The organism is Escherichia sp. UTM R2, assembly GCF_048593455.1.
Classification (GTDB): domain Bacteria; phylum Pseudomonadota; class Gammaproteobacteria; order Enterobacterales; family Enterobacteriaceae; genus Escherichia; species Escherichia coli.
This window is the reverse complement of sequence record NZ_JBFWDY010000002.1, coordinates 1955602-2012363: the sequence shown is the minus strand read 5'-3', so window position 1 is coordinate 2012363 and position 56762 is coordinate 1955602. Positions and strand designations below refer to the sequence as shown.

Below are 56762 nucleotides of genomic sequence, written 5' to 3'. Positions count from 1 at the left end.
TATTCTGTTCTCCCGTATTAATTAATCGCTAATTTTAATAACGCCTTTAATAATGTCGCGTTTGTTGTTAACTGACTCTTCAAATGCCTGTTGTACATCCCGATAATCGTAAATATGCGTCACCATCGATTTCACATCGAATCGCCCTGAAGAAATAGCTTCAATCGTGACCGGATAACGATTGGCATAGCGGAATACCGTCTGGATAGTGACTTCGCGATTGATTTTGAGGAAATTGATTGCCGAATCGCCCGGTACAGTACCAACAATCATAATTTTACCGCCGCGCATTACCAGATAAGGTGCCTGTTTAATGGTGACCGCAGAACCCGCTGTTTCGAAAACAATATCTGCGCCCATGTCTTCGGTAAATTGCTGACAGCGTGAAATAGTGTCTTCTTTTGTGCCGTTAATAACCACTGTCGCACCAAGTTGTTCCGCCATTATCAGACGTTTTTCCAGCACATCAACGACGGCAATTTCCGTTGCGCCCAGGCATTTGCACGCTTGCAACGTCATCAAACCAATACAACCTGCTACCAGAATAATTATCTTCTTACCCGGTTTAACATCTGCCAGCATCGCGGCATGCATCCCGACTGCGGCAGGCTCCACCAGCGCCCCTTCCATCGTGTCCATATTGTCTGGCAGTTTGTAAGTAAAGCTCTCCGGATGACACAGATAGTGCGTTAATGCGCCGCGGTAGTTGGGTTGTGTCGCCATAAAATCAACGTCCGGGCAGATGTTATATTTGCCTTCCAGACAGTAACGACAGTGACCGCAAGGAACGCCAGGTTCGATATTTACCCGATCCCCCTGTTTAAATTTGCACACGCTGCTTCCCACAGCCACAACCGTCCCGGCGCATTCATGACCCAGGCCAATTTCTTGATTTGGGTCTTTAGGCGGAATAAACGGGCCTGATTTAAAACCATGTACATCTGAACCACAAATACCGACATATTCTACTTTAATCAAAACTTCATCTTCTTTAGGCACTGGTATTTCTGCTGAAATAATTTTCATTGTGCCCGGCACCTGCAATATTGCTTTTGAATTTTTCATTTTGAATCCACCCGTATTATTTATTGGCTACTGCATCAATACTTAAACTTTCAACGGAGACACCTTTGGTTTCAATTCCAATGGTGGCGATAGCAATTGCGACAACAATTGAAACAGCCCCCAGAAGAATAAAGACTCCCGTTACGCCATAACTACTGAGCAGCACTGCAACGGCATAAGGTGCGGCAATACCACTGATTCGCCCTACCGCATTCGCCAGACCGGAGCCACGGAGTTTGGCCTCTGTCGGCCAGATTTCAGGGACATACACTGCCGAGGCATAGCAAACGTACATATAGACGAAAGTAATCAGGAAGAAACCAATCAACGTTATGAGCAACATACTGGTTTGCAGTGAATAGATATATCCGAGCACCGCAATCAGGATTAATAGCCCCACACCCATTGTTTTACGCGGAATTTTATCCATCACCAGCATGGCAATAAAAATACCAAATGGCGCGCCAAACATACTCATGGTATTTAAAACAATCGAGTCTTTTAAATTAATCCCCTGGGTCATGAATATTGTTGGCAACCAGTTAATTAGTGTGTACTGCACAACGTTCATGGCAATCAGCACACAAGAGCCTAATATCACGCGTTTCAGTAATACTCCTGTCAGTAAGGCTGAATACGGCACCGCTTGTGGCGCTTTACCGTCATCAGCAATAACCACAGGCGGCAAAGGTTTACCCGTCTGGCGTATGACGCCTTCTTCTATACTCCGCATGACTTTCTCGGCTTCTTGATACCGTCCGCGCGATTCCAGCCAGCGCGGGGATTCAGGAAAGTAGCGCCAGGCCAGCGCCGTAGCGATAAGCGACAATATTGCAGGGATAAGCAGTTGTACCCGCCAGTTCCACTCTGCACTAATCAGCGGCGTGAGTCCCATCGCAATCAATGAACAGAGCGGATATGACCAGTTGCCAATAAAGGAAACCCGACTGGACCACGTTCCGCGATTTCTACCGGGCATATATTCGGTGAAACCAGCAAACAGTGTAACCAGTAAAGCTCCCAGCCCAACTCCCATCACAAAACGGCAGGCAATAAGAAAATCCATATTCGGTGAGAAAGCACCGACAACCATCGAGGCAATATGAATGGCCTCATAGAGGATGAACGCATTTCTGCGACCGGTTTTGTCGCCAATGATGCCGCCCACCAGCGCACCGAGAAACATTCCGGCGGTCGTGATTGCTGAGAATGTGGCTGTGGTGGAATTATCTGTCCAGCCCAACGCTTTCAGCTGCGCGAGGATCAAGCCACCAACGGCATTACTCCAGCAGACAAGCAAGCCAAACGCGACGATGGCAAACATTGATGAATGCCAGCGGCAATCCGGTAAGCGATCCAGCCGTGCACCACAATGCGGTTTTGTTATCTGTTCCATGCGATAACGTTCCTTCAGGAGAGTGGTTATTCATCAAAGTCGTAAGTCATGATCACTTTGATTGCGGTTTTATCGACCATCGCATCAAACCCTTCGCGCCATTGCGACAGGCCGATACGATGCGTAATCATCGGTTTGACTTTGATAGCGCCGCTGGCTAAGAGCCTGATAGCGTTACGCCATGAGGTGGAGTCATAGGCCATATGCCCAATGATGCTTTTGTTCCAGGCGGTAATGTCATTAATCGAGAAATCAAGAGGTTTGAAGCCCATTCCAACGCGTACCACTTCCCCGTTCGGGCGGAGCATTTCGATGGCTTGTTTCAGTGCGATATTGGCACCGGAGCATTCAATCACCAGTCCCAGATTGTCTTTGCCACAAATTTGCTGGCAGCGCGCCACCACATCTTCGGTAGAACCATTTACTACTGCCGTCGCCCCCAGTTCTTTTGCAACCGGGAAGCGGACCGCCACATCTTCTTGCAGACCAACGACGACGATATTTACCGCCCCCATAATTCGCGCCATTTGTACGGAGAACAGCCCGAGTGGGCCAGTGCCGATGACGACCACATCCTGACCAGGAAGGAATTTCGATTGCTGCGCGATGGATTTGTAGGCATTACAGATAGGGTCAAGTACGGCTGCGTCCTCATAATCAACACCATCAGGGATTTCCCACAACGCATGACGATGAATTTTGAGAATTTCACCAGGAACCAGACAATATTTGGAAAAACCACCGCCCCAGGTATTATTATCCAGACCAAGGTTTACTTTTTCTGTACAACACAGAAAATCACCTTGTTCACAGGCCGGACAAACACCGCAAACGTGACCGCTGTTATCCGATACGACGCGTTGCCCCACTTTCCAGTCTTTGACTTTTTCACCAACCTGCGCAATACAACCTGCGAACTCATGGCCGCGGATAGAGTTAAACTCATCAGAACCGCTATCGACATTGTAGTGCTTCATGTCTGCGCCGCAGATTGCCGCGGCTTTAATTTCAATCACTACATCTTCCGGGCCACACATGGGTTGTGGGACATCAATCATCTTGTAGCCGCCAAAGGCCTTGCCAAACCGAGCCAGTGCTTTCATTGCGTCATCCTCTGTGTTTAGTTTTGCTTAGATGGCCATCATACTTACCCACATGATTTTTGAGGTCAACATTAAATCTGCAAAACACAGATAATGATCTGCGTTTTACAACTCAGATCACAATTACGCAGAAAATGGCTGGGTCTGTTACAGGTTGATGGAAGGCGGGGCGCAAAAAGAGCAAATTCGAGAGGGATTACCGGCCAAATAGGTCTGAGACTTAAGTTCAGGAGAAGTCATTCAGGTGTGAACGGGACGGCAAGAGATCGGACTGGGACTTAGCCAGGTCATGGCGAGATAATTGAGATGAGTCGTGGGGTCATTGTTGGCTATCCCCTTCATAGCCGAGGCAAAAAGGGGATGAACCACTTACTTAAACATGGCAATAGGCTTTGCTGAGATACCAAAATCTTCTTTTAACTGCTGTTTGCTCTTCATGACCATCTGACCATTTGTGTCAATTGTCATATGCTGTGCTTCGATATTATGGCGGGCTTGCCACAGCATCACCAGTTGCAGGCAGTTCTCTTTTTGTTCCTCGGTCAACGCAACGCCATCAGGCCATTTCCCCAGTTCAACGGCGGTCGACAAACGCTGGTATACCTCAGGCATCATGCTGTTGATAATGTCATCAAGATTCATAATTTTTCCGCTCCTGTGGAATAAGTTGCTGAATCGTTTTTTCAACCGTTGATTTCTTCGCCGTTTTCGCCATCGGTAAAGCGTAAAGAGGCAGAGTTAACACAATAACGTTCGCCCGTTGGCTGCGGCCCGTCGGGGAAGACATGCCCCAGATGGGCATCACAGTTACCGCAACGAATTTCTATGCGCTGCATTCCATGTGACAAGTCTTTGATATAACGAATGGATTCTTCACTTACCGGTTCGTAGAAACTGGGCCAGCCACAGCCGGAATCATACTTTGTTTGGGAATGAAACAGCGGGGCATCGCAGATCAAACAGTGATATACGCCGTCACGCTTGTTATGCAGTAAACGACCCGTAAATGGCGGCTCTGTCCCATGATTCTGCGTCACGTAAAACTGCATCTCGGACAAATTTTTTTTCAGTTCTTCTGCCGAAGGTTTATTAGCCATTTGCTCACATCTCACTTTAATCGTGCTCACATTACGTGACTGATTCTAACAAAACATTAACACCAACTGGCAAAATTTTGTCCTAAACTTGATCTCGACGAAATGGCTGCACCTAAATCGTGATGAAAATCACATTTTTATCGTAATTGCCCTTTAAAATTCGGGGCGCCGACCCCATGTGGTCTCAAGCCCAAAGGAAGAGTGAGGCGAGTCAGTCGCGTAATGCTTAGGCACAGGATTGATTTGTCGCAATGATTGACACGATTCCGCTTGACGCTGCGTAAGGTTTTTGTAATTTTACAGGCAACCTTTTATTCACTAACAAATAGCTGGTGGAATATATGACTATCAAAGTAGGTATCAACGGTTTTGGCCGTATCGGTCGCATTGTTTTCCGTGCTGCTCAGAAACGTTCTGACATCGAGATCGTTGCAATCAACGACCTGTTAGACGCTGATTACATGGCATACATGCTGAAATATGACTCCACTCACGGCCGTTTCGACGGTACCGTTGAAGTGAAAGACGGTCATCTGATCGTTAACGGTAAAAAAATCCGTGTTACCGCTGAACGTGATCCGGCTAACCTGAAATGGGACGAAGTTGGTGTTGACGTTGTCGCTGAAGCAACTGGTCTGTTCCTGACTGACGAAACTGCTCGTAAACACATCACCGCTGGTGCGAAGAAAGTGGTTATGACTGGTCCGTCTAAAGACAACACTCCGATGTTCGTTAAAGGCGCTAACTTCGACAAATATGCTGGCCAGGACATCGTTTCCAACGCTTCCTGCACCACCAACTGCCTGGCTCCGCTGGCTAAAGTTATCAACGATAACTTCGGCATCATCGAAGGTCTGATGACCACCGTTCACGCTACTACCGCTACTCAGAAAACCGTTGATGGCCCGTCTCACAAAGACTGGCGCGGCGGCCGCGGCGCTTCCCAGAACATCATCCCGTCCTCTACCGGTGCTGCTAAAGCTGTAGGTAAAGTACTGCCAGAACTGAATGGCAAACTGACTGGTATGGCGTTCCGCGTTCCGACCCCGAACGTATCTGTAGTTGACCTGACCGTTCGTCTGGAAAAAGCTGCAACTTACGAGCAGATCAAAGCTGCCGTTAAAGCTGCTGCTGAAGGCGAAATGAAAGGCGTTCTGGGCTACACCGAAGATGACGTAGTATCTACCGATTTCAACGGCGAAGTTTGCACTTCCGTGTTCGATGCTAAAGCTGGTATCGCTCTGAACGACAACTTCGTGAAACTGGTATCCTGGTACGACAACGAAACCGGTTACTCCAACAAAGTTCTGGACCTGATCGCTCACATCTCCAAATAAGTTGAGATGACACTGTGATCTAAAAAGAGCGACTTCGGTCGCTCTTTTTTTTACCTGATAAAATGAAGTTAAAGGACTGCGTCATGATTAAGAAAATTTTTGCCCTTCCGGTCATCGAACAAATCTCCCCTGTCCTCTCCCGTCGTAAACTGGATGAACTGGACCTCATTGTGGTCGATCATCCCCAGGTAAAAGCCTCTTTTGCATTACAGGGCGCACACCTTCTCTCGTGGAAACCTGCGGGTGAAGAAGAAGTTCTGTGGTTGAGCAACAACACACCGTTCAAAAATGGCATCGCTATTCGCGGTGGCGTACCGGTTTGCTGGCCGTGGTTTGGTCCGGCGGCACAACAAGGCCTGCCTGCGCACGGTTTTGCCCGCAACCTGCCGTGGACGCTGAAATCACATCGTGAAGATGCTAATGGCGTAGCGCTGACTTTTGAATTGACGCAAAGCGAAGAGACGAAAAAATTCTGGCCGCACGACTTTACGCTGTTAGCGCATTTCCGCGTGGGTAAAACTTGTGAAATCGATCTTGAATCACATGGCGAATTTGAAACCACCTCTGCCCTGCATACCTACTTTAACGTGGGTGATATCGCTAAGGTAAGCGTCAGTGGGCTGGGCGATCGCTTCATTGATAAAGTGAATGACGCGAAAGAAGATGTACTGACCGATGGTATTCAGACCTTCCCTGACCGTACCGATCGCGTGTATCTGAATCCACAAGATTGCAGCGTGATTAATGATGAAGTGCTGAATCGTATTATCGCCGTAGGCCACCAGCATCATCTGAACGTTGTCGGCTGGAACCCGGGACCGGCGCTTTCAATTAGCATGGGCGATATGCCGGATGATGGCTACAAAACATTTGTTTGTGTAGAAACGGCTTACGCTTCAGAAACGCAAAAAGTGACCAAAGAGAAACCTGCACATCTGGCGCAATCCATTCGCGTTGCGAAACGTTAATTTACGTTAATGTTGTGTGCCGGGTGCGATGCATCCGGCACACAACATCACACCATATCCAGCGCAGTTTTTCCTTTTGGTGCCGGATATGCCTTATCCAGCATAGCTAATTCCGCTGAAGAAAGTTCGACCTCAAGCACAGCCGCATTTTGTTGGACATGGGCAATCGTGGCCGCTTTTGGAATCGCCATCACACCCTGATGACTGATCACCCACGCCAACAATACTTGTGCCGCGCTGATATTGTGAGCATGTGCAATTTCGTTGACTACCGCGTTTTTTAACAGTCCATTGCGCAACCGCCCGGCCTGGGCTAACGGACTGTAAGCCATCACCGGCATCTGCTGTTGCTGGCACCAGGGGAGTAGATCGTACTCAATTCCTCGTGAACCGAGATGGTAAAGCACCTGATTAGTGGCACACTGATTTCCCCCGGCAGCTGCCAGAGTTCCTGCATATCAGCATAATCAAGGTTAGAAACGCCCCAGCGGCGGATTTTTCCCTGGGCGATCAATTTTTCCATCGCTGCGACAGTCTCTTCAAAAGCGAAACTGCCAGACCAGTGTAATAAGTAAAGATCGAGATAATCAGTATTGAGACGGCGTAAACTGGCTTCGCATGCATTTATCGCTTTTTGCCCGCCAGCATTCCACGGATAGACTTTAGAGACGAGAAAGACCTTCTCTCGCAGACCGGTTAATGCTTCCCCAACCACCTTTTCGGCACCGCCATCGGCATACATTTCGGCGGTATCAATGAGGGTTAAACCGAGTTCAATGCCCGCGCGTAGTGCAGCAACTTCTGTTTTGCGCTGACTGGCATCTTCGCCCATATACCATGTTCCCTGCCCTACGGCTGGCAGTGAGACATCGCCACTAAATTGAATCATTTTTTGTTGCATTGTTTCCTCCCAGGTATTGCACCACCGTAATGCAAAACAGGGCGTGACGCCCTGTTTTTATGCACAAAATGCCCTGGAAAGATGCATTATCAGAATTTGTAGGTGATCCCGGTAGAAATCAGGCCAGTCCAGGATTTATCCACCATCGGGCTGTCAGTAACTTCATCAGACAGACGGGTGTAGCGTGCGGTACCGTAAACACTCCAGTCGCCGAGGAAGTTGTAGCTGGCGCTCAGCTCCAGGTAAGGGCTCCAGCTGTCGTTCGGGTTATAGCCACGCAGACCGCTGCGAGCGGACTCTTTGCGCGATACGCCATAATAGTATTCGTTCTGGTTTTCGCTGTTCCACTGCACACCAATACCCGGAGTCACGGTCAGGCCACCGTTGGTGTAACGATACAACCAGGCCATATCCCAGACGATGCCGTTGCTGTTATCCAGGGTATCGCCAGCCAGGGTGGTACGCAGGTAACCGTACTGGGTAAAGTGAGCATAAGACAGACCAGCCATCATGGTGCTCTTACGGTCATCCAGGTGACGCATTTGGTGATCGCCACTGTCTTTCGCTTTGAAGTAAAGCGGCGACCAGTAAGCGGTAATTGAAAGTTTATCCGTTGCGTCATTCCACAGGTAGTAACCACCACCTAAGCCACGGAACCAGAAGTTATCGCCTTCATAGTTGATTACCGGTACTGGGTAAACATCGGTATCGTAATCTTTATATGGGTGTTCAACGACACCTACGCCTGCGCCCAGGGAAAATTTACCTTCAGCGTGCGCTACGCCTGCAGACGTTGCGATAAGCACTCCAAGTGCCAGAAGTTTGAGTTTGGTCACAATTAATCATTCCTTAAACAAATGTTTAGCGGGCGACAAAGTTTACCCGTCAATACATCGAAACCCAACCTTTTTACGTTTTCATTTTTTAAAGTAACTGTTTAATTTTCCTGACGCGGATGACACCGCGCTTACAGCCAAATGAATTTAGCGTTACTGGCGAGCCTGGTCTTTACATTAATTATGCAAAATTTATGGATGAGTTGTTGATATGCCATTGAAATTAAGAAAGCCGTGCAGGCAAGTTTTCCATTTGCCATCTACGCTTAATTTTGAAGGTGTATCACCGGGCACGTTGTTCTCATCGTCGATAAAATGGCATGAGAGTTGCTGTGTTTTAGCAAGAGACGTCGTTCAGTTTACCTCTTCCGGGAGCCTCTACTATTCATATGAACGGCTCTTAACCTGTGCTAAAAAACGAAAGGACGGCATACCATGAATATATTCGATCACTATCGCCAGCGATATGAAGCTGCCAAGGACGAAGAGTTCACACTGCAGGAGTTTCTTACCACTTGTCGGCAAGATCGCAGTGCTTATGCCAACGCGGCTGAGCGGCTATTGATGGCTATCGGTGAGCCTGTCATGGTCGATACAGCCCAGGAACCCAGACTTTCTCGACTCTTTTCTAACCGGGTCATTGCACGTTATCCGGCGTTTGAAGAGTTTTACGGCATGGAAGACGCGATTGAACAGATTGTCTCTTATCTGAAACACGCGGCTCAGGGGCTGGAAGAGAAGAAACAAATCCTGTATCTGCTGGGGCCTGTGGGTGGGGGTAAATCATCGCTTGCTGAGCGACTGAAATCATTAATGCAGCTCGTACCGATTTATGTATTGAGCGCGAACGGTGAGCGTAGCCCGGTCAACGATCATCCGTTCTGTCTTTTCAATCCGCAGGAAGATGCGCAGATTCTGGAAAAAGAGTATGGCATTCCTCGCCGTTATCTCGGCACCATCATGTCGCCGTGGGCGGCAAAACGCCTGCATGAATTTGGTGGCGATATCACTAAGTTCCGGGTAGTGAAGGTCTGGCCGTCAATTCTGCAACAAATTGCTATCGCCAAAACGGAACCCGGCGATGAGAACAACCAGGACATCTCCGCGCTGGTTGGGAAAGTCGATATTCGTAAACTCGAACACTACGCGCAGAATGACCCGGACGCCTACGGCTATTCCGGTGCGCTGTGCCGCGCCAATCAGGGGATCATGGAATTCGTTGAGATGTTTAAAGCACCGATTAAAGTGCTGCATCCCTTGTTAACCGCCACTCAGGAAGGTAACTACAACGGGACGGAAGGTATCTCCGCCCTGCCGTTCAACGGGATTATTCTCGCACACTCGAACGAGTCCGAATGGGTCACTTTCCGTAATAACAAAAACAACGAAGCCTTCCTCGATCGTGTTTACATCGTGAAGGTGCCGTATTGCTTGCGCATTTCCGAAGAGATCAAAATCTACGAGAAATTGCTTAATCACAGTGAATTGACTCACGCCCCATGCGCCCCTGGCACGCTCGAAACACTGTCACGTTTTTCCATTCTTTCGCGCCTGAAAGAGCCAGAAAACTCCAGCATTTATTCAAAGATGCGGGTTTATGATGGCGAAAGTCTGAAAGACACCGATCCCAAAGCCAAGTCGTATCAGGAATATCGTGACTACGCCGGTGTCGATGAAGGGATGAACGGTCTGTCGACGCGTTTTGCGTTTAAGATCCTCTCCCGCGTGTTCAACTTCGATCATGTAGAAGTGGCAGCAAACCCGGTCCATCTGTTCTACGTCCTGGAACAGCAGATTGAGCGCGAGCAGTTCCCACAAGAGCAGGCAGAACGCTATCTGGAGTTCCTGAAAGGTTATCTGATCCCGAAATATGCCGAGTTTATCGGCAAAGAGATCCAGACGGCCTACCTTGAATCCTATTCCGAATATGGGCAAAACATTTTCGACCGTTATGTTACCTACGCGGATTTCTGGATTCAGGATCAGGAGTATCGCGATCCGGATACCGGGCAGCTGTTTGACCGCGAGTCTCTTAACGCCGAGCTGGAGAAAATCGAGAAACCGGCGGGGATCAGTAATCCAAAAGATTTCCGCAACGAGATTGTTAACTTCGTACTGCGCGCCAGAGCGAATAACAGCGGACGCAATCCGAACTGGACCAGCTATGAAAAACTGCGCACGGTCATCGAGAAGAAAATGTTCTCCAATACCGAGGAGCTGTTGCCGGTTATCTCGTTTAACGCCAAAACGTCAACCGACGAGCAGAAGAAACACGACGACTTTGTCGACCGTATGATGGAAAAAGGCTACACCCGTAAACAGGTGCGTTTACTGTGCGAATGGTATTTGCGCGTACGTAAATCGTCTTAACAACCCTGGCCCGGTACACATGTTACCGGGCCTACAACGACAGCGAACCGTGGGCCTGAGAAGCGGCAACACAGGCGTAGCATACAGTTGGCAAATGTAGTACGGGGGGCATATGACCTGGTTTATTGACCGGCGTCTGAACGGCAAAAACAAAAGCATGGTGAATCGCCAGCGTTTTTTACGCCGTTATAAAGCGCAAATTAAACAGTCGATCTCCGAGGCCATTAATAAGCGTTCGGTGACTGACGTCGACAGCGGCGAATCCGTATCCATTCCCACGGAAGATATTAGCGAACCGATGTTTCATCAGGGGCGTGGCGGTCTGCGCCACCGCGTGCATCCGGGCAATGACCATTTCGTCCAGAACGACCGAATTGAACGTCCCCAGGGTGGCGGCGGAGGTTCCGGCAGTGGTCAGGGCCAGGCCAGCCAGGATGGTGAAGGTCAGGATGAATTTGTCTTTCAGATTTCGAAAGATGAGTATCTTGATCTGCTCTTTGAAGATTTGGCCTTACCGAATCTGAAACAAAACCAACAACGCCAGCTGACCGAATATAAAACGCATCGGGCGGGTTATACCGCTAACGGCGTTCCGGCCAATATCAGCGTTGTGCGTTCATTGCAGAACTCACTGGCGCGACGCACAGCCATGACGGCAGGCAAGCGGCGGGAACTTCATGCACTGGAAGAGAATTTGGCCATCATCAGCAACAGTGAACCTGCGCAACTGCTGGAAGAGGAACGTCTGCGCAAAGAAATTGCAGAATTACGTGCCAAAATTGAACGCGTCCCTTTTATTGACACCTTCGATTTACGTTACAAGAACTACGAGAAGCGGCCCGATCCCTCCAGCCAGGCAGTGATGTTTTGCCTGATGGACGTTTCCGGTTCAATGGATCAATCCACTAAAGATATGGCTAAGCGTTTTTATATTCTGCTGTATCTGTTCCTCAGCAGAACGTATAAGAACGTGGAAGTCGTATACATCCGCCATCATACCCAGGCGAAAGAAGTCGATGAACATGAGTTTTTCTACTCGCAGGAAACAGGCGGCACCATTGTTTCCAGCGCCCTGAAACTGATGGATGAGGTAGTGAAAGAGCGTTATAACCCGGCACAGTGGAATATTTACGCTGCACAAGCATCGGACGGCGATAACTGGGCCGATGACTCTCCGCTTTGCCATGAAATCCTGGCGAAAAAATTATTACCTGTTGTTCGTTATTACAGCTATATCGAAATTACCCGTCGTGCACATCAGACATTGTGGCGAGAATATGAGCATCTGCAATCTACTTTCGACAACTTTGCGATGCAGCACATCCGCGACCAGGATGATATTTATCCGGTGTTCCGTGAACTGTTTCATAAACAAAATGCAACAGCTAAAGACTAAAACTATCAGCCAGGTCATTATCGCCTGGCTGATTTTTAGCTTACTGTAAATTATCTCATTTATTACATACATTAGCTTACAATCGCTTTAAATATGACAGCATAACCTTTACATAATTTAGTTCCAGAAAACAATCATTCGGAAAAATGATTCAGTCAACACGTATTTCCATGGGGTTATTCTTTAAATATTTTTTATCGTTAACGAAAATTGATCTTGGTCAAAACTATATATCTCTGCCATCAATAAAATCCAGCACTCACATTGCTCTCCTTTTTATGGTTTCTATGGGTACACAAAAATTAAAAGCTCAAAGCTTTTTTATTTTCAGTTTATTGCTGACGTTAATTTTATTTTGCATTACTACCTTATATAACGAAAACACAAATGTAAAACTCATCCCACAGATGAATTACCTGATGGTTGTTGTGGCTTTGTTTTTCCTTAACGCCGTCATTTTTCTTTTCATGTTAATGAAATATTTCACTAACAAACAAATTTTACCAACACTCATTTTAAGCCTTGCATTTTTAAGTGGCCTTATCTATTTAGTTGAAACCATTGTAATTATCCATAAACCAATTAACGGCAGTACACTGATCCAGACAAAGTCGAATGATGTTTCTATTTTCTATATTTTCCGCCAACTCAGTTTTATTTGTTTAACCTCGCTGGCACTCTTTTGTTATGGAAAAGACAACATCCTTGACAACAATAAGAAAAAAACGGGAATCCTGTTGCTGGCGCTGATTCCTTTTTTAGTTTTTCCCCTTCTGGCACACAATCTGAGCAGTTATAACGCTGACTATTCTTTGTATGTCGTCGACTACTGTCCTGACAACCATACTGCGACCTGGGGAATCAACTATACAAAAATATTGGTTTGTCTGTGGGCATTTTTACTGTTCTTTATTATCATGCGTACACGATTAGCCAGCGAACTATGGCCATTAATAGCATTATTATGTCTGGCATCGCTATGCTGCAACTTACTTCTACTGACTCTGGATGAGTATAATTACACCATCTGGTACATCAGTCGCGGGATTGAAGTCTCCAGTAAACTGTTTGTTGTGTCTTTTCTGATTTATAACATTTTTCAGGAACTGCAACTCTCCAGCAAACTGGCAGTTCATGATGTGCTGACCAATATTTATAATCGGCGCTACTTTTTCAACAGCGTAGAGTCATTATTGTCGCGACCTGTTGTTAAGGACTTCTGTGTCATGCTGGTTGATATTAATCAGTTCAAACGCATCAATGCCCAATGGGGACATCGTGTGGGTGATAAAGTGCTGGTTTCAATTGTCGATATTATCCAGCAAAGCATCCGCCCCGATGATATTTTAGCGCGACTGGAGGGTGAGGTGTTTGGCTTGCTATTTACCGAACTCAATAGTGCCCAGGCAAAAATCATTGCGGAACGTATGCGTAAAAATGTCGAACTCCTGACCGGCTTTAGTAACAGATATGATGTTCCTGAACAAATGACCATCAGTATTGGCACGGTTTTTTCAACGGGTGACACGCGTAATATCTCGCTTGTCATGACGGAAGCAGATAAAGCCTTACGCGAAGCGAAAAGCGAGGGGGGCAACAAAGTGATTATTCATCATATTTAAGTGCAAAAATATTCAGAGCCATGCTTTTTGCGTGGCTTTTGCATACAATTTATTACTATTACCCCTAAATTTCCCCTCCCCAGCGGCGCAGAGATGAGTATAATTAGCGCCCCTGTGCCAGGCCGCAATCGAACTTTATCTGGTTTTCTCGTTTCACTAACCGAAGGAGTGCCATTTATCATGAAATTGCACCATAGAATGCTCCGGCATTTTATCGCCGCAAGTGTCATTGTGCTGACATCTTCCTTCCTTATTTTTGAACTTGTCGCCAGCGACAGAGCAATGAGTGCCTATCTGCGCTATATCGTGCAGAAAGCAGACTCCTCCTTTCTTTATGATAAGTATCAGAATCAGAGTATTGCCGCGCATGTGATGCGCGCTCTCGCTGCTGAGCAGTCGGAAGTGTCGCCAGAACAGCGGCGCGCCATCTGCGAGGCTTTTGAGTCTGCCAATAATACCCATGGCTTAAACCTGACTGCCCATAAATACCCGGGCTTACGCGGCACACTACAAACCGCATCCACTGACTGCGACACAATTGTGGAAGCTGCAGCACTATTACCCGCTTTTGATCAGGCAGTGGAAGGCAACCGCCACCAGGATGATTACGGTTCAGGTCTTGGGATGGCCGAAGAGAAATTTCACTATTATCTCGATCTCAATGACCGCTATGTCTATTTTTATGAGCCGGTTAATGTTGAATACTTTGCGATGAATAACTGGTCCTTCCTGCAGTCAGGAAGTATTGGCATCGATCGCAAAGATATTGAAAAGGTATTTACCGGGCGTACCGTATTGTCGAGCATTTACCAGGATCAGCGTACTAAACAGAACGTGATGAGTTTGCTGACGCCGGTATATATCGCAGGGCAGCTAAAAGGGATTGTGCTGCTGGATATTAACAAAAACAATTTGCGGAATATCTTTTACACTCATGACCGCCCTCTCCTCTGGCGTTTTCTCAATGTCACGCTAACCGATACCGATTCGGGGCGCGACATTATCATCAACCAGAGCGAAGATAATCTGTTCCAGTATGTCAGTTACGTCCATGACTTACCGGGCGGCATTCGTGTCTCGTTATCCATTGATATTCTTTACTTTATCACGTCTTCGTGGAAAAGCGTTCTGTTCTGGATTTTGACGGCGTTAATTTTGCTGAATATGGTGCGGATGCACTTCCGTTTATACCAAAATGTGTCGCGAGAAAATATTAGTGATGCGATGACTGGACTGTATAATCGCAAAATTTTAACCCCTGAACTGGAGCAGCGGTTGCAGAAACTGGTGCAAGCCGGTTCTTCGGTGATGTTTATTGCAATTGACATGGACAAGTTAAAGCAAATAAATGACACCCTCGGTCATCAGGAGGGGGATTTAGCGATTACGTTATTAGCTCAGGCGATTAAACAATCGATTCGTAAAAGTGATTATGCCATCCGACTCGGTGGCGATGAATTCTGCATCATTCTTGTCGATTCGACGCCGCAAATTGCAGCACAACTGCCTGAACGTATCGAAAAACGTCTGCAACATATCGCGCCGCAGAAAGAGATTGGCTTCTCTTCCGGTATTTACGCGATGAAAGAAAACGATACGTTACATGATGCGTATAAAGCTTCCGATGAGCGTTTATATGTCAATAAGCAGAACAAAAACAGCCGTTCATGATAACCTTCTGTGGTTGTTTGCTTGTAATCTCAGGAGCGTGAAATGACTGAAATGGCTAAAGGAAGCGTGACGCATCAGCGGTTAATCGCTTTATTATCACAAGAAGGTGCTAACTTCCGCGTCGTTACCCATGAAGCGGTAGGTAAATGTGAAGCGGTGTCAGAAATTCGTGGCACCGCTTTAGGCCAGGGAGCTAAGGCACTGGTATGTAAAGTCAAAGGCAATGGCGTAAATCAACATGTTCTGGCGATCCTCGCAGCCGATCAACAGGCCGATCTGAGCCAACTCGCCAGCCATATAGGCGGATTACGCGCTTCGTTGGCCAGCCCGGCGGAAGTCGATGAACTCACAGGCTGTGTCTTCGGCGCGATCCCCCCTTTCAGCTTCCATCCAAAACTCAAACTGGTTGCCGACCCTCTACTCTTCGAACGATTTGATGAAATCGCCTTCAATGCAGGTATGCTGGATAAATCCGTTATTTTGAAAACCGCGGATTATTTGCGCATTGCGCAACCAGAACTGGTCAATTTCCGCCGCACTGCGTAACTAGCCTGTCCGTTCAATAAGCAGAACGGACAAAACCAGCACAACAGCAATGGCAAAAAACGATGACGTGATAATCAGTGTCTCGACGAACATTTGATCGTTCATAGCATGCCCCCGGGAGATAGCTGTTTTCACGTTATTGTTAGCGTGCACAAATGGCAGTTTGATGACAGTTCGCCTGATTTTTTATGCAAAAAACGTAAAGATTTTCTACTTCCTTCCTGCAGCAAGCGTAAAGTAAGCAGGCTTATTATTTTTTGGCAAGGAAACCACGATGTTTGATGTCACTTTGCTGATCCTGCTCGGGTTAGCTGCGCTGGGCTTTATCAGTCATAACACCACTGTCGCCGTTTCAATTCTGGTGTTGATCATTGTCCGCATCACACCGTTAAGCACCTTTTTCCCGTGGATTGAAAAACAGGGGCTAAGTATCGGGATAATCATTCTGACGATTGGCGTTATGGCCCCCATCGCCAGCGGGACGCTACCGCCCTCAACCTTGATTCACTCGTTTCTGAACTGGAAATCGCTGGTGGCAATTGCAGTAGGCGTTATTGTCTCCTGGCTGGGTGGGCGCGGCGTGACGTTAATGGGCAGCCAGCCGCAACTGGTTGCTGGGCTGCTGGTGGGCACTGTTTTAGGCGTAGCGCTGTTTCGCGGCGTACCGGTTGGCCCGCTTATTGCCGCGGGTCTGGTTTCGCTGATTGTGGGGAAACAGTAGTTAATCCCGCAATATATCGGCCTGGCGTTTGCCCCAGGCCTTTCTTAAACATAGTAATAAAGGCCGTTGTTGAATCATACCCCAGCGTATGAGCAACTTTCTGTACAGTATCGCCTTTCACTAATCCCTGAAGCGCCATAATCAGCTGTAACTGCTGTCGCCACTGGCGAAAACTCAACCCCGTCTCTTTTACTATCAGTCGGGCAAGATTGCGTTCACTCATCGCAAAAAAGCCAGCCCATTGCCCCAATGACCCCCACTCGACGGGCTCTTTCGCCATCATCTCCATCATCGCGCGGATTTTAGGATGAGAAGAAACGGGTAGGTGCAGCTGTTGTTGTGGCTGCTGAGGGAGTTCATCAAACAGGACATGAATTAATCTGCGGGTCATCGGCTCAGCACGCTGAGTCGTCGTCCTGTTTGCCAGAGTTAAAATTAATTCCCGGCATAAGGGCGATATTTTCAATGTGCAACAGGTTGTCGGCATTGTCACTGCGCTGGGTTCGATAAACAGAAAACAGAGTTCAGCGTTAGCTGTCACTTGATTGCTATGTTCCACCCCGCCCGGTATCCAAACCGCATATTGTGGCGGCACCATCCACAAAGCATTTTCCACCGTACAGGTAATTGCACCATGTAATGCCAGTATCAGCTGTCCTTTGCGGTGCTGATGTACAGGACTGGTTAACTCATCCGTTCCGGCGTGAATACAAAATGCGACCGCGGCTTCATGGTGTCGGTCGGGTTCATAGCCATTGAGATTCAACCTGTGCATCATTTTGTCCGAATTTAGCGATAATTTGTCATTTTAGCTTGATTCAACATAACTATAAAAACGGTAAGGTACAGCCTCGTTTGTAACAATGAGAAGCATATGACCTGTTCAACTTCATTAAGCGGCAAAAACAGGATTGTCCTTATCGCTGGCATTCTGATGATTGCCACAACATTACGCGTCACCTTTACCGGCGCAGCGCCGTTACTGGATACGATTCGTTCCGCTTACTCGCTGACGACAGCGCAAACCGGCTTATTGACCACCCTGCCATTATTGGCCTTTGCGCTAATCTCACCTTTGGCTGCCCCGGTGGCGCGACGTTTTGGTATGGAACGTAGCCTGTTTGCCGCGTTACTTTTGATCTGTGCAGGTATCGCAATTCGCTCTCTCCCTTCGCCTTACTTATTATTTGGCGGTACAGCGGTCATTGGCGGTGGGATTGCATTAGGCAATGTCTTACTGCCAGGATTAATTAAACGCGATTTCCCTCATTCCGTCGCCAGACTTACCGGCGCATATTCCCTGACAATGGGAGCTGCAGCGGCACTGGGATCGGCTATGGTCGTGCCGCTGGCTTTGAACGGTTTTGGCTGGCAAGGCGCGTTGCTCATGCTGATGTGTTTTCCTCTGCTGGCTCTTTTTTTATGGCTGCCACAGTGGCGAAGTCAACAACATGCAAATTTGAGTACCTCGCGCGCCTTACATACTCGGGGTATCTGGCGTTCGCCGCTTGCCTGGCAGGTCACATTGTTTCTTGGGATCAACTCACTGGTCTATTACGTGATTATTGGCTGGCTTCCGGCGATCCTCATCAGTCACGGCTATAGCGAAGCACAGGCGGGTTCACTGCATGGTTTGCTGCAACTAGCCACAGCAGCACCCGGTTTGCTGATCCCACTTTTCTTACATCATGTGAAAGATCAGCGTGGTATTGCAGCGTTCGTTGCCTTGATGTGCGCAGTGGGCGCTGTTGGGCTCTGCTTTATGCCAGCGCACGCGATCACCTGGACTCTGCTTTTCGGTTTTGGTTCCGGCGCAACAATGATACTGGGGTTGACGTTCATTGGTCTTCGGGCAAGTTCTGCGCATCAGGCGGCGGCACTCTCGGGGATGGCACAATCCGTCGGGTATTTGCTGGCAGCCTGTGGGCCGCCGCTAATGGGTAAAATACACGATGCTAACGGTAACTGGTCCGTACCACTGATGGGTGTTGCAATACTTTCACTACTGATGGCGATTTTCGGACTTTGCGCCGGGAGAGACAAAGAAATTCGCTAATATCCGGTGCTATAGTGACGTGACAAATCATGCGTGAAAGGGAGAACAAACACGATGAATATTCAGTGCAAACGCGTTTATGATCCGGCTGAACAGAGCGATGGTTATCGCGTACTGGTCGACCGCCTCTGGCCGCGCGGTATCAAAAAAACCGATTTAGCCCTTGATGAGTGGGATAAAGAAATCACGCCGTCAACGGAACTGCGCAAAGCCTTTCACGGCGAAGTCGTCGATTTTGCAACCTTTCGCGAGCAATATCTTGCAGAACTGGCGCAACACGAGCAAGAAGGAAAGCGGCTGGCGGACATCGCCAAAAAACAGCCGCTGACCCTGCTCTACGCAGCAAAAAACACCACGCAGAACCATGCGCTGGTGCTGGCCGACTGGCTACGTAGCTTGTGATTTTAGTACAGCATCCGGCGGTTATTTTTCACCAGCCGGATGGTCCCGTCGCCACAATGCCCATTCATCAATCGTTTCACCGCCCGGTAATTTGCAATAGTTGCTGACCCCTTGCGCTGTCGACACTGGAATGAGCGTCCCGCCCTTCTGCTGGCAATAGACCGACGCCGGATTTGCCATACCAATCTGCGGCGGTTTAGGTGCTTCTGGCTGAGAAGGGGTTGAACAACCAGCCAGGACCAGCAAGCAAGGCAGAACAAAACTGATAATTTTCATTTATTGATCTCACATATTTATCCAAGCTTAGAGTATCGCGGTATCGTTTTGTTTTGCAGCACTATTTTTATTACATTCACTCAAAACATATTACGTCTTGTTTCATCTTTGTTGATGATGTTTTATCATGCCTGCAAAGATTAAATAATCAGCACTTACCCGCCGTATCCTGGAGTTGTTCCGTGTCAGATCAGATTATCGCCCGCGTCTCGCAATCCCTTGCCAAAGAACAGTCACTGGAAAGTCTGGTCCGACAGCTTCTGGAGATGCTGGAAATGGTCACTGATATGGAATCAACCTACCTGACCAAAGTGGATGTCGAAGCGCGCCTGCAGCATATTATGTTTGCCCGTAACAGCCAGAAAATGCACATCCCGGAGAATTTTACCGTCTCGTGGGATTACTCGTTATGCAAACGCGCCATTGATGAAAACTGCTTTTTCAGCGATGAAGTCCCTGACCGTTGGGGCGACTGTATTGCGGCACGCAATCTTGGCATCACCACATTTCTGAGCACGCCAATTCACTTACCGGATGGATCATTCTATGGCACGCTTTGCGCCGCCAGCAGTGAGAAGCGCCAGTGGAGTGAACGCGCGGAACAGGTTTTACAGTTATTCGCCGGACTGATTGCACAATATATTCAAAAAGAGGCACTGGTTGAACAGCTGCGCGAAGCCAATGCTGCGCTGATTGCGCAATCGTATACCGACTCGTTAACCGGGCTACCGAATCGGCGGGCGATTTTTGAAAATCTGACGACGCTGTTTTCCCTCGCCCGGCATCTTAACCATAAGATAATGATCGCGTTTATCGATCTGGATAACTTCAAATTAATCAATGATCGTTTTGGTCATAATAGTGGCGATCTGTTTCTCATTCAGGTTGGCGAGCGCCTTAATACGCTCCAGCAAAATGGCGAAGTTATTGGTCGTCTCGGTGGTGATGAGTTTTTGGTTGTTTCACTAAACAACGAGAATGCGGATATTTCGTCGCTGCGAGAACGTATTCAACAGCAAATACGTGGAGAATATCACTTAGGTGATGTTGATTTGTATTATCCCGGTGCCAGTCTTGGCATAGTAGAAGTCGATCCTGAAACAACCGATGCAGACAGTGCCCTGCATGCTGTCGATATTGCGATGTATCAGGAGAAAAAACACAAACAGAAAACACCTTTTGTCGCGCATCCAGCGCTACATTCCTGAGGCGTATTCACATCCTTTTGATTGGTGATAACATGCGAATCGGTATTATTTTTCCGGTTGTAATCTTCATTACAGCGGTCGTATTTTTAGCATGGTTTTTTATTGGCGGCTATGCTGCCCCGGGAGCATAAAGATGAAAAAAACAACGATTATTATGATGGGTGTGGCGATTATTGTCGTACTCGGCACTGAGCTGGGATGGTGGTAACGTCACCTCTAAAAAATAGCAAAGGCTGCCTGTGTGCAGCCTTTGTGCAATTTACGCGTTAACTTTTAATCTTCCTGTAGATAAATAGCACGACAATCGCACCAATAACGGCAACCACGAAGCTGCCAAAATTGAAGCCATCGACTTTACCAAAGCCAAACAGCGTGCTGATCCATCCGCCGACTACAGCACCGACTATCCCCAGCAGGATAGTCATAAAGAATCCACCACCATCTTTACCTGGCATGATCCACTTCGCCAGAATACCGGCAATAAGCCCAAAAATAATCCATGACAGAATGCCCATTGTTTCCTCACTTATCTGTTTTGCATTAGCGGGTTAGTCGCTGATAAAAAGCATAGCACAACATCGGGAGGGCAAGATTTGTGACGAGCATCACGGAGGTTTTTTTTGCGATGGCGCAGAAATTGCGCCATCAACGATCAGTGATAATTACCAACCACAAACATCATGTTCGTTTTCCGTGTCATAAGAACGTACGGTATTCACCAGATCTTTTATCACTTCAGCCGCCACTTCTGGCACCAGCAAAGTCATCGGCGTCTCTGTTTCATAATCGACAGAAACGCCATTGCTGTTATTGGTGACGGTCACGGTATACGTTGCTTTGCCCATGATTCATTTCCCGTTATGAATGACTTTCCGTTGTTGCGCACCTTCCATCAGGACTTCAGGAGCCACGAAGAAGTCAATGTTGAAATAAGTATCGTCAGTCATGGCTTCAATGTTGTGCCACTTTTCTGGAGGGAACACCGCAAACTGCCCCGCTTCGATAAGGATCACCTGATCAGGCTCTGCACTGTGTTCATCAGCGTAGCCGAGATATTTGACCGCCCCATGCATAACGGAAAGGCGTGGGTAAACCCCCGGGCGCGTTCCTTTATCAAGATGACGTTCGAATATGCCGGCAGGCGCAGTTTGTTTATTCCAGAAAGGCGTTGAGCGCGTATGAATATAATTCTGTGGGATTTGCAGCATCCTTTTCCCTCCTTCGGTGAATGCGCTGAAAACGGTTTATTCCAGCCGTTTCAGGGTACGCCTGATAATTTGCATTTTAAATACCATTTATTGGTTACTTTTTAGCACCATATCAGAGAAGAATCAGGGAGGATTATAGATGGGAAGCCCGCGACAACGCGGGCTGAAAGCATCAGGATTGCAGCGTCGCCAGTCGGGCAGCGAAACCCACGAACATCAAACCAATCAGTGAGTTGCCAACTTTAGCCAGTTTCTTTTTGGTACGTATGTACTGCGTGACAAAAGCACCAGATATAATCAGGAAGCTCAAATAGCAGAAACTCACCAGTTCCAGCGTCGTCGCCAGAATAAAGAATGAAATTCCCGTATGTGGGGCATTAACATCGATAAACTGTACGAAAAACGACACATAGAACAAAATGGCTTTCGGATTAGTCAGGCTCAAAATTAACGCGCGTTTAAAAATAGCACCGTATTGGGGCTCATCGGATTTGGCCTCGCTATTTTTACCCTTCAGGGTCGCGTAAAGAATTTTACTCCCCAGATAGAGCAAATAAAACGCACCAAGATAACGTACAATGTTGAATAATATCGGGGTGGTCTTAATTAATGTCGCCACTCCAGCCCATGCCAGAAACATCAATACCGCATCGCCAATAAATACACCGCAGGCCGCAAGATAACCGCCTTTCATACCGCTACTGACGCTATTTTTGAGTACAAACAGGGTATTTGGCCCTGGCACCAACACAATAAAAATGGCCCCAACCAGATAGGTCCAGTAATTCAGAACCCCGTATTCAGCGAACACATTAACCTCTTTAATTATCTTTCGATCATGCGCGATTAAAGGTGAATATGCTAACCAATCTGTAGCGGCTTAGAAAGGAGAAAATCAGGTTTTAACCTGATATCAACCCGATAATTGAATCATTAATCAGGCATGCTCCAGTGAAAAATTCGGGTAGTGCTCGGCAAAATACTGGCGTAAAAATTCTACCGTTATCCGCACTTTCGCTGACGTCGCCAGCCTTGAAACATAAACGGCCCAGACGTTCGCTGGCTGGTAATATTCCGGTAGCACTTGCACTAAATGACCACTGGCAATGTTTTCGCTAACATCCCACCAGGAACGCAGAGCAATCCCCTGCCCATCGAGACACCACTGATGGACAATTTCTCCATGATTAGACGACAGTGGGCCGGTGACTTTAATCGCATGGGGGCCTTCTTTATTGCGTAATTGCCAGACACCAAAAGGATGATCGCGCTCTTTAATGACCAGGCACGGCAATGCAGAAAGATCGGTTAAATGTTTCGGCGCGCCATGTTGCGCAATAAATTCCGGCGACGCGCAGAGAATACGGTAATTGGTCGCCAGTTTGCGGGCGATTAAATTAGGGGCGATGTCATCGCCAATGCGAATATCGAGATCGACACCTTCATTGACCAAATCGACCAGTCGGTCTTCCACATCAAAACGTAATTCCAGTTGCGGATACGCCTTCGCCAGCGCTGATAACGCCGGAGCCACCACCTGTCGTCCAAAACCAAAGCTGCTGATAATACGCAGCATCCCCTGCGGCACCTGACGCACGTCAGAAAGTTCGTCCATCATCTGACCGACATCCTGCAAAATCCGCTGCGCCCATTCATAAATCCGCTCTCCTTCTTCGGTAATGGTGACGCGGCGGGTGGTGCGGTGTAACAACACCACGTTTAGCGTTTGCTCCAGCAAGGCGATGCGCTTGCTGACGAACGCCGGTGAAACGCCCAGTTCTTCCGCCACGGCGGCAAAACCAGCCCGGCGAGCCACCAGCATAAAGACGCGCAAATCATTCAGCAGCGGTAAATTATTCATGATTCGTGTTTTATGTTTCACCAGTTACGGGGATTAATTCCTTTTCAGTCAATTATAGGATGGTGATGTTGTCAATTTTGATGGTCAGGAAGTGAGAACCCAATGATGAAAACGATGCGTATTGCTGCGATCCCGGGAGACGGGATTGGCAAAGAAGTCCTTCCTGAAGGGATTCGCGTGTTACAGGCTGCCGCTGAGCGCTGGGGCTTCGCCTTGAGTTTTGAGCAAATGGAGTGGGCGAGCTGCGAGTATTACAGCCATCACGGTAAAATGATGCCGGACGACTGGCATGAGCAACTTAGCCGTTTCGACGCCATCTATTTTGGTGCCGTCGGCTGGCCGGATACCGTTCCGGACCATATTTCGTTGTGGGGTTCGCTGCTGAAATTTCGTCGTGAATTCGACCAGTACGTCAACCTGCGCCCGGTTCGTCTCTTTCCTGGCGTTCCCTGCCCGCTGGCGGGAAAACAGCCTGGCGACATCGATTTTTACGTGGTCAGGGAAAACACCGAAGGCGAATATTCCTCGCTCGGCGGTAGAGTGAATGAAGGTACAGAGCATGAAGTCGTCATTCAGGAATCGGTATTTACGCGTCGTGGTGTCGATCGCATTTTGCGTTATGCCTTCGAACTTGCGCAAAGCCGCCCACGTAAGACGCTAACTTCTGCCACTAAATCGAACGGTTTAGCCATCAGCATGCCGTACTGGGATGAGCGAGTGGAAGCAATGGCCGAGAATTACCCGGAGATCCGCTGGGACAAGCAGCATATTGATATTCTCTGCGCGCGTTTTGTGATGCAGCCGGAACGATTCGATGTGGTGGTGGCGTCCAATTTGTTTGGCGATATCCTTTCCGATCTTGGCCCGGCCTGCACCGGCACCATTGGCATTGCCCCATCCGCCAACCTGAATCCGGAACGCACTTTCCCGTCGCTCTTCGAGCCTGTCCACGGTTCCGCGCCGGATATCTACGGGAAAAATATTGCTAACCCTATCGCCACGATTTGGGCCGGGGCAATGATGCTCGATTTTCTCGGCAATGGCGATGAGCGTTTCCAGCAAGCGCATAACGGTATTCTGGCAGCAATTGAAGAAGTGATTGCTCACGGGCCGAAAACACCTGATATGAAAGGCAATGCCACCACGCCACAGGTTGCCGACGCGATTTGCAAAATTATTTTGCGTTAAGGTCAAACCAGTTTATTTGAACCGCGTCACTGACGCGGTTTTTTTATTCGTTCTTTGCAGTAAATAACCTGCGTCATTTCACCTTTTATTGTTTCCGTTTCGTGTTTTATGGCTTTCCGTATTCTTAATTGTTTAATTTATATAACATGCAAATTTTGTTACGCGTACGTTAGGTTCCGCCGTACAGGTATTGGTTTTGCTGGCAATGGGACTGGTGATTTATTTAGCCACCAGTAAATACGGCAATATTCGTCTTGGCGAAGGAAAACCGGAATACAGCACGCTCTCCTGGCTGTTTATGTTTATTTGTGCCGGTTTAGGTTCTTCTACGCTTTATTGGGGGGTTGCTGAATGGGCCTATTATTATCAAACGCCTGGATTAAATATCGCACCGCGTTCACAACAGGCACTCGAATTTAGCGTTCCCTACTCTTTCTTCCACTGGGGCATCAGCGCCTGGGCAACTTATACGCTGGCCTCATTAATCATGGCTTATCACTTTCATGTGCGGAAAAACAAAGGTCTGAGCCTTTCCGGCATTATTGCTGCTATTACCGGCGTTCGCCCGCAAGGCCCATGGGGAAAACTGGTCGATTTGATGTTCCTGATCGCCACTGTCGGCGCACTGACCATTTCCCTTGTTGTTACCGCAGCAACCTTTACCCGTGGGCTTTCCGCGCTGACCGGTTTACCCGATAACTTCACCGTGCAGGCATTTGTGATCCTGCTTTCCGGCGGCATTTTTTGCCTAAGCTCGTGGATTGGTATCAACAACGGTTTGCAACGTCTGAGCAAAATGGTTGGCTGGGGCGCGTTCCTGCTGCCATTACTGGTGCTGATTGTCGGCCCAACCGAATTTATTACCAACAGCATCATCAATGCCATCGGCCTGACCACGCAAAACTTCCTGCAAATGAGCTTATTCACCGATCCGCTTGGCGATGGTTCATTTACCCGCAACTGGACCGTTTTCTACTGGCTGTGGTGGATCTCATACACCCCTGGCGTAGCAATGTTTGTCACCCGCGTTTCCCGCGGTCGTAAGATTAAAGAAGTTATCTGGGGACTGATCCTCGGCAGCACCGTCGGTTGCTGGTTCTTCTTTGGCGTAATGGAAAGCTATGCCATTCATCAGTTTATCAATGGCGTAATCAACGTCCCACAGGTGCTGGAAACACTGGGCGGCGAAACAGCTGTACAGCAAGTTCTGATGTCGTTGCCAGCCGGTAAATTGTTCCTCGCCGCATACCTGGGCGTGATGATTATTTTCCTTGCCTCGCATATGGATGCAGTGGCCTACACCATGGCGGCGACCAGTACGCGTAATCTCCAGGAAGGTGACGATCCTGACCGTGGGCTGCGTCTTTTCTGGTGCGTGGTGATCACTCTGATCCCGCTTTCCATCTTGTTTACCGATGCTTCGCTGGAAACGATGAAAACCACCGTCGTGCTCACAGCCCTTCCCTTCCTCGTCATTTTACTGGTGAAAGTCGGCGGGTTTATTCGCTGGCTGAAACAGGATTACGCCGACATTCCGGCTCATCAAGTTGAACATTATCTCCCGCAGACACCGGTTGAAGCCCTGGAAAAAACGCCAGTGCTCCCTGCGGGAACCGTATTCAAAGGCGACAACTGAGCGCCATCATCCTAACGATAAAGGTATCCCTATGAGCAATCTGAGCCCTGACTTTGTACTACCCGAAAATTTTTGCGCTAACCCGCAAGAGGCGTGGACCATTCCTGCCCGTTTTTATACCGATCAGAACGCGTTTGAACACGAAAAAGAGAACGTCTTCGCCAAAAGCTGGATTTGCGTCGCTCACAGCAGCGAACTGGCGAATGCCAATGATTATGTGACGCGTGAGATCATTGGCGAAAGCATCGTGCTGGTACGCGGTCGTGATAAGGTTTTGCGCGCGTTCTATAACGTGTGTCCGCACCGTGGTCATCAGTTGTTGAGCGGTGAAGGAAAAGCAAAAAATGTGATTACCTGCCCGTATCACGCATGGGCATTCAAACTCGATGGCAACCTGGCCCATGCACGTAACTGCGAAAACGTCGCCAATTTCGATAGCGACAAAGCGCAACTGGTTCCGGTGCGTCTGGAAGAATATGCCGGATTCGTCTTCATCAACATGGACCCCAACGCCACCAGCGTAGAAGATCAGTTACCCGGTCTGGGCGCGAAAGTGCTGGAAGCCTGCCCGGAAGTCCACGATCTGAAACTGGCGGCCCGCTTTACCACCCGCACGCCTGCCAACTGGAAGAACATTGTCGATAACTATCTCGAGTGCTATCACTGTGGTCCGGCGCATCCAGGTTTCTCCGACTCCGTACAGGTTGATCGTTACTGGCACACCATGCACGGTAACTGGACGCTGCAATACGGTTTCGCCAAACCGTCCGAACAGTCGTTTAAATTTGAAGAGGGTACGGATGCGGCATTCCACGGTTTCTGGCTGTGGCCGTGCACGATGCTGAACGTCACCCCGATCAAAGGGATGATGACGGTCATTTATGAATTCCCGGTGGATTCTGAAACTACCCTGCAAAACTACGATATTTACTTCACCAATGAAGAGTTAACCGACGAGCAAAAATCGCTGATTGAGTGGTATCGCGATGTGTTCCGTCCGGAAGATTTACGTCTGGTTGAAAGCGTACAGAAAGGGCTGAAATCGCGTGGCTATCGTGGTCAGGGGCGCATCATGGCCGACAGTAGCGGTAGTGGCATTTCCGAACATGGTATCGCCCATTTCCATAATCTGCTGGCGCAGGTGTTTAAGGACTAATGACATCGGCGGCGGTATTTTCCGCCGCTGGGCTGATTTTTGATGGAGTACAGCAATGTCAGACTATCAAATGTTTGAAGTACAGGTGAGTCAGGTGGAACCGCTTACCGAACAGGTGAAACGCTTCACGCTGGTGGCAACCGATGGCAAACCGCTGCCTGCGTTCACCGGAGGAAGTCACATCATTGTGCAGATGAGCGATGGTGATAACCAGTACAGCAATGCGTATTCACTACTGAGTTCGCCGCATGACACCTCTTGTTATCAGATTGCCGTTCGGCTGGAGGAAAACTCGCGCGGCGGTTCCCGCTTTTTGCATCAGCAGGTAAAAGTGGGCGATCGGTTAACGATTTCAACGCCTAATAACCTGTTTGCGCTAATTCCCTCAGCCAGAAAGCATCTGTTTATCGCGGGCGGTATTGGTATCACCCCTTTCCTGTCGCACATGGCAGAGCTGCAACACAGCGACGTCGACTGGCAGCTACATTACTGCTCGCGAAATCCAGAAAGTTGCGCATTTCGTGATGAGCTAGTCCAGCATCCGCAGGCTGAGAAAGTCCATTTGCATCATTCATCAACCGGAACACGACTGGAATTAGCGCGATTATTGGCGGATATCGAACCTGGCACACACGTTTATACCTGTGGCCCCGAGGCGCTAATTGAAGCGGTAAGAAGTGAAGCTGCGCGTCTGGACATCGCCGCCGATACGCTGCACTTTGAGCAATTTGCTATCGAAGACAAAACTGGCGATGCATTTACCCTGGTGCTTGCCCGTTCCGGAAAAGAGTTTGTGGTGCCGGAAGAGATGACTATTTTGCAGGTTATTGAAAATAATAAAGCCGCGAAAGTGGAATGTTTATGTCGTGAAGGGGTATGCGGAACCTGCGAAACAGCAATACTGGAAGGTGAAGCTGACCATCGGGATCAATATTTTAGCGATGAAGAGCGTGCCAGCCAGCAAAGTATGTTGATCTGTTGTTCGCGTGCGAAGGGTAAACGCCTGGTGTTGGATTTGTAGTTTGCCGAAGCCGGATGTGGCGCTGAGCGCGCCCAGTCCGGCTTCGGAAGATTTTACTGCGGATATTCCTGCAATAAATTGTGTAATGCTTCCGCCATCAGCTCACCACGCCAGCCGGAAATCAGCTCCGGCAAATTGTTCTGCGGTTTCAGTTTCCAGTGCCAGTTCAGCAGTTGGTTGATTTGCCGACGCGATGCCAGCAATTCGGCGCTGATCTTATGCGTTTCGCTCACGTCAGTAATCAGCGACTTAATCGCTTTAAACGCTTTACGATAACCCGGCATGTCCATCAGGTTAAGCATCGGCTGCGGTAAGGCATCTTCCGGCAATGTCTGCGCTTTTTCCACCAGCGCTAGCAGCGTTTTACCGTGAAAGCGGATTTCGCTACCGGATAAACCCAGGCTGTCCAGTTCGCCTAAACTTCCCGGCATATAACGCGCTACCGACCACAAATGCTCTTCACGCACGACAAAGTTCACCGCCAGATCGCGCTCTCGCGCCTTGCGCAGTCGCCAGTCGGCTAACAGTTGCAGACAGGCCAGTTGGCGTGTGCGTAATTGCCAGGCATTGGTGATATCACGCCAGGCATCTTCCGGCGCAACGACTTCCTGACGACGCATTTGCATCAGGCGGCATTCATCCAGCGCCGCAGGTAGCCAGCCGGAGGCCTCCGTTTCTACCATAAGCTTGGCGGTGATCGGTAACAGATACCAGACATCCGCCGCTGCGTATTCACACTGACGTTCGGTCAGCGGTCTGGCCAGCCAGTCGGTGCGCGATTCACTCTTGTCCAGCGTAACGCCGGAATACTCTTCCACCATGGAAGCGAAACCCCATGACATCGGGCGTCCGCAGAAGGCAGCAAGGATTTGCGTGTCAATCAAGGGTTGTGGTAATTCGCCAAAGACATTGAGGAACACTTCCAGATCTTCACTGCCTGCATGGAGAAATTTTGTGATGGACGGATCGCGCAGGATCGCTTTCAGCGGTGACCAGTCGGTGATCCCGAGTGGATCGATTAGCGCCAGATGCTCGCCATCGAAAAGTTGAATCAACCCCAGCTGCGGGTAATAAGTGCGCGTACGAACAAATTCAGTATCCAGGGCTATCGCCGGAAAGGCACGGACGGCTTCACACAAAGAAGCCAGCGCATCGTCCGTGGTAATCATTTGGTAATTCAAATTGTTTTCTCTTTAGTGGGCGTCAAAAAAAACGCCGGATTAACCGGCGTCTGACGACTGACTTAACGCTCAGGCTTTATTGTCCACTTTGCCGCGCGCTTCGTCACGTAATTCTCGTCGCAAAATTTTTCCGACGTTAGATTTCGGTAACTCATCACGAAACTCCACCAGCTTCGGTACTTTGTATCCCGTGAGCTGACGGCGGCAAAAAGTCACCAGTGACTCTTCGGTAAGCGATGGATCTTTTTTCACTACAAAGATTTTCACCGCTTCACCACTGGAGCCGGAAGGTACGCCAACAGCCGCGACTTCCTGTACGCCAGGATGCTGCATGACGACATCTTCAATCTCGTTGGGATAGACGTTAAAACCGGAAACCAGAATCATGTCTTTTTTACGATCGACAATGCGCAGGAATCCTTCTTCATCCATTACCGCGATGTCGCCGGTGTGTAACCAGCCATTTTTGATGATTTCATCGGTAGCATCGGGACGCTGCCAGTAACCCAGCATCACCTGCGGTCCTTTGACACAAAGCTCACCCGGTTGACCTGGTGGTACTTCATTATCATCATCATCCACCAGTTTGGCTTCCGTCGACGGCACCGGCAAACCGATGCTACCACTATGATAATCAATATCATATGGGTTAACGCTGACCAGCGGCGCACACTCGGTAAGGCCATAGCCTTCCAGCAGATACTGTCCGGTCAGTTTCACCCAACGCTCTGCCACCACTTGCTGCACTGGCATCCCACCGCCTGCGGAAAGATGCAGACTGGAGAAATCCAGCTGCTGGAACTCTTTATTGTTCAGCAACGCATTGAACAAGGTGTTAACGCCCGTGATAGCGGTAAACGGATATTTCGCTAACTCTTTTACCAACCCTGGAATATCGCGCGGGTTAGTGATAAGCAGGTTCTGCCCACCCAGTTCGATAAACAGCAGGCAGTTAATGGTCAGGGCAAAAATGTGATACAGCGGCAGCGCCGTCACCACCAGCTCTTTGCCCGGATGCAACAGCGGACCATAGGTCGCGTTAACCTGTTCCAGGTTCGCCAGCATATTGCGGTGAGTCAGCATCGCGCCTTTCGCCACACCAGTGGTGCCGCCGGTGTATTGCAGAAAAGCTAAATCTTCCGGCACCAGTTCGGGTTTGACGTACTGCATCCGGTAGCCGTTATGCAGTGCGCTACGAAATGAAATGGCATCTGGCAGATGGTATTTCGGCACCAAACGCTTGATGTATTTAACAACGAAATTGACTACCGTGCCTTTTGCCGTAGATAGCTGATCGCCCATACGGGTCAGAATTACGTGCTGAACGGCGGTTTTATCAACCACTTTTTCCAGTGTGTGAGCAAAGTTAGACACGATAACAATCGCCGATGCGCCGCTATCGTTAAGCTGATGCTCAAGCTCACGCGGGGTATACAACGGGTTAACGTTTACGACGATCATCCCGGCACGCAAAATGCCAAACAGCGCCACCGGATATTGCAATAAATTAGGCATCATCAACGCAACGCGATCGCCTTTCTTCAGCCCCAACCCTTGTTGCAAATAAGCGGCAAACGCGCGACTGCGTTCTTCCAGCTTGCGGAAGGTCATTACCTCCCCCATATTCACAAACGCAGGTTGATCGGCGTAGCGCGCGACCGACTGCTCAAACATATCTACCAGAGATTGATAACGGTCAGGGTTGATCTCCGTCGGAACGTCCGCGGGATAACGGTTAAGCCAAACCTTCTTCAATTCTTCACCTCTAAAATGCGTGTTCGTCGTCATCGCAACCCCAAATGATATACATGCCGTTAACATAATATTAACTCATCATACCAGCTTGATAATTACCCAACGAAAAGGTTGCGAAGCGCGTCACTATTTATTTTTATCTTTACCGTAAGAATGCAGAAACAGCGGACCAGCCGCTGTTTCTTTTTCTTTAAAAACAAGCAATTATTCAGTTACAACTGTTTGTACTCTCGCGGGGCCGGGATTATACCAGCCCCATCCGCCGTAGCCATAGGGCCAGCCACGACCGCCATAAAACCATGGATCAATCGGCTGAGGCGGCATAATCACCTGCTGGGTTAAATGCCAACGTTTGTAACCCGTTACTTGCATCACCATAAATTTATAGGGCGTATTGCCGATTTTGCCGTCAACCGCACCAGTGATTGGCCCGACTACCGTAACCAGTTGTCCACGGAAATCCACCGGGTCCAGAAAACCGTTCACATCGGCATAAATGCGACCGCGAGAAGGTTCTCCCAGCGTCGGTCTGGCTCCGCTGTCCAGCGGTACGGTAGCAATTTCCAGGCGAGTTTTCCCTTGCTGGTTTTGTACCGCAACCACTTTGCCACCAAAGCGTGCCTCCTGACCAACGTACAGCTGCGGCGCACTCATCACCCGAACTAAATCTTGTTGCGGCGTGGGACTGCTGCCTTTAATGGCGTCCGGCACAGTGACACAACCGCTCAGCATTAGCGCAAACGTACCTGCCAGTATGCCTTTGATAACATTCTTTTGAACCGCCATGGTGCGACTCCTTTTTTTCTCAGGGCATACTCTTAAGATTCATTCTTTGCCCGGAAGTTTCTTCCATGCGACGTTGTTACGTAAATAAACCGGTTCGGCATGTTCCACCGCCACCGTTTTACCCTCGGCAAACATCTGACACGCAATCGGCAGCATATCTTCCGCCGCTGGCAGTAAAACTTCTCCGTCGCGCAAAACCAGCCCGCTCTCTTTACCGAGATCCGGCCAGGCTTGCCAGCCCGTCCCTACCGTTACCCATTCGCCGGAAAGCTGTTGCATTCGTTCATGAACGAGTTCGGGTTTGAGTACGGCTTCGGTTTCTTCACCGTGCCAGATACCGTTTTCATCACGCTGATATTCGGCCCAGTAAACTTCGCCCATTCGCGCGTCAATGGCTGCCAGCACGCGGGTTGCGCCGTTTTTGCGCCACGCCCCTTGCGCCATCGTCATTAGCGTGGAGACGCCAATCATCGGTAGCTCTGCGCCAAGTGCCAGCCCTTGCGCAATGCCAATACCAATGCGCACGCCGGTAAAGCTACCGGGGCCGCGCCCGTAAGCCAGAGCGTTAATATCAGTCAGGGAAGTTCCGCTGGTGGTCAGGATATCCTGCACCATCGGTAAGATTCGTTGAGTATGTTCACGAGGGCAAAGCTCAAAATGAGCGTTGACAGTACCGTCGTTCCACAGGGCGACAGAGCAGGCCTCTGTCGCGGTATCGATAGCCAGAATTCGCATGGGTCTTCGTGCTTAGATCAATAAAAAGGCGCGCATCATACCATACTCCGTAACAAATTACCTGGAGGATGGTATCGCAAGGAAACGAACCGCACGGGCAATGTCACGAGTGCGTGGCGCGGGCGGCAGACTGGCGAGAAACGTCGCGCCGTAAGGACGCATCACCAGCCGATTGTCACAAATCACCAGCACGCCACGATCGTCGGCGTCGCGAATCAGTCGCCCTACCCCCTGTTTGAGAGTAATGACGGCATCTGGTAGTTGCACTTCATCGAACGGGTCGCCACCGCGCAAACGACAATCTTCCATGCGCGCTTTTAACAGTGGATCATCCGGCGAGGTAAACGGCAACTTGTCGATAATCACCAATGACAATGTATCGCCACGCACGTCCACCCCTTCCCAGAAACTACTGGTTGCCACAAGAAGCGCGTTACCGGCGCTGACAAATTGCTGCAACAGTTGCCCTTTGCTGGTTTCCCCCTGCAACAAAACGGGAAGCGTCATGGTAGCGCGGAACTGCTCGGCCAGATCACGCATCATGGCGTGCGAGGTACAAAGCATAAAACAACGACCGTTGTTAGCTTCGATGATCGGTCGCAGCATTGCCGCTAACTGGCGAGCAGAACCTGGCTGGTTGGTTTGCGGCAGATTGCGCGGCACACAGAGTAACGCCTGGCGGCTGTAATCAAACGGGCTTGGCAATAGCAACGACTCCGCCTGTTCTATCCCAAGCCGCGAGGTGAAATGATGCAGATCGTCGTTCACCGACAGCGTTGCTGAGGTGAAGATCCAGCTACCAGGCTTTTGCGCCATTAACTCTTTGAATTTATCCGCCACGCTGAGCGGCGTGAGAGCCAGAGTAAAATGGCGCGAAGTGCATTCGTACCAGTAGCTGTAGCCCGGCTGATTGATCTCTTTTAGCCGCTTCAGCCGTGTGCGATACAACGTAGCGCGCTCAAATGCCGCATCCAGCAAGGCGGAACGCCCCAGTGACAGTTTCGCCACGTCATAACAAAGTTCCAGGGTGTCATCGAGCAGTAAAAATGCCCGCTGAATTTGCGGATTAGCTAACAGCTCACGCAGGTTACCGCGATAACCTGGCTCACCGAGTTGCAGACGAAAATCCTGCGCACTCTGGGCAAGACGATCAGCGCACTTTTGTAACTGCTGGGTGTCTTTTAATTCGGTGCGGTAAGCGATGGTGATGTCTTTTGCCAGGTCGAGCAGTTGTCGACTGGAGAGTGACTGACCAAAATACTGGCTGGCAATGTCCGGTAGCTGGTGGGCTTCGTCGAAGATCATGACGTCCGCTTCCGGGATCAGTTCGCCAAATCCACTCTCTTTAACCACCATATCCGCCAGAAAGAGATGATGGTTTACCACCACCACATCGGCGTCCATCGCTTTTTTACGTGCTTTGACCACAAAGCAATCTTTATACATCGGGCAGTCGCTGCCAAGACAGTTGTCGTTGGTGCTGGTGACCAGCGGCCACGCCTGTGAATCTTCCGCCACGCTGACGCAGGTGCTGATATCACCATCGACTGTTTGATTAGACCAGGAGCGCAGCAGGATCACATCGCTTAAGATTTGTACCGGCAGATCGCCCCCCGCCAGCGCCTGCTGTTCGAGACGTTCGAGGCAGAGGTAGTTTGAGCGCCCTTTCAGCAGCGCCACGTTGCCCGTATATTTCAATGCCTTTGAGACTGTTGGCAAATCGCGGCTGTAGAGCTGATCCTGCAACGCTTTTGAGCCGGTCGAGATAATGACTTTCTTTTTCGCCCGCAGCGCAGGAGCCAGGTAAGCGTAGGTTTTGCCCGTACCGGTTCCTGCTTCCACCACCAGCGGCTGGCCTTTTTCTATCGCCTGGGTGACGGCTACCGCCATCTGTCGCTGTGGTTCTCGCGGCTTAAAGCCTGGTATCGCTTTCGCCAGCTGACCGTCTGGTGCAAAATCGTCCGTCACACTACCCCCTGTTGATTTGAACAGGGATTATGTCAGGATGAGGGCGCTTTCGCCAGTTGAAGTGGTGACGGCGACCTCACATTGTGGCAGTCTTTGCAGCACGAAAATGGAAGGATAATGAGGACAAAATGATGACTATCGTTCGTATCGATGCTGAAGCCCGCTGGTCTGATGTGGTAATCCACAACAACACGCTCTACTACACTGGTGTACCGGAAAACCTCGACGCCGATGCCTTTGAGCAAACCGCCAACACGCTGGCGCAGATTGATGCCGTGCTGGAAAAACAGGGCAGCAATAAATCGAGCATTCTGGATGCCACCATTTTCCTGGCCGATAAAAACGACTTCGCGGCGATGAATAAAGCGTGGGATGCCTGGGTTGTCGCGGGTCATGCGCCGGTGCGCTGCACGGTACAAGCGGGTTTGATGAACCCGAAGTATAAAGTTGAAATTAAGATTGTGGCTGCGGTGTAAGCTTTATCGAAGCAAAATAAGTCAGACGATAATTTATCGATAATACTGGTCGGTTTTACATAAATCGACCAGAGATTAAGATATTACCTGTTGATGCTCCTGCTAATTCATTATTTATTTTTATAATTTCAATTTTATCTATAAAACTAACTATATAAATAACCATAACCATGCCGTTGTGTTCGCCCTCTGACTAGCAACTCTGGTTTTCTTTCTTAGCTGAATAATCTGGTTATAGCGTGAGGACTGACCGTTAAATTTCTCCATCTTACTGGATAACACACCATGAGCTGCTACCTTTAAAACACCTGAATGTCAACAGGTTAACTCGTGCCATATCGTTATAATCCCTTTGATATTAGATGCAAATTAAGGTCATATATAGTCTTATCGATAACATGGTTAATTTTAAGGATAAGAATATGCCTGCTGTAATAGATAAAGCCCTGGATTTCATTGGTGCCATGGATGTATCAGCGCCAACACCAAGTTCGATGAATGAAAGCACGGCGAAGGGAATCTTTAAATATTTAAAAGAACTGGGAGTACCCGCGAGTGCCGCTGATATTACGGCGCGAGCTGACCAGGAAGGCTGGAACCCTGGGTTCACGGAAAAAATGGTTGGATGGGCAAAAAAAATGGAGACAGGTGAACGCTCTGTGATTAAAAATCCTGAATACTTTTCAACATATATGCAGGAAGAACTAAAAGCACTGGTCTGAGTTAAATTTATATCAGCATAAATGGGTCAGGACGCTTTTAATCACATATAAAAAGCGTCCTTTTTCTCACAATCAAATGATCATCGGCTTCTATAACGAAATCGATACGGATTAGTGTGTTACTCGTCTTCATCCTCAAAACGCGCCACGATTCGCTCGCCGGAGTGGTTGGCACGCAGCTCTTCTGCCACCAGCGCGATTGCCTGGCCGCTGCTCATCCCTTGTGCCATCAGTTCCTGGATCCGCTCGACAGCTTTTTGCTGCTGTTCATGGGTGAGTGAAGGTAAACCTGCAAACATTGTTAACTCCTGCTAAATTGTTGGCGCTAATTATTTCATGCTACCCGGCACATAGCCAGTAGAGTCAGGACTGATGAAGACGTTATCTCCCGCTGTGATTACTTTACCCTGGCGTCAGGACGCCGCTGAATTTTATTTCTCCCGCTTAAGCCACCTGCCGTGGGCGATGCTTTTACACTCCGGCTATGCCGATCATCCGTATAGCCGCTTTGATATTGTGGTCGCCGAGCCGATTTGCACTTTAACCACTTTCGGTAAAGAAACCGTTGTTAGTGAAAGCGAAAAACGCACAACGACCACTGATGACCCGCTACAGGTGCTCCAGCAGGTGCTGGATCGCGCAGACATTCGCCCAACGCATAACGAAGATTTGCCATTTCAGGGCGGCGCACTGGGGTTGTTTGGCTACGATCTGGGCCGCCGTTTTGAGTCACTGCCAGAAATTGCGGAACAAGATATCGTTCTGCCGGATATGGCAGTGGGTATCTACGATTGGGCGCTCATTGTCGACCACCAGCGTCATACAGTTTCTTTGCTGAGTCATAATGATGTCAATGCCCGTCGGGCCTGGCTGGAAAGCCAGCAATTCTCGCCGCAGGAAGATTTCACGCTCACTTCCGACTGGCAATCCAATATGACCCGCGAGCAGTACGGCGAAAAATTTCGCCAGGTACAGGAATATCTGCACAGCGGTGATTGCTATCAGGTGAATCTCGCCCAGCGTTTTCATGCGACCTATTCTGGCGATGAATGGCAGGCATTCCTTCAGCTTAATCAGGCCAACCGCGCGCCATTTAGCGCTTTTTTACGTCTTGAACAGGGTGCAATTTTAAGCCTTTCGCCAGAGCGGTTTATTCTTTGTGATAATAGTGAAATCCAGACCCGCCCGATTAAAGGCACGCTACCACGCATGCCCGATCCTCAGGAAGATAGCAAACAAGCAGAAAAACTGGCGAACTCAGCGAAAGATCGTGCCGAAAATCTGATGATTGTCGATTTAATGCGTAATGATATCGGTCGTGTTGCCGTAGCCGGTTCGGTAAAAGTACCAGAGCTGTTCGTGGTGGAACCCTTCCCTGCCGTGCATCATCTGGTCAGCACTATAACGGCGCGACTACCAGAACAGTTACACGCCAGCGATCTGCTGCGCGCAGCTTTTCCTGGTGGCTCAATAACCGGGGCTCCGAAAGTACGGGCTATGGAAATTATCGACGAACTGGAACCGCAGCGACGTAATGCCTGGTGCGGCAGCATTGGCTATTTGAGCTTTTGCGGCAACATGGATACCAGCATTACTATCCGCACGCTGACTGCCATTAACGGACAAATATACTGCTCTGCGGGCGGTGGAATTGTCGCCGATAGCCAGGAAGAAGCGGAATATCAGGAAACTTTTGATAAAGTTAATAAGATATTACGCCAACTGGAGAAGTAAGACGTGGAATACCGTAGCCTGACGCTTGATGATTTTTTATCTCGCTTTCAACTTTTGCGCCCGCAAATTAACCGGGAAACCCTAAATCATCGTCAGGCTGCCGTGTTAATCCCCATCGTCCGTCGACCGCAACCGGGGTTGTTGCTGACTCAGCGTTCAATTCATCTGCGTAAACACGCTGGACAAGTGGCATTCCCTGGAGGTGCAGTCGATGACACGGACGCATCAGTTATCGCCGCCGCGCTGCGCGAAGCTGAAGAAGAGGTCGCTATACCGCCTTCCGCCGTTGAAGTTATCGGCGTGCTGCCGCCCGTCGATAGCGTAACTGGCTATCAGGTAACCCCAGTGGTCGGCATTATCCCGCCCGATCTGCCGTATCGCGCCAGTGAAGATGAAGTCTCGGCGGTGTTTGAAATGCCGCTCGCCCAGGCATTACATCTGGGTCGTTATCACCCTTTAGATATCTACCGCCGTGGCGATTCACATCGGGTATGGCTGTCCTGGTACGAACAGTATTTTGTATGGGGAATGACCGCAGGCATAATTCGTGAGCTGGCGCTGCAAATTGGTGTGAAACCCTGACTATACTTATCTTTACATCTACAAAACACTACTTGAGACAATCATCGCAATATTAGTTAAATCGCGGTTTTTGATTAGTTTAATTCATGTGAATAGTTAAGCCAGTCGCCGCGTTCCCTCTTACACTATGCGCTGTTATTAGTTCGTTACTGGAAGTCCAGTCACCTTGTCAGGAGTATTATCGTGATTAGTCTATTCGACATGTTTAAGGTGGGGATTGGTCCCTCATCTTCCCATACCGTAGGGCCTATGAAGGCGGGTAAACAGTTCGTCGATGATCTGGTCGAAAAAGGCTTACTGGATAGCGTTACTCGCGTTGCCGTGGACGTTTATGGTTCACTGTCGCTGACGGGTAAAGGCCACCACACCGATATCGCCATTATTATGGGTCTTGCAGGTAACGAACCTGCCACCGTGGATATCGACAGTATTCCCGGTTTTATTCGCGACGTAGAAGAGCGCGAACGTCTGCTGCTGGCACAGGGACGGCATGAAGTGGATTTCCCGCGCGACAACGGGATGCGTTTTCATAACGGCAACCTGCCGCTGCATGAAAACAGTATGCAAATCCACGCCTATAACGGCGATGAAGTCGTCTACAGCAAAACTTATTATTCCATCGGCGGCGGTTTTATCGTCGATGAAGAACACTTTGGTCAGGATGCTGCCAACGAAGTGAGCGTGCCGTATCCGTTCAAATCTGCCACCGAACTGCTCGCGTACTGTAATGAAACCGGCTATTCGCTGTCTGGTCTCGCTATGCAGAACGAACTGGCGCTGCACAGCAAGAAAGAGATCGACGAGTATTTCGCGCATGTCTGGCAAACCATGCAGGCATGTATCGATCGCGGGATGAACACCGAAGGTGTACTGCCAGGCCCGCTGCGCGTGCCACGTCGTGCGTCTGCCCTGCGCCGGATGCTGGTTTCCAGCGATAAACTGTCTAACGATCCGATGAATGTCATTGACTGGGTAAACATGTTTGCGCTGGCAGTTAACGAAGAAAACGCCGCCGGTGGTCGTGTGGTAACTGCGCCAACCAACGGTGCCTGCGGTATCGTTCCGGCAGTGCTGGCTTACTATGACCACTTTATTGAATCGGTCAGCCCGGACATCTATACCCGTTACTTTATGGCAGCGGGCGCGATTGGTGCATTGTATAAAATGAACGCCTCTATTTCCGGTGCGGAAGTTGGTTGCCAGGGCGAAGTGGGTGTTGCCTGTTCAATGGCTGCTGCGGGTCTTGCAGAACTGCTGGGCGGTAGCCCGGAACAGGTTTGCGTGGCGGCGGAAATTGGCATGGAACACAACCTTGGTTTAACCTGCGACCCGGTTGCAGGGCAGGTTCAGGTGCCGTGCATTGAGCGTAATGCCATTGCCTCTGTGAAGGCGATTAACGCCGCGCGGATGGCTCTGCGCCGCACCAGTGCACCGCGCGTCTCGCTGGATAAGGTCATCGAAACGATGTACGAAACCGGTAAGGACATGAACGCCAAATACCGCGAAACCTCACGCGGTGGTCTGGCAATCAAAGTCCAGTGTGACTAATACTTCTTACTCGCCCATCTGCAACGGATGGGCGAATTTATACCCGCTTTCTCGTCTGCTGTAATATTCCCCACTACACTTCCACTGTTGCGTCAGGCGTTTGTCGCCATACGCTTACAGGGTGGCCCGCATGCAAAAAGCACAACGGATCATTAAAACCTATCGTCGTAATCGAATGATTGTTTGTACGATTTGCGCACTCGTTACGCTCGCTTCGACCCTGAGCGTGCGATTTATTTCACAGCGTAACTTAAATCAACAACGGGTAGTACAATTCGCCAATCACGCTGTAGAGGAATTAGATAAAGTACTGCTTCCCCTACAGGCAGGTAGCGAAGTCTTGCTTCCGCTGATTGGTCTGCCCTGCTCTGTCGCCCATTTGCCATTACGTAAACAGGCGGCAAAACTCCAAACTGTGCGATCCATTGGCCTGGTGCAAGACGGCACACTTTATTGCTCCAGCATTTTTGGTTATCGCAATGTGCCCGTCGTGGACATTCTGGCTGAACTTCCTGCACCGCAACCACTTTTACGCCTGACGATCGACCGTGCCCTGATTAAAGGCAGTCCGGTTTTGATTCAATGGACGCCTGCAGCGGGCAGTAGCAATGCTGGGGTCATGGAGATGATTAACATCGACTTACTGACGGCAATGCTGCTTGAGCCACAACTGCCGCAAATCAGTAGCGCCAGCCTGACGGTGGACAAACGGCATTTGCTCTATGGTAATGGGCTGGTAGATTCCCTTCCGCAACCTGAAGACAATGAAAACTATCAGGTTTCTTCGCAACGCTTTCCTTTTACCATTAACGTTAATGGTCCGGGGGCTACGGCGCTGGCATGGCACTATCTTCCAACACAATTACCGCTGGCGGTGCTGCTAAGTTTACTGGTGGGCTACATCGCCTGGCTGGCGACCGCTTACCGAATGAGCTTTTCCCGCGAAATCAATCTGGGCCTGGCGCAACATGAGTTCGAATTGTTCTGTCAGCCTTTGCTTAATGCGCGCAGCCAGCAATGTATTGGTGTAGAGATTTTGCTGCGCTGGAACAATCCGCGTCAGGGCTGGATTTCACCGGATGTGTTTATTCCTATCGCGGAAGAACATCATTTAATTGTGCCACTGACCCGCTATGTGATGGCAGAAACCATTCGTCAGCGCCATGTTTTCCCGATGAGTAGTCAGTTTCATGTTGGCATTAACGTCGCACCCAGCCATTTTCGCCGTGGTGTGCTGATAAAAGATCTCAATCAGTACTGGTTTAGCGCTCACCCGATTCAGCAACTGATCCTCGAAATCACCGAACGCGATGCCTTACTGGATGTTGATTATCGGATTGCCCGCGAGCTGCATCGTAAAAACGTCAAACTGGCGATTGATGACTTCGGCACCGGCAACAGCTCGTTTTCCTGGCTTGAAACATTACGTCCTGACGTGCTGAAAATTGATAAGTCATTTACCGCAGCTATAGGTTCTGACGCGGTTAACTCGACGGTGACCGATATCATCATCGCGCTGGGGCAAAGACTGAATATTGAACTGGTGGCGGAGGGCGTGGAAACGCAAGAACAGGCGAAGTATTTGCGCCGTCATGGCGTGCATATTTTGCAAGGGTATTTGTACGCACAGCCGATGCCGCTACGTGATTTTCCCAAATGGCTGGCGGGCAGCCAACCGCCGCCCGCCCGGCATAATGGACATATCACGCCCATTATGCCGTTACGTTAACGCTTACTCATCTTCATCGTGCGCCGGTTGCTCTTTAACAATGCGAACCAGATCAACACGATAATCATTGGCTTCAATGATGGTGATATGCAGTGGCCCTACATCAATCACATCGCCCACACGGGGAATGTGACCATTTGCCGAGATCACGAGGCCCGCGACCGTCGCGATATCATCGTCATCGGCAAGGTGCTCAACATCAAGCGCCTGCTGCAAGGCATGCAAATCTGTACCGCCTTTTACCAGCCAGCCGTCACCATCAGTAATGATTTCCGGCGTTTCGTCAGCGTCCGGGAATTCACCCGCAATGGCTTCCAGCACATCCAGCGGCGTGACCAGACCTTGTACCACACCAAACTCGTTGGTCACGATAACAAAGCTCCCGCGAGCACGACGCAGCACGCCCAACAGGTTGATCGGATCGAGGGTTTCCGGGACGATAATCGCCGGAGACGCCGAAGCAATCGCCGCCACATCAACGCCCTCTTCCAGCGCCACCAGCAGTTCTTTAGCACGTACAATACCGATGATTTCATCCAGTTCACCGCGACATACCGGGAACAGACTGTGCGGTGAAGAGAGCAGTTGCTCGCGGATTTCATCGACCCCGAGATTAGCGTCAACCCAGCTTATTTCACCGCGCGGCGTCATGATCCCGCGCAGAGAACGCGACGCCAGCGTCAGTACGCCGTTAATCATGTAACGTTCTTCTTCGGCAAATGCACCTTCCGGGATCGGCATCGGCATCGGGTTATCGGCATCGTGCTGAACATTGGCCTGACGTTTCCCGCCCATCAAACGCAGGATGGCATCGGCAGTACGCGCTCGCAGCGGCAAAGTCGACTGGTGGCGAATAAAGTTGCGACGCGCAATCTGGTTAAACACTTCGATGATGATCGAGAAGCCAATCGCGGCATACAGGTAACCTTTCGGAATGTAGAAACCGAAACCTTCTGCCACCAGACTCAGACCAATCATTAACAGGAAGCTCAGACAGAGCACCACCACCGTGGGGTGCTGGTTAACGAATCGCGTCAGCGGTTTGGATGCCAGCAACATAACCGCCATCGCAATCACTACCGCCGCCATCATCACCGGCAGATGGTTAACCATCCCTACTGCAGTAATTACCGCATCCAACGAGAAGACGGCGTCAAGGATGACAATCTGTGTGACGACCACCCAGAAACTGGCGTAGCCTTTACCGTGGCCGGAATCATGATCGCGGTTTTCCAGCCGTTCATGCAGTTCGGTTGTTGCTTTGAACAGCAAGAATATCCCCCCGAACAACATAATCAGGTCGCGTCCGGAGAAGGAGAAATCCATGACGGTAAATAGCGGTTTGGTCAGCGTGACCATCCATGAAATCAGCGACAGCAGCCCCAGACGCATAATCAGCGCCAGTGATAACCCCAGCAAACGCGCTTTATCGCGTTGTTTTGGCGGCAGTTTGTCAGCAAGAATGGCGATGAAGACCAGGTTATCGATACCCAGCACAATTTCGAGAACAACAAGCGTGAGTAGCCCCGCCCAAATTGAGGGGTCCATTAAGAATTCCATGACAAGCTCCTGCTTAAGGAATAGCTATTCGACGCCAGAAATAATGCAGGCGTAACGACAAAATGCAAACGAAAGGTGCGGCATAGAGTGCCAGAAAGGCAGGCGTTAAAAGGCCTGATGCTGAAATGACGTCGGTGACGATCCATACTGCGGGCTACTGCCCTATACTCCATGGTTGTTAAACGGGAGTTAAACATATCAGAGACGCCTCTGATTTGGCAAAGATTTACCTTCCTTTGCAAACGAATGTGACAAGGATATTTTACCTTTCGAAATTTCTGCTAATCGAAAGTTAAATTACGGATCTTCATCACATAAAATAATTTTTTCGATATCTAAAATAAATCGCGAAACGCAGGGGTTTTTGGTTGTAGCCCTTATCTGAATCGATTCGATTGTGGACGACGATTCAAAAATACATCTGGCACGTTGAGGTGTTAACGATAATAAAGGAGGTAGCAAGTGACCATTGCTATTGTTATAGGCACACATGGTTGGGCTGCAGAGCAGTTGCTTAAAACGGCAGAAATGCTGTTAGGCGAGCAGGAAAACGTCGGCTGGATCGATTTCGTTCCAGGTGAAAATGCCGAAACGCTGATTGAAAAGTACAACGCTCAGTTGGCAAAACTCGACACCACTAAAGGCGTGCTGTTTCTCGTTGATACATGGGGAGGCAGCCCGTTCAATGCTGCCAGCCGCATTGTCGTCGACAAAGAGCATTATGAAGTCATTGCAGGCGTTAACATTCCAATGCTCGTGGAAACGTTAATGGCCCGTGATGATGACCCAAGCTTTGATGAACTGGTGGCACTGGCAGTAGAAACAGGCCGTGAAGGCGTGAAAGCACTGAAAGCCAAACCGGTTGAAAAAGCCGCGCCAGCACCCGCTGCCGCAGCACCAAAAGCGGCTCCAACTCCGGCAAAACCAATGGGGCCAAACGACTACATGGTTATTGGCCTTGCGCGTATCGACGACCGTCTGATTCACGGTCAGGTCGCCACCCGCTGGACCAAAGAAACCAATGTCTCCCGTATTATTGTTGTTAGTGATGAAGTGGCTGCGGATACCGTTCGTAAGACACTGCTCACCCAGGTTGCACCTCCGGGCGTAACAGCACACGTAGTTGATGTTGCCAAAATGATTCGCGTCTACAACAACCCGAAATATGCTGGCGAACGCGTAATGCTGTTATTTACCAACCCAACAGATGTAGAGCGTCTCGTTGAAGGCGGCGTGAAAATCACCTCTGTTAACGTCGGTGGTATGGCATTCCGTCAGGGTAAAACCCAGGTGAATAACGCGGTTTCGGTTGATGAAAAAGATATCGAGGCGTTCAAGAAACTGAATGCGCGCGGTATTGAGCTGGAAGTCCGTAAGGTTTCCACCGATCCGAAACTGAAAATGATGGATCTGATCAGCAAAATCGATAAGTAACGTATTGTGTTGATTATCACTCAGTTTTCACACTTAAGTCTTACGTAAACAGGAGAAGTACAATGGAGATTACCACTCTTCAAATTGTGCTGGTATTTATCGTAGCCTGTATCGCAGGTATGGGATCAATCCTCGATGAATTTCAGTTTCACCGTCCGCTAATCGCGTGTACCCTGGTGGGTATCGTTCTTGGGGATATGAAAACCGGTATTATTATCGGTGGTACGCTGGAAATGATCGCGCTGGGCTGGATGAACATCGGTGCTGCAGTTGCGCCTGACGCCGCTCTGGCTTCTATCATTTCTACCATTCTGGTTATCGCAGGTCATCAGAGCATTGGTGCAGGTATCGCACTGGCAATCCCTCTGGCCGCTGCGGGCCAGGTACTGACCATCATCGTTCGTACTATTACCGTTGCTTTCCAGCACGCTGCGGATAAGGCTGCTGATAACGGCAACCTGACAGCGATTTCCTGGATCCACGTTTCTTCTCTGTTCCTGCAAGCAATGCGTGTGGCTATTCCGGCCGTCATCGTTGCGCTGTCTGTTGGTACCAGCGAAGTACAGAACATGCTGAATGCGATTCCGGAAGTGGTGACCAATGGTCTGAATATCGCCGGTGGCATGATCGTGGTGGTTGGTTATGCGATGGTTATCAACATGATGCGTGCTGGCTACCTGATGCCGTTCTTCTACCTCGGCTTCGTAACCGCAGCATTCACCAACTTTAACCTGGTTGCTCTGGGTGTGATTGGTACTGTTATGGCAGTGCTCTACATCCAACTTAGCCCGAAATACAACCGCGTAGCCGGTGCGCCTGCTCAGGCAGCTGGTAACAACGATCTCGATAACGAACTGGACTAACAGGTGAGCGAAATGGTTGATACAACTCAAACTACCACCGAGAAAAAACTCACTCAAAGTGATATTCGTGGCGTCTTCCTGCGTTCTAACCTCTTCCAGGGTTCATGGAACTTCGAACGTATGCAGGCACTGGGTTTCTGCTTCTCTATGGTACCGGCAATTCGTCGCCTCTACCCTGAGAACAACGAAGCTCGTAAACAAGCTATTCGCCGTCACCTGGAGTTCTTTAACACCCAGCCGTTCGTGGCTGCGCCGATTCTCGGCGTAACCCTGGCGCTGGAAGAACAGCGTGCTAATGGCGCAGAGATCGACGACGGTGCTATCAACGGTATCAAAGTCGGTTTGATGGGGCCACTGGCTGGTGTAGGCGACCCGATCTTCTGGGGAACCGTACGTCCGGTATTTGCAGCACTGGGTGCCGGTATCGCGATGAGCGGCAGCCTGTTAGGTCCGCTGCTGTTCTTCATCCTGTTTAACCTGGTGCGTCTGGCAACCCGTTACTACGGCGTAGCGTATGGTTACTCCAAAGGTATCGATATCGTTAAAGATATGGGTGGTGGCTTCCTGCAAAAACTGACGGAAGGGGCGTCTATCCTCGGCCTGTTTGTCATGGGGGCATTGGTTAACAAGTGGACACATGTCAACATCCCGCTGGTTGTCTCTCGCATTACTGACCAGACGGGCAAAGAACACGTTACTACTGTCCAGACTATTCTGGACCAGTTAATGCCAGGCCTGGTACCACTGCTGCTGACCTTTGCTTGTATGTGGCTACTGCGCAAAAAAGTTAACCCGCTGTGGATCATCGTTGGCTTCTTCGTCATCGGTATCGCTGGTTACGCTTGCGGCCTGCTGGGACTGTAAGACTGTTGTACACTACCGGGGCCTTTTGGCCCCGTTTTTTTATCTGGAGGATTAATGACAATCACGGACCTGGTACTGATTCTTTTCATCGCCGCACTCCTGGCCTTCGCGATCTACGATCAGTTCATCATGCCCCGCCGTAATGGCCCCACCCTGCTGGCAATTCCTTTGCTCCGGCGTGGTCGCATCGATAGCGTTATCTTCGTCGGATTGATTGTCATTCTTATCTATAACAACGTCACGAATCATGGTGCGTTAATAACGACATGGTTATTAAGCGCACTGGCTCTGATGGGTTTTTATATATTCTGGATCCGCGTTCCGAAGATCATCTTTAAACAAAAAGGTTTTTTCTTCGCCAATGTCTGGATTGAATATAGCCGAATCAAAGCGATGAACTTGTCGGAAGATGGCGTGTTGGTGATGCAATTAGAACAGCGTCGGCTGTTAATCCGCGTTCGAAATATCGACGATCTGGAAAAAATTTATAAGCTTCTCGTTTCAACTCAATAAGTTATGAATTTAGCCAAAGCTATGTTTAGTGTATTTTTAATAATCAGACATAGCTTAGGCTATATTACCTCTTCCCTTATTTGTTATTTATTTTAACGTTTCATTGATATATAAATCTAAATGTAAATCGTTATCAATAAAGCAATGAAATAATATATTCCAACAGTTGTTTTATATTCTCAAAATATGTTAAGGTTGCGCCCTCATTTGGGGAGTAGCCGATTTCCAGATTCCGGAAATGTACGTGTCAACATACTCGTTGCAAAACGTGGCACGTACGGACTGAATACTTTCAGTCAGGCGAGACCATATGCACATCAATCGCTATGCCTGCATGAACGCGAAAACCATCGCGGCTTGTTGTTCATGTATGCATGTTTGCTGGGGGCGATGATGTGTTTTATGGATACCCCGGTCAGGACATTGTCATGAATATCACTGCTACTGTTCTTCTTGCGTTTGGTATGTCGATGGATGCATTTGCTGCATCAATCGGTAAAGGTGCCACCCTCCATAAACCGAAATTTTCTGAAGCATTGCGAACCGGCCTTATTTTTGGTGCCGTCGAAACCCTGACGCCGCTGATCGGCTGGGGAATGGGCATGTTAGCCAGCCGGTTTGTCCTTGAATGGAACCACTGGATTGCGTTTGTGCTGCTGATATTCCTCGGCGGGCGAATGATTATTGAGGGTTTTCGTGGCGCAGATGATGAAGATGAAGAGCCGCGCCGTCGACACGGTTTCTGGCTACTGGTAACCACCGCGATTGCCACCAGCCTGGATGCCATGGCTGTGGGTGTTGGTCTTGCTTTCCTGCAGGTCAACATTATCGCGACCGCATTGGCCATTGGTTGTGCAACCTTGATTATGTCAACATTAGGGATGATGGTTGGTCGCTTTATCGGCTCAATTATTGGGAAAAAAGCGGAAATTCTCGGCGGGCTGGTACTGATCGGCATCGGCGTCCAGATCCTCTGGACGCACTTCCACGGTTAATAAGAACGCTGCCAGAGGTGAATATTAAAGTCCGTCTGGCAGTCGAACACTTCTTTTGCTGCCAGTGTTTGCCAGACTTCTGGCTTCGCACGCCAGGCAAACGGCGTCATCTGCAATAATGCGACGGCTTCATCACCGCGAAGACGCATCGGATAACACAACTCCGCACTCTGCTGTAATGTAAAACCTTCCAGTTGTTCTGCATGAGGTGCATGAAGATGTACTTCATTGTAAATCAGCCCCTTCAGCTCCATCAAATGTCGCGGTCCCGGCGTGGCAGTAATGACCCAGCCGCCGGGCTTCACTACTCGTGCTAATTCTTCTGCTTTACACGGCGCGTAAATACGTATTATGGCGTCCATACTGGTATCGGAAAACGGCAAACGGTGGCTGGAAGCGACACAAAAAGTGACCTGCGGATAGCGTTTCGCCGCCGCTTTTATCGCTACCTTCGAAACATCCAGACCAAACGTGGTGATTTCGGGCAACGCATCGGCAAATGCGTGTGTGTAATACCCTTCACCACAGCCAATATCCAGCACCGCCGTGGCCTTATCATCAAGCCGTTCCCTCAGTTGGGCGACAATTGCATCACGCAGCGGCTGATAATGTCCGGCATCTAAGAATGCGCGGCGTGCTTGCATCATTTCCGCGCTGTCGCCCGGATCACGAGACCGTTTATGCTGAACGGGCAGCAGATTGACATACCCTTCTTTCGCCATATCAAACTGATGTCGCTGGGGACAGATATAGCTGTTTTTTTCACGCGAAAGAGGCTGATGGCAAAGTGGACAGGAAAAAGACATGACAACTCCGGCAGGATACTAAAGGCCGCAAGTGTAACGCGAATCACGCGGCGGGCAAATATCCGAACGCCAGGAGCGAAGATAAAGCATAGTAAAAAGCCTCGCATTCGACGAGGCTTTATAGCGAGATTGAAGCGTATTCACACTTCAGATCAGTGGATTCGATCAGATAGCTGTTACGTTAACAGCTGCCGGACCTTTCTGGCCGTCCTGAATTTCGAACTCAACGTTCTGACCTTCAGCCAGAGTTTTGAAGCCATTACCCTGGATAGCGGAGAAGTGTACGAACACGTCTTTGCTGCCATCAGCCGGAGTAATGAAGCCAAAACCTTTAGACTCGTTGAACCACTTAACCTGACCTTTAATCTTTGCCATTTGAAAAATTCCTTAGATTGTTTTCTTCGCCCGCAGGCATAACATAGATAAAACTGACACATTACTGCATGAGGCACCAATATAAGGCTCGGCAGAGAAGCGGTATTCAACGTCAACGTGTTTACTCAGGACTTCTTTACTGAAAATGCCACACATAAACAGAACTGTACCTCGTTTAACCCGAAATCTGTTATCACATACAACGTTAATTATGGCAAGCCATTTTTAAACATGTCTCGATCAGACGCACAAATCTCGATACGTCTTCCACTTTTTTTGCACACTTATGCAACGGAATACGCGCCGATATATCATTGTGCTTAACCTTGCCAGTTCAGGCAGATACTTAAACTGGCGTAGTTTCTAACATAGTTCAATAAGTTCAGTTGTTCCAGGCCAGTGGGAGAAGTTATTACATAGTGCGTGCAATATCACATTTTTTGCTATGCAATGAATAAAAAGTTATATCACTTTTTCTCATAAAACAGTCAGTTAACGGCTATCAATTACCCTAAAGAGAAGTCAATCCCCAAAGGGATTGAAAATTTAAAATAAGAAAAATTGATGAATGAGCAAAAAATCAAGAGAGAAACATTTCGCTAATAAATAATACCACGCTTAATCACAAATCCGATGTAAACATCCTAATAAATTAATGAGGAAAATATCTTTTTCTGATATCCCGTTACGCAAATAAATAATATGATAATTATTTGAAGTCAGACCAGAGTTTTAATTTGAAGCAGTTGCACCATGGCAGTGCGTATAATCAGGATGAATTGAGTAACCCTTCAACGACGGGGTTACTCAAGATTGAGGAAGGATTATCGTTCGGCGACCAGACGAATAATATCTTCGTCTTCAACCGATTTTTGACTCTCAACGGTCTTTTTATCTGCTTTCTCAGGTTCGTTTGCTTCGCACAAACGACGTAACAGTGCATTTTGACGTTTTTGCTGATCCAGCAACGCCTCAAGCAGTTCAATCTGTTCGTTAGTCCGAGAACTGGCACGATTGATAAAAAACCACAAGATGAGCCCGATAAGAAGAACCACCACCGATACAACCAAAGACGCAATGTTCATCACGCCTGAATTTACAACTTCGTTCATTTCACCACCTCTGAGTAGAGGCGCTATTCTACCACTGCTGGAGAGGAAGAAAATCTAGTGCTGAAAAAATGATATCACCACGGGATAAACTGGTTAATGGCACAAATTCCGCTGAAAAATTGTACATCCTGATCGCACATCATGTTGAATACCTGCGCCCAAAGCAGCAAGCAAGCCAACACCACGACAACCAGAACGACCCATCGAAACTTTTTCACTCCAATCTCCGCTTCACCTACCTTATGTCATTAAACTAGCATGCGTTAGTTAAACAGCGCCTAACTATGTCGATATTCGTGCTTTTTCGGAATGAGTAGCTTGCTTCAGCGCATATTGCCGCTACGATTAAGCGAACATAAAAAGAGAAGAGGTTGTAATGCGATTCATCATTCGCACAGTTATGCTGATAGCACTGGTATGGATAGGATTATTACTCAGCGGATATGGCGTTTTGATTGGAAGCAAAGAGAATGCCGCAGGATTAGGTTTGCAATGTACCTATCTGACTGCCAGAGGCACCAGCACGGTACAATACTTGCACACTAAAAGTGGTTTCTTGGGGATAACAGATTGCCCACTGTTACGTAAAAGCAATATCGTGGTCGATAATGGTTAAGGGTAATAAATAACCAGATTCTCACTCATGAGTAAAATATTCTTATAGCAAGCGCGTTTAATATAACGCACCTTCAACTTTATTTTTCTCATGCTAAATAAAGAACCTGTCTGTTTGATATTCCGACAGGTTCTTACTCTCATCAGAACGGATAGTCGTGATAACCCATTTGGGCAGAAATTTTGCGCGCTGCGGTATGCAACATTGCGACATATTCCTGTAAACGCTCTTCAGAGAAACGCAACGTCGGGAAGGAGATGCTCAAACCGGCAATGACCACGCCAAAGCGATCAAATACCGGTACCGCAATGCATCGCAGCCCTTCTTCCTGCTCTTCGTTATCTTCGCCATACCCCTGCTCGCGCACCTGGTCCAGAACGGGTAATAACGCTTCTGTACTGGTGATGGTCCGCTCGGTACTGCGTTTATACTCCACGCCCTCAAGAATTTGCTTAACTTCATCGCGATCGCGCCATGCCAGCAGTACCTTACCAATCGCGGTGCTGTACAGCGGATTACGACGCCCAATCCGTGAATACATGCGCAAATTGTACATAGAGTCAATTTTGTGAATGTAAACAATACTGTCTTCGTCCAGTGCGCCGAGGTGGATAGTTTCTTTGGTCAGGCGGGAGATCTCACGCATCTGGATATCTGCGCTACGAATTAAATCGACGTTTTGTAACGCGCGAGCGCCCAGTTCAAACAATTTCAGGGTCAGGGAATATTTCTCCGACTCCCCTTCCTGCGCCACATAACCTAAGGTTTTCATGGTCTGTAAAAAGCGATAAACGGTGCTTTTTGACATCATGACGCGCTGCGACAGCTCGGTTATCCCTATTTCGCGCTCTTCACCCAGCGCCTGCAAAATGCCAAAAACTTTTAGCACGGAAGATACAGAATCAGGCTGTTTATCCAGATCTGCGTTAGCCATTTATCACCTCATTGCGAGTGTTTTATAAAAATCAGAACTGTTTTTTATTATAATTTCGCACCAGGGTGGTCGCAATCCATCTTTTGCCGGTTAGTTACAATTCTGCGACATCCACCGTGAATATCAGTGCTAGAATCATACCCCTGTTGATTATTCACCAAAGATATAAAATTCCTATGCCAAAAGTTCAGGCCGACGGCCTGCCATTGCCCCAGCGATACGGTGCGGTATTAACCATTGTGATTGGTATTTCGATGGCTGTCCTTGACGGCGCAATCGCCAACGTCGCCCTGCCAACAATCGCCACGGACCTTCATGCCACGCCAGCCAGTTCCATCTGGGTAGTGAACGCCTATCAAATCGCCATTGTCATCTCCCTGCTCTCGTTTTCGTTTCTGGGCGATATGTTTGGCTATCGACGTATTTATAAATGCGGTCTGGTCGTTTTTCTGTTGTCTTCACTGTTCTGCGCCCTTTCTGATTCGCTGCAAATGCTCACCCTTGCGCGTGTCATACAAGGTTTCGGAGGTGCAGCGTTGATGAGCGTTAATACCGCACTTATCCGCCTGATCTATCCACAACGTTTTCTGGGGAGAGGGATGGGCATAAACTCGTTTATTGTTGCCGTCTCTTCTGCTGCCGGGCCGACAATTGCTGCAGCAATCCTCTCCATCGCATCCTGGAAATGGTTATTTTTAATCAACGTACCGTTAGGTATTATCGCCCTGCTTCTGGCGATGCGTTTTCTGTCACCCAATGGTTCTCGCGCCAGTAAACCCCGTTTCGACCTGCCCAGCGCCGTGATGAACGCGTTAACCTTCGGCCTGCTTATCACTGCGTTGAGTGGTTTCGCTCAGGGGCAATCGCTGACGTTAATTGCTGCGGAACTGGTGGTAATGGTTGTTGTTGGTATTTTCTTTATTCGCCGCCAGCTTTCTCTTCCCGTACCGCTGCTACCGGTGGATTTACTGCGTATCCCGCTGTTTTCACTTTCTATTTGCACATCTGTTTGCTCTTTCTGCGCACAAATGCTGGCAATGGTTTCCCTGCCCTTTTACCTGCAAACCGTGCTCGGGCGTAGTGAAGTCGAAACAGGTTTACTTCTGACACCGTGGCCGTTAGCAACGATGGTGATGGCTCCGTTGGCAGGCTATTTGATTGAACGCGTACATGCAGGATTGCTGGGTGCTCTAGGGTTGTTCATCATGGCTGCGGGGCTTTTTTCCCTGGTTCTGCTGCCCGCGTCACCTGCGGATATCAATATTATCTGGCCGATGATCTTATGTGGCGCTGGATTTGGCTTGTTCCAGTCACCCAATAACCACACCATTATTACCTCCGCTCCTCGCGAACGTAGCGGTGGAGCCAGTGGCATGTTAGGAACGGCTCGTCTACTGGGTCAGAGTAGCGGCGCGGCACTGGTGGCGCTGATGCTAAATCAGTTCGGTGATAATGGTACGCACGTTTCGCTGATGGCTGCGGCTATTCTGGCAGTGATTGCTGCCTGTGTGAGTGGTTTACGTATCACTCAGCCACGATCCAGGGCATAAAAAAAGCGCGTCGATCAGGACGCGCTTTTTAGTATTTACTTCATATTACTTCAGGTATTCACCCGTACGCAGAGCTTCAATTCGTTTATCCAGCGGCGGGTGAGTCATGAACAACTCACTGAGCGATTTCGACTTACCGTTAATGCAGAAAGCCATCATGCTGGTTGCTTCTTGCGGTTCATAGCTGGTTTTCAGGCGCTGCAGCGCGGCAATCATTTTCTCGCGACCAACCAGTTTTGCCGAACCGGCATCAGCATGGAATTCACGATGACGCGAGAACCACATGGTGATAATGCTCGCCAGAATACCAAACACCAGTTCCAGAACCGTTGCAACCGCAAAGTAGATCAGCGGGTTGCCGTTGCTCTCTTCACCTTCATCACGATTTCCGCCCATAAAACCCGCGGCAAGCTGCGCCAGAATACGGGAAATAAAGATAACGAAGGTGTTCACCACGCCCTGAATCAGCGTCATGGTAACCATATCACCATTGGCGATGTGGCTGATTTCGTGAGCAATTACCGCCTCGGCTTCATCCGGGCTCATGTTCTGCAGCAAACCGGTGCTGACAGCAACCAGAGAGGCATCACGGCGCGCACCGGTTGCAAAAGCGTTGATGTCCGGCGCATGGTAGATAGCCACTTGCGGCATAGCGATCCCCGCCTGACGAGCCTGGGTTGCTACAGTATTGACCAGCCAACGTTCCCTTTCGTTACGCGGTTGCTCGATCACTTCCCCGCCAACAGATCGTAATGCCATCCATTTGGACATCAGAAGCGAAACGAAGGAACCACCAAAACCGAACAGCAAGGCCATGATCATCAGCCCCTGAACGCTGCTCGACTGTATCCCTGTCAGGCTCAGTACCAGCCCGAAAACGACCATTACGGCCAGGTTCGTTAGCAGGAAGAGCGCGATTCGCATCATAATTTTCTTTTTACCTCAGTTTAACAAAACGCAATATGCGATACCCACATCGTATGGGTTACGCGACTATTTTCAAGTCTGGATAGTGCGTAAGTCACCAGAAAGACACAACTTTACATTTTGTAGCATCTGATTTACGGCATCTTGCCGCTGTTAAAAAATCAGGCACAATTTCTTGTGCCTGATTGATATTACTTGACGGGAGCGGGTTGTTCCGCGGGTCTGGCTTTTTCAAGCTTCGCCAGATCGAGTGCGATATTCACCGTCTCATCCAGATAAGGATCCGGCTCCTGGTAATCTTTCGGTAGATCATCCAGCTTCTTCAACTCCGGTTTACCTTCGCGTTTAAAGCGTTCGTTCAAACGCGCCAGACGCGTCGCATCATCTTCATTATTCTCTTGCTCACGCACAGCGTAGTTCAGAGAAACGATATTGCGCTTGTCCTTCATAGCGTTGAAGCGCGCGATATCCTTCATGATGTTCTGGAACTCAGGATCTTTCGCGATACGCGCATTATGTTCCTTCAGCAGCTCCGGCCCAAAGGCCGTTAAATCGCCTGATTTCACATAAGTCGCGGCATCAATGCTATCCCACGGCAGCGCGTTATCTTCGAATTTCTCACCCGTTTCCGTTTCTTCATTACCCGTCGGCATGATGATGTCTGGCGTTACGCCTTTACGTTGCGTACTGCCGCCGTTAACGCGATAGAATTTCTGGATCGTGTACTGCACAGAACCCAGCGCTGGCCATTCAGGACGTAACATCTGATCGTAAATACGGTTCAATGAACGGTATTGCTGAACGGTGCCTTTACCAAACGTCGGTTCACCCACAACCAGCGCACGACCGTAATCCTGCATTGCCGCGGCAAAGATTTCTGAAGCCGAAGCACTGAAACGGTCAACCAGTACCACCAGCGGGCCTTTATAGAACACCTGCCCGTCGGTATCGCTGTCTTCACGAACCTTGCCGTTGTTATCGCGGACCTGAACAATGGGACCCGCAGGAATAAACAGACCTGAGAGCGATACCGCTTCGGTCAACGCCCCACCGCCATTGCTACGCAGGTCGATGATCACACTGCTGACATTCTGTTTTTCCAGTTTCTGCAGTTGAACTTTGACATCGTCTGTCAAACCCACATAGAAGCCCGGAATATCCAGCACGCCGACTTTCTCTTTACCGACGGTCTTCACCGACATTTTAACCGCGCGGTCTTCGAGACGAATACGTTCACGGGTCAATGTTACAGTGCGGGTCTTGGTCCCTTTACCAGCAGGTAAAATTTCCAGACGAACTTTACTGCCCTTCGGCCCTTTAATTAAGGCAACCACATCATCAAGACGCCAGCCAATCACGTCAACCATCGGCTTGCCTGTTTGACCAACACCGACAATTTTGTCACCAACGCTGATAGCTTTACTCTTCGCTGCCGGACCACCTGCCACCATCGAATTGATAACGGTGTAGTCATCATCCATTTGCAGCACTGCGCCAATACCTTCCAGCGACAAACTCATTTCAGTGTTGAACTGTTCGGTATTACGCGGGGAAAGATAGTTGGTATGCGGGTCGATTTCACGCGCAAACGCCGTCATTGCCAGCGAGAAAACATCTTCGCTGTTGGTTTGCGCCAGACGACGAATGGCAAATTTGTAGCGGCGTGTCAGGGTTTCACGAATTTCTTTATCCGTTTTTCCTGCCAGCTTCAGGCTTAACTCGTCGAATTTGACTTTACTGTCCCACAGCGCGTTCAACTCAGCCTCGTTTTTCGGCCAGGGCGCTTTGCTGCGGTCAAGGTTATAAGTGTCGTTGCCGGTGAAATCCATCGGCTTTTCCAGTACCGACAAAGCGTACTGGTAACGCTCAAAACGGCGCTTTTGCGCCAGATTGTAGAGATCGTAGAAAACGTCGAGTTTGCCTGAACGCAGTTCATCGCCTAACTCGGTTTTCTTT

60 protein-coding genes and 2 pseudogenes (2 of these 62 only partly in view) are annotated in these 56762 nt (G+C 49.2%); 30 read left to right on the top strand and 32 right to left on the bottom strand.

The window, feature by feature from the left end; all coding sequences use genetic code 11:
- The 6 genes from AB4H76_RS10600 to msrB all read right to left on the bottom strand — a co-directional run.
- Position 1: a 1-nt sliver of a ketose-bisphosphate aldolase gene (locus AB4H76_RS10600; RefSeq protein ID WP_077491445.1), read on the bottom strand. It extends 836 nt beyond the left edge of the window; just 1 of its 837 coding nucleotides falls inside the window; only part of the start codon is in view: it crosses the left edge, with 1 base visible at position 1; the stop codon falls past the left edge of the window.
- 20 nt (positions 2–21) lie between these two features.
- Entirely contained in the window at positions 22–1065 is a 1044-nt protein-coding gene (locus AB4H76_RS10595; RefSeq protein ID WP_121689831.1) for an NAD(P)-dependent alcohol dehydrogenase, read from the bottom strand.
- Between the two features lie 16 nt (positions 1066–1081).
- On the bottom strand, positions 1082–2461 hold the full coding sequence (locus tag AB4H76_RS10590) for an MFS transporter (RefSeq protein ID WP_000435295.1): 1380 nt from the start codon (positions 2459–2461) through the stop codon (positions 1082–1084).
- 26 nt (positions 2462–2487) lie between these two features.
- Complete coding sequence (locus AB4H76_RS10585) at positions 2488–3564, bottom strand: zinc-binding dehydrogenase (protein ID WP_000645221.1); 1077 nt, start codon at positions 3562–3564, stop codon at positions 2488–2490.
- Between the two features lie 369 nt (positions 3565–3933).
- Complete coding sequence (locus AB4H76_RS10580; protein WP_001300415.1) at positions 3934–4206, bottom strand: YeaC family protein; 273 nt, start codon at positions 4204–4206, stop codon at positions 3934–3936.
- Positions 4207–4247: 41 nt separating this feature from the next.
- Positions 4248–4661, bottom strand: a complete 414-nt coding sequence (msrB, locus tag AB4H76_RS10575) for a peptide-methionine (R)-S-oxide reductase MsrB (RefSeq protein ID WP_001284618.1) — start codon at positions 4659–4661, stop codon at positions 4248–4250.
- Positions 4662–5002: 341 nt separating this feature from the next.
- Between msrB and gapA the strand changes: the two genes are divergently transcribed.
- Together gapA and AB4H76_RS10565 are read left to right on the top strand one after the other, a co-directional pair.
- Positions 5003–5998: a glyceraldehyde-3-phosphate dehydrogenase gene (gene gapA / locus AB4H76_RS10570; RefSeq protein ID WP_000153502.1), complete on the top strand. Its 996-nt coding sequence runs from the start codon at positions 5003–5005 to the stop codon at positions 5996–5998.
- A gap of 83 nt (positions 5999–6081) precedes the next feature.
- Complete coding sequence (locus AB4H76_RS10565) at positions 6082–6966, top strand: D-hexose-6-phosphate mutarotase (protein ID WP_001353848.1); 885 nt, start codon at positions 6082–6084, stop codon at positions 6964–6966.
- 47 nt (positions 6967–7013) lie between these two features.
- On the opposite strand, the pseudogene yeaE reads toward AB4H76_RS10565, so the two are convergent.
- Both yeaE and mipA read right to left on the bottom strand, forming a co-directional pair.
- Positions 7014–7867 (bottom strand): annotated as a pseudogene (yeaE, locus tag AB4H76_RS10560) (methylglyoxal reductase YeaE).
- Between the two features lie 89 nt (positions 7868–7956).
- Entirely contained in the window at positions 7957–8703 is a 747-nt protein-coding gene (mipA, locus tag AB4H76_RS10555; RefSeq protein ID WP_000163771.1) for a scaffolding protein MipA, read from the bottom strand.
- A gap of 435 nt (positions 8704–9138) precedes the next feature.
- On the opposite strand from mipA, the gene yeaG reads away from it, so the two are divergent.
- The 5 genes from yeaG to yeaK all read left to right on the top strand — a co-directional run bounded on the left by yeaG (position 9139) and on the right by yeaK (position 16308).
- Positions 9139–11073, top strand: a complete 1935-nt coding sequence (gene yeaG / locus AB4H76_RS10550; protein WP_001019882.1) for a protein kinase YeaG — start codon at positions 9139–9141, stop codon at positions 11071–11073.
- A gap of 112 nt (positions 11074–11185) precedes the next feature.
- Positions 11186–12469, top strand: coding sequence for a YeaH/YhbH family protein (locus AB4H76_RS10545; RefSeq protein WP_000219686.1), 1284 nt, complete (start codon positions 11186–11188; stop codon positions 12467–12469).
- A gap of 146 nt (positions 12470–12615) precedes the next feature.
- A complete protein-coding gene (locus tag AB4H76_RS10540; protein WP_000616417.1) occupies positions 12616–14091 on the top strand; it encodes a GGDEF domain-containing protein in 1476 nt (491 codons plus the stop codon).
- A 180-nt stretch (positions 14092–14271) separates the two neighbouring features.
- Positions 14272–15762 carry a diguanylate cyclase DgcJ gene (gene dgcJ / locus AB4H76_RS10535; RefSeq protein WP_077491447.1) on the top strand — a complete coding sequence of 497 codons (1491 nt, stop codon included), beginning with the start codon at positions 14272–14274 and terminating at the stop codon, positions 15760–15762.
- A gap of 42 nt (positions 15763–15804) precedes the next feature.
- A complete protein-coding gene (yeaK, locus tag AB4H76_RS10530) occupies positions 15805–16308 on the top strand; it encodes a mischarged aminoacyl-tRNA deacylase (RefSeq protein WP_000138051.1) in 504 nt (167 codons plus the stop codon).
- Here the strand turns inward: yeaK and yoaI are convergent, their stop codons facing one another.
- Positions 16309–16413, bottom strand: a complete 105-nt coding sequence (yoaI, locus tag AB4H76_RS10525) for a small membrane protein YoaI (RefSeq protein WP_000999630.1) — start codon at positions 16411–16413, stop codon at positions 16309–16311.
- Positions 16414–16582: 169 nt separating this feature from the next.
- Between yoaI and AB4H76_RS10520 the strand changes: the two genes are divergently transcribed.
- Complete coding sequence (locus AB4H76_RS10520; protein WP_077491449.1) at positions 16583–17029, top strand: DUF441 domain-containing protein; 447 nt, start codon at positions 16583–16585, stop codon at positions 17027–17029.
- Here AB4H76_RS10520 and nimR read toward each other — a convergent pair.
- Entirely contained in the window at positions 16986–17807 is an 822-nt protein-coding gene (nimR, locus tag AB4H76_RS10515; protein ID WP_077491451.1) for a DNA-binding transcriptional regulator NimR, read from the bottom strand. The genes AB4H76_RS10520 and nimR overlap by 44 nt on opposite strands.
- A 96-nt stretch (positions 17808–17903) precedes the next feature.
- Here nimR and nimT point away from each other — a divergent pair, with 96 nt between their 5' ends.
- Positions 17904–19085, top strand: coding sequence for a 2-nitroimidazole transporter (gene nimT, locus AB4H76_RS10510; protein ID WP_000128491.1), 1182 nt, complete (start codon positions 17904–17906; stop codon positions 19083–19085).
- 54 nt (positions 19086–19139) lie between these two features.
- Entirely contained in the window at positions 19140–19487 is a 348-nt protein-coding gene (locus AB4H76_RS10505; RefSeq protein ID WP_001297652.1) for a DUF488 domain-containing protein, read from the top strand.
- A gap of 21 nt (positions 19488–19508) precedes the next feature.
- On the opposite strand, the gene yoaF is transcribed toward AB4H76_RS10505, so the two are convergent.
- Complete coding sequence (yoaF, locus tag AB4H76_RS10500; RefSeq protein WP_077491453.1) at positions 19509–19763, bottom strand: DUF333 domain-containing lipoprotein YoaF; 255 nt, start codon at positions 19761–19763, stop codon at positions 19509–19511.
- 182 nt (positions 19764–19945) lie between these two features.
- Between yoaF and dgcP the strand changes: the two genes are divergently transcribed.
- From dgcP to yoaJ, 3 genes are read left to right on the top strand one after another with little or no spacing between them, the layout of a single operon-like run.
- On the top strand, positions 19946–20971 hold the full coding sequence (dgcP, locus tag AB4H76_RS10495; protein WP_001329055.1) for a diguanylate cyclase DgcP: 1026 nt from the start codon (positions 19946–19948) through the stop codon (positions 20969–20971).
- A gap of 32 nt (positions 20972–21003) precedes the next feature.
- Positions 21004–21102: a YoaK family small membrane protein gene (locus AB4H76_RS10490; RefSeq protein WP_001219350.1), complete on the top strand. Its 99-nt coding sequence runs from the start codon at positions 21004–21006 to the stop codon at positions 21100–21102.
- A 2-nt stretch (positions 21103–21104) separates the two neighbouring features.
- The gene (yoaJ, locus tag AB4H76_RS10485; RefSeq protein ID WP_001386836.1) at positions 21105–21179 is read left to right on the top strand and encodes a protein YoaJ; all 75 of its coding nucleotides are present in this window, start codon (positions 21105–21107) and stop codon (positions 21177–21179) included.
- Between the two features lie 58 nt (positions 21180–21237).
- Here yoaJ and AB4H76_RS10480 read toward each other — a convergent pair whose 3' ends face one another.
- The 5 genes from AB4H76_RS10480 to dmlR all read right to left on the bottom strand — a co-directional run bounded on the left by AB4H76_RS10480 (position 21238) and on the right by dmlR (position 24040).
- The gene (locus AB4H76_RS10480; RefSeq protein ID WP_000512153.1) at positions 21238–21486 is read right to left on the bottom strand and encodes a GlsB/YeaQ/YmgE family stress response membrane protein; all 249 of its coding nucleotides are present in this window, start codon (positions 21484–21486) and stop codon (positions 21238–21240) included.
- Positions 21487–21633: 147 nt separating this feature from the next.
- Entirely contained in the window at positions 21634–21816 is a 183-nt protein-coding gene (locus AB4H76_RS10475; protein ID WP_000513737.1) for a DUF1869 domain-containing protein, read from the bottom strand.
- Between the two features lie 3 nt (positions 21817–21819).
- Complete coding sequence (yeaR, locus tag AB4H76_RS10470) at positions 21820–22179, bottom strand: DUF1971 domain-containing protein YeaR (RefSeq protein WP_000939317.1); 360 nt, start codon at positions 22177–22179, stop codon at positions 21820–21822.
- Between the two features lie 172 nt (positions 22180–22351).
- On the bottom strand, positions 22352–22990 hold the full coding sequence (leuE, locus tag AB4H76_RS10465; RefSeq protein ID WP_000457207.1) for a leucine efflux protein LeuE: 639 nt from the start codon (positions 22988–22990) through the stop codon (positions 22352–22354).
- A gap of 126 nt (positions 22991–23116) precedes the next feature.
- A complete protein-coding gene (gene dmlR / locus AB4H76_RS10460; RefSeq protein WP_001300522.1) occupies positions 23117–24040 on the bottom strand; it encodes a DNA-binding transcriptional regulator DmlR in 924 nt (307 codons plus the stop codon).
- A 102-nt stretch (positions 24041–24142) separates the two neighbouring features.
- Between dmlR and dmlA the strand changes: the two genes are divergently transcribed.
- The 4 genes and pseudogenes from dmlA (at position 24143) to yeaX (ending at position 29041) form a co-directional block, all read left to right on the top strand.
- Positions 24143–25228, top strand: coding sequence for a multifunctional D-malate/3-isopropylmalate/tartarate dehydrogenase (gene dmlA / locus AB4H76_RS10455; RefSeq protein WP_000978494.1), 1086 nt, complete (start codon positions 24143–24145; stop codon positions 25226–25228).
- Positions 25229–25382: 154 nt separating this feature from the next.
- Positions 25383–26864: pseudogene (yeaV, locus tag AB4H76_RS10450) on the top strand (BCCT family transporter YeaV); the annotation flags it as partial.
- 31 nt (positions 26865–26895) lie between these two features.
- A complete protein-coding gene (gene yeaW / locus AB4H76_RS10445) occupies positions 26896–28020 on the top strand; it encodes a carnitine monooxygenase, oxygenase subunit YeaW (RefSeq protein WP_000067822.1) in 1125 nt (374 codons plus the stop codon).
- A gap of 55 nt (positions 28021–28075) precedes the next feature.
- Complete coding sequence (gene yeaX, locus AB4H76_RS10440; protein WP_001287001.1) at positions 28076–29041, top strand: carnitine monooxygenase reductase subunit YeaX; 966 nt, start codon at positions 28076–28078, stop codon at positions 29039–29041.
- A gap of 53 nt (positions 29042–29094) precedes the next feature.
- Here yeaX and rnd read toward each other — a convergent pair whose 3' ends face one another.
- From rnd to AB4H76_RS10415, 5 genes are all read right to left on the bottom strand, one after another.
- On the bottom strand, positions 29095–30210 hold the full coding sequence (gene rnd / locus AB4H76_RS10435; protein WP_001307844.1) for a ribonuclease D: 1116 nt from the start codon (positions 30208–30210) through the stop codon (positions 29095–29097).
- 81 nt (positions 30211–30291) lie between these two features.
- Positions 30292–31977, bottom strand: a complete 1686-nt coding sequence (gene fadD, locus AB4H76_RS10430) for a long-chain-fatty-acid--CoA ligase FadD (protein WP_000758422.1) — start codon at positions 31975–31977, stop codon at positions 30292–30294.
- Positions 31978–32181: 204 nt separating this feature from the next.
- A complete protein-coding gene (gene yeaY, locus AB4H76_RS10425) occupies positions 32182–32763 on the bottom strand; it encodes a Slp family lipoprotein YeaY (RefSeq protein ID WP_000290576.1) in 582 nt (193 codons plus the stop codon).
- A 39-nt stretch (positions 32764–32802) separates the two neighbouring features.
- Entirely contained in the window at positions 32803–33498 is a 696-nt protein-coding gene (gene tsaB / locus AB4H76_RS10420) for a tRNA (adenosine(37)-N6)-threonylcarbamoyltransferase complex dimerization subunit type 1 TsaB (RefSeq protein WP_001220981.1), read from the bottom strand.
- Between the two features lie 57 nt (positions 33499–33555).
- Complete coding sequence (locus tag AB4H76_RS10415) at positions 33556–35466, bottom strand: ATP-dependent DNA helicase (protein ID WP_000128847.1); 1911 nt, start codon at positions 35464–35466, stop codon at positions 33556–33558.
- A gap of 131 nt (positions 35467–35597) precedes the next feature.
- Here AB4H76_RS10415 and AB4H76_RS10410 point away from each other — a divergent pair, with 131 nt between their 5' ends.
- On the top strand, positions 35598–35942 hold the full coding sequence (locus AB4H76_RS10410) for a RidA family protein (protein WP_001295493.1): 345 nt from the start codon (positions 35598–35600) through the stop codon (positions 35940–35942).
- Between the two features lie 422 nt (positions 35943–36364).
- Positions 36365–36664 carry a DUF1889 family protein gene (locus AB4H76_RS10405; RefSeq protein WP_001111995.1) on the top strand — a complete coding sequence of 100 codons (300 nt, stop codon included), beginning with the start codon at positions 36365–36367 and terminating at the stop codon, positions 36662–36664.
- A gap of 119 nt (positions 36665–36783) precedes the next feature.
- Here AB4H76_RS10405 and AB4H76_RS10400 read toward each other — a convergent pair whose 3' ends face one another.
- On the bottom strand, positions 36784–36963 hold the full coding sequence (locus AB4H76_RS10400; protein WP_000457334.1) for a YoaH family protein: 180 nt from the start codon (positions 36961–36963) through the stop codon (positions 36784–36786).
- A 73-nt stretch (positions 36964–37036) separates the two neighbouring features.
- Here AB4H76_RS10400 and pabB point away from each other — a divergent pair, with 73 nt between their 5' ends.
- From pabB to AB4H76_RS10380, 4 genes are all read left to right on the top strand, one after another.
- On the top strand, positions 37037–38398 hold the full coding sequence (pabB, locus tag AB4H76_RS10395) for an aminodeoxychorismate synthase component 1 (RefSeq protein WP_032256196.1): 1362 nt from the start codon (positions 37037–37039) through the stop codon (positions 38396–38398).
- Positions 38399–38401: 3 nt separating this feature from the next.
- A complete protein-coding gene (locus AB4H76_RS10390; RefSeq protein ID WP_000456725.1) occupies positions 38402–38980 on the top strand; it encodes a CoA pyrophosphatase in 579 nt (192 codons plus the stop codon).
- A 183-nt stretch (positions 38981–39163) separates the two neighbouring features.
- Entirely contained in the window at positions 39164–40528 is a 1365-nt protein-coding gene (sdaA, locus tag AB4H76_RS10385) for an L-serine ammonia-lyase (RefSeq protein ID WP_000624310.1), read from the top strand.
- Between the two features lie 130 nt (positions 40529–40658).
- On the top strand, positions 40659–42257 hold the full coding sequence (locus AB4H76_RS10380) for an EAL domain-containing protein (RefSeq protein WP_001295494.1): 1599 nt from the start codon (positions 40659–40661) through the stop codon (positions 42255–42257).
- 3 nt (positions 42258–42260) lie between these two features.
- Here AB4H76_RS10380 and yoaE read toward each other — a convergent pair whose 3' ends face one another.
- Positions 42261–43817: a CNNM family cation transport protein YoaE gene (gene yoaE, locus AB4H76_RS10375; RefSeq protein WP_100678957.1), complete on the bottom strand. Its 1557-nt coding sequence runs from the start codon at positions 43815–43817 to the stop codon at positions 42261–42263.
- A complete protein-coding gene (locus AB4H76_RS10370) occupies positions 43805–43963 on the bottom strand; it encodes a protein YoaL (protein WP_001327808.1) in 159 nt (52 codons plus the stop codon). Before AB4H76_RS10370 ends, yoaE begins: the two co-directional genes overlap by 13 nt.
- A gap of 316 nt (positions 43964–44279) precedes the next feature.
- Here AB4H76_RS10370 and manX point away from each other — a divergent pair, with 316 nt between their 5' ends.
- The 5 genes from manX to mntP all read left to right on the top strand — a co-directional run bounded on the left by manX (position 44280) and on the right by mntP (position 48486).
- Entirely contained in the window at positions 44280–45251 is a 972-nt protein-coding gene (manX, locus tag AB4H76_RS10365) for a PTS mannose transporter subunit IIAB (protein ID WP_000150543.1), read from the top strand.
- Between the two features lie 62 nt (positions 45252–45313).
- On the top strand, positions 45314–46114 hold the full coding sequence (gene manY, locus AB4H76_RS10360; RefSeq protein ID WP_000406926.1) for a PTS mannose transporter subunit IIC: 801 nt from the start codon (positions 45314–45316) through the stop codon (positions 46112–46114).
- Positions 46115–46126: 12 nt separating this feature from the next.
- Positions 46127–46978, top strand: a complete 852-nt coding sequence (gene manZ / locus AB4H76_RS10355; protein ID WP_000228655.1) for a PTS mannose transporter subunit IID — start codon at positions 46127–46129, stop codon at positions 46976–46978.
- 54 nt (positions 46979–47032) lie between these two features.
- A complete protein-coding gene (locus tag AB4H76_RS10350) occupies positions 47033–47491 on the top strand; it encodes a DUF986 family protein (RefSeq protein ID WP_000156255.1) in 459 nt (152 codons plus the stop codon).
- A gap of 428 nt (positions 47492–47919) precedes the next feature.
- Complete coding sequence (mntP, locus tag AB4H76_RS10345; protein WP_001296134.1) at positions 47920–48486, top strand: manganese efflux pump MntP; 567 nt, start codon at positions 47920–47922, stop codon at positions 48484–48486.
- On the opposite strand, the gene rlmA is transcribed toward mntP, so the two are convergent.
- From rlmA to mgrB, 5 genes are all read right to left on the bottom strand, one after another.
- Positions 48483–49292: a 23S rRNA (guanine(745)-N(1))-methyltransferase gene (gene rlmA / locus AB4H76_RS10340; RefSeq protein ID WP_000010115.1), complete on the bottom strand. Its 810-nt coding sequence runs from the start codon at positions 49290–49292 to the stop codon at positions 48483–48485. The genes mntP and rlmA overlap by 4 nt on opposite strands.
- Before the next feature lie 165 nt (positions 49293–49457).
- A complete protein-coding gene (gene cspE, locus AB4H76_RS10335) occupies positions 49458–49667 on the bottom strand; it encodes a transcription antiterminator/RNA stability regulator CspE (protein ID WP_001062678.1) in 210 nt (69 codons plus the stop codon).
- 12 nt (positions 49668–49679) lie between these two features.
- Positions 49680–49823: a DUF2627 domain-containing protein gene (locus AB4H76_RS10330; RefSeq protein ID WP_001295496.1), complete on the bottom strand. Its 144-nt coding sequence runs from the start codon at positions 49821–49823 to the stop codon at positions 49680–49682.
- A gap of 668 nt (positions 49824–50491) precedes the next feature.
- The gene (locus AB4H76_RS10325; RefSeq protein ID WP_001006866.1) at positions 50492–50779 is read right to left on the bottom strand and encodes a YebO family protein; all 288 of its coding nucleotides are present in this window, start codon (positions 50777–50779) and stop codon (positions 50492–50494) included.
- A 74-nt stretch (positions 50780–50853) separates the two neighbouring features.
- Positions 50854–50997 (bottom strand): PhoP/PhoQ regulator MgrB, encoded by a 144-nt coding sequence (gene mgrB, locus AB4H76_RS10320; protein ID WP_000714550.1) that lies wholly within the window; start codon positions 50995–50997, stop codon positions 50854–50856.
- Positions 50998–51155: 158 nt separating this feature from the next.
- Between mgrB and AB4H76_RS10315 the strand changes: the two genes are divergently transcribed.
- Positions 51156–51395 carry a YobH family protein gene (locus AB4H76_RS10315; RefSeq protein WP_001211011.1) on the top strand — a complete coding sequence of 80 codons (240 nt, stop codon included), beginning with the start codon at positions 51156–51158 and terminating at the stop codon, positions 51393–51395.
- A gap of 142 nt (positions 51396–51537) precedes the next feature.
- Here AB4H76_RS10315 and kdgR read toward each other — a convergent pair whose 3' ends face one another.
- Entirely contained in the window at positions 51538–52329 is a 792-nt protein-coding gene (gene kdgR / locus AB4H76_RS10310) for a DNA-binding transcriptional regulator KdgR (RefSeq protein WP_001262182.1), read from the bottom strand.
- A 176-nt stretch (positions 52330–52505) separates the two neighbouring features.
- Here kdgR and AB4H76_RS10305 point away from each other — a divergent pair, with 176 nt between their 5' ends.
- The gene (locus AB4H76_RS10305; protein ID WP_001351757.1) at positions 52506–53879 is read left to right on the top strand and encodes an MFS transporter; all 1374 of its coding nucleotides are present in this window, start codon (positions 52506–52508) and stop codon (positions 53877–53879) included.
- Between the two features lie 45 nt (positions 53880–53924).
- Here the strand turns inward: AB4H76_RS10305 and htpX are convergent, their stop codons facing one another.
- Complete coding sequence (gene htpX, locus AB4H76_RS10300; RefSeq protein WP_000984517.1) at positions 53925–54806, bottom strand: protease HtpX; 882 nt, start codon at positions 54804–54806, stop codon at positions 53925–53927.
- A gap of 191 nt (positions 54807–54997) precedes the next feature.
- Positions 54998–56762, bottom strand: partial view of a carboxy terminal-processing peptidase gene (prc, locus tag AB4H76_RS10295; protein WP_020218849.1) — the 3' portion only. The gene runs 284 nt beyond the window's last position; 1765 of the gene's 2049 nt are visible here — the last part of the coding sequence; its start codon lies off the right edge, out of view; its stop codon occupies positions 54998–55000.

Bases quoted from the DNA above. Each gene is read 5' to 3' on its own strand.
- AB4H76_RS10595 (WP_121689831.1), bottom strand. From the start codon at position 1,065: ATGAAAAATTCAAAAGCAATATTGCAGGTGCCGGGCACAATGAAAATT.
- AB4H76_RS10590 (WP_000435295.1), bottom strand. From the start codon at position 2,461: ATGGAACAGATAACAAAACCGCATTGTGGTGCACGGCTGGATCGCTTA.
- AB4H76_RS10585 (WP_000645221.1), bottom strand. From the start codon at position 3,564: ATGAAAGCACTGGCTCGGTTTGGCAAGGCCTTTGGCGGCTACAAGATG.
- AB4H76_RS10580 (WP_001300415.1), bottom strand. From the start codon at position 4,206: ATGAATCTTGATGACATTATCAACAGCATGATGCCTGAGGTATACCAG.
- msrB (WP_001284618.1), bottom strand. From the start codon at position 4,661: ATGGCTAATAAACCTTCGGCAGAAGAACTGAAAAAAAATTTGTCCGAG.
- gapA (WP_000153502.1), top strand. From the start codon at position 5,003: ATGACTATCAAAGTAGGTATCAACGGTTTTGGCCGTATCGGTCGCATT.
- AB4H76_RS10565 (WP_001353848.1), top strand. From the start codon at position 6,082: ATGATTAAGAAAATTTTTGCCCTTCCGGTCATCGAACAAATCTCCCCT.
- yeaG (WP_001019882.1), top strand. From the start codon at position 9,139: ATGAATATATTCGATCACTATCGCCAGCGATATGAAGCTGCCAAGGAC.
- AB4H76_RS10545 (WP_000219686.1), top strand. From the start codon at position 11,186: ATGACCTGGTTTATTGACCGGCGTCTGAACGGCAAAAACAAAAGCATG.
- AB4H76_RS10540 (WP_000616417.1), top strand. From the start codon at position 12,616: ATGATTCAGTCAACACGTATTTCCATGGGGTTATTCTTTAAATATTTT.
- dgcJ (WP_077491447.1), top strand. From the start codon at position 14,272: ATGAAATTGCACCATAGAATGCTCCGGCATTTTATCGCCGCAAGTGTC.
- yeaK (WP_000138051.1), top strand. From the start codon at position 15,805: ATGACTGAAATGGCTAAAGGAAGCGTGACGCATCAGCGGTTAATCGCT.
- yoaI (WP_000999630.1), bottom strand. From the start codon at position 16,413: ATGAACGATCAAATGTTCGTCGAGACACTGATTATCACGTCATCGTTT.
- AB4H76_RS10520 (WP_077491449.1), top strand. From the start codon at position 16,583: ATGTTTGATGTCACTTTGCTGATCCTGCTCGGGTTAGCTGCGCTGGGC.
- nimR (WP_077491451.1), bottom strand. From the start codon at position 17,807: ATGATGCACAGGTTGAATCTCAATGGCTATGAACCCGACCGACACCAT.
- nimT (WP_000128491.1), top strand. From the start codon at position 17,904: ATGACCTGTTCAACTTCATTAAGCGGCAAAAACAGGATTGTCCTTATC.
- AB4H76_RS10505 (WP_001297652.1), top strand. From the start codon at position 19,140: ATGAATATTCAGTGCAAACGCGTTTATGATCCGGCTGAACAGAGCGAT.
- yoaF (WP_077491453.1), bottom strand. From the start codon at position 19,763: ATGAAAATTATCAGTTTTGTTCTGCCTTGCTTGCTGGTCCTGGCTGGT.
- AB4H76_RS10490 (WP_001219350.1), top strand. From the start codon at position 21,004: ATGCGAATCGGTATTATTTTTCCGGTTGTAATCTTCATTACAGCGGTC.
- AB4H76_RS10480 (WP_000512153.1), bottom strand. From the start codon at position 21,486: ATGGGCATTCTGTCATGGATTATTTTTGGGCTTATTGCCGGTATTCTG.
- AB4H76_RS10475 (WP_000513737.1), bottom strand. From the start codon at position 21,816: ATGGGCAAAGCAACGTATACCGTGACCGTCACCAATAACAGCAATGGC.
- yeaR (WP_000939317.1), bottom strand. From the start codon at position 22,179: ATGCTGCAAATCCCACAGAATTATATTCATACGCGCTCAACGCCTTTC.
- dmlR (WP_001300522.1), bottom strand. From the start codon at position 24,040: ATGAATAATTTACCGCTGCTGAATGATTTGCGCGTCTTTATGCTGGTG.
- dmlA (WP_000978494.1), top strand. From the start codon at position 24,143: ATGATGAAAACGATGCGTATTGCTGCGATCCCGGGAGACGGGATTGGC.
- yeaW (WP_000067822.1), top strand. From the start codon at position 26,896: ATGAGCAATCTGAGCCCTGACTTTGTACTACCCGAAAATTTTTGCGCT.
- yeaX (WP_001287001.1), top strand. From the start codon at position 28,076: ATGTCAGACTATCAAATGTTTGAAGTACAGGTGAGTCAGGTGGAACCG.
- rnd (WP_001307844.1), bottom strand. From the start codon at position 30,210: ATGATTACCACGGACGATGCGCTGGCTTCTTTGTGTGAAGCCGTCCGT.
- yeaY (WP_000290576.1), bottom strand. From the start codon at position 32,763: ATGGCGGTTCAAAAGAATGTTATCAAAGGCATACTGGCAGGTACGTTT.
- tsaB (WP_001220981.1), bottom strand. From the start codon at position 33,498: ATGCGAATTCTGGCTATCGATACCGCGACAGAGGCCTGCTCTGTCGCC.
- AB4H76_RS10410 (WP_001295493.1), top strand. From the start codon at position 35,598: ATGACTATCGTTCGTATCGATGCTGAAGCCCGCTGGTCTGATGTGGTA.
- AB4H76_RS10405 (WP_001111995.1), top strand. From the start codon at position 36,365: ATGCCTGCTGTAATAGATAAAGCCCTGGATTTCATTGGTGCCATGGAT.
- AB4H76_RS10400 (WP_000457334.1), bottom strand. From the start codon at position 36,963: ATGTTTGCAGGTTTACCTTCACTCACCCATGAACAGCAGCAAAAAGCT.
- pabB (WP_032256196.1), top strand. From the start codon at position 37,037: ATGAAGACGTTATCTCCCGCTGTGATTACTTTACCCTGGCGTCAGGAC.
- AB4H76_RS10380 (WP_001295494.1), top strand. From the start codon at position 40,659: ATGCAAAAAGCACAACGGATCATTAAAACCTATCGTCGTAATCGAATG.
- yoaE (WP_100678957.1), bottom strand. From the start codon at position 43,817: ATGGAATTCTTAATGGACCCCTCAATTTGGGCGGGGCTACTCACGCTT.
- AB4H76_RS10370 (WP_001327808.1), bottom strand. From the start codon at position 43,963: ATGGATCGTCACCGACGTCATTTCAGCATCAGGCCTTTTAACGCCTGC.
- manY (WP_000406926.1), top strand. From the start codon at position 45,314: ATGGAGATTACCACTCTTCAAATTGTGCTGGTATTTATCGTAGCCTGT.
- manZ (WP_000228655.1), top strand. From the start codon at position 46,127: ATGGTTGATACAACTCAAACTACCACCGAGAAAAAACTCACTCAAAGT.
- AB4H76_RS10350 (WP_000156255.1), top strand. From the start codon at position 47,033: ATGACAATCACGGACCTGGTACTGATTCTTTTCATCGCCGCACTCCTG.
- mntP (WP_001296134.1), top strand. From the start codon at position 47,920: ATGAATATCACTGCTACTGTTCTTCTTGCGTTTGGTATGTCGATGGAT.
- rlmA (WP_000010115.1), bottom strand. From the start codon at position 49,292: ATGTCTTTTTCCTGTCCACTTTGCCATCAGCCTCTTTCGCGTGAAAAA.
- cspE (WP_001062678.1), bottom strand. From the start codon at position 49,667: ATGGCAAAGATTAAAGGTCAGGTTAAGTGGTTCAACGAGTCTAAAGGT.
- AB4H76_RS10330 (WP_001295496.1), bottom strand. From the start codon at position 49,823: ATGTGTGGCATTTTCAGTAAAGAAGTCCTGAGTAAACACGTTGACGTT.
- AB4H76_RS10325 (WP_001006866.1), bottom strand. From the start codon at position 50,779: ATGAACGAAGTTGTAAATTCAGGCGTGATGAACATTGCGTCTTTGGTT.
- AB4H76_RS10315 (WP_001211011.1), top strand. From the start codon at position 51,156: ATGCGATTCATCATTCGCACAGTTATGCTGATAGCACTGGTATGGATA.
- kdgR (WP_001262182.1), bottom strand. From the start codon at position 52,329: ATGGCTAACGCAGATCTGGATAAACAGCCTGATTCTGTATCTTCCGTG.
- AB4H76_RS10305 (WP_001351757.1), top strand. From the start codon at position 52,506: ATGCCAAAAGTTCAGGCCGACGGCCTGCCATTGCCCCAGCGATACGGT.
- htpX (WP_000984517.1), bottom strand. From the start codon at position 54,806: ATGATGCGAATCGCGCTCTTCCTGCTAACGAACCTGGCCGTAATGGTC.